This window comes from Novipirellula herctigrandis (assembly GCA_007859835.1).
Lineage (GTDB): Bacteria > Planctomycetota > Planctomycetia > Pirellulales > Pirellulaceae > Novipirellula_A > Novipirellula_A herctigrandis.
The window spans coordinates 5,798,097-5,851,991 of sequence record SJPJ01000001.1 but is presented as its reverse complement, the minus strand read 5'-3'; the positions used below and the strand labels follow the sequence as shown (position 1 = coordinate 5,851,991).

Sequence of the window (53,895 nt, the reverse complement as noted above, 5' to 3'; positions counted from 1 at the left end):
CTCCGAACGGCCAGACATCTCCGAACGGCCAGACATCTCCGAACGGCCAGACATCTCCGAACGGCCAGCTTTGAGCAGCAAATGGGTGCAACAATCCTTAATTCCACCGCCCTTGAACAAAGTCAGGACGTTAGCGTACGATACAAGCAAGCGAGCGCTGTACGATCGCCAGCGTCCATCCCCTTAGCGAAAAATGAGAAGAAACTGCCATGAAAGACGGCATTCACCCCAATTACCAAGAAACCACGGTCAAATGCGGCTGTGGCAATACGTTTACGACTCGTAGTGTTCGTCCCGAGTTAAAGCTCGACATTTGCAACGAATGTCACCCGTTTTATACCGGAAAGCTGAAATACGTTGACACAGCGGGCCGAATCGACAAGTTCCAAAAGAAGTTTGCAGCTGGAACCTACGGCAGCCTGCAGCCTAAGAAGGCAGGCAAGAAAGCTAAAAAATAGCTTCCTCCAATCTGAAACACGAACAGCCGCACCGTTCATCCGTGAGCGCGTGCGGCTGTTTTCATAAAGTTCACCCCCAAACTGGATCGGTTCCTCGATCCCTCTCGGTGCTTCCCGCCTTTTCTCTGACAGACGCAGTCTATGAGTACCATTCGCGACACGCTCGAAGAAAAACTTGCTCGATTCAAACAGCTTGAAGCCGACATGTCCAATCCCGCGGTCTTAGGCGACGGGGCGAGGATGAGCGCGACCGCGCGCGAACATGGCGGATTGGCCAAAGTCGCTGGAAAGTACCGTGAATTTAAGCGGTTGACAGACGAAATCCGCGAGTGCGAAGAGATGGCCGAAGCAGCCTCGGACCCGGATGAACGGGACATGGCGGAAGCGGAGATGGCCACCCTACGTAAGAAACGCGAAAGCCTCTGGGAGGAACTACTGTCACTCACTGTCGGTGGCGAAGATTCTCACCGGACCCGCTGTGTCATGGAAATCCGAGCCGGCACCGGTGGTGACGAAGCGGCCCTTTTCGCTCGCGACTTGTTTGAAATGTACAAACATTACGCGGAGGCGAAAAAGTGGAAGATTGAAATCATGGACCATAACGCGACCGAAATGGGCGGGTTCAAAGAAATCACATTGACTCTTGAAGGGGAAAACGTCTACCGCGATTTGGCGTACGAATCGGGTGGACACCGCGTGCAACGCGTTCCTGAAACTGAAACACAAGGCCGGGTTCATACATCGGCAGCCACCGTTGCGGTAATGCCAGAACCGGAAGATGTCGAAATCGAGATTAAGCCAGAAGACTATCGAATTGACAAATTTTGTGCCTCGGGGCCTGGTGGGCAGCACGTCAACAAGACCGAATCCGCGATTCGCTTGACGCACCATGCAACCGGCACCGTCGTGCAGTGCCAAGACGAAAAAAGCCAACACAAGAACTTGGCCAAAGCACTTCGAGTTCTCAAGGCGCGCGTCTATGAAAAGAAACGAGAAGAAGAGGAAGCCAAGCAGGCGGAAACTCGCAAAGGTTTGATCGGATCAGGTGACCGTAGCCAGCGAATTCGGACCTACAATTTTCCTCAAAACCGTTTGACCGACCATCGAATCAATCTGACGCTATACAAGCTGGATCAAATCATTGCTGGTGACTTGTCCGCTGTCACCGAAGCAATGATTGAATACGACCGCGATCAACTTCGCGGCGACATGATTGACTAAAGCGAACCACTCACGAAAGGTCCCCATGTCGGACACCTCGAAGCCAGACACAAAGGAAGATCCATGGACGGTGCTACGGTTGCTAGAGTGGACGACCAATTTTTTCACACAACGCGGCAGCGACTCACCACGTCTTGATTCCGAAATCTTGCTTGCTCATGCTCGCGATTGTGCGCGCATCGAACTCTACACTGCCTTCGCAGAGGTTCCCAGTGAAGAACAGCGTGTTGCGTTCCGTGAAATGGTGCGACGACGCGGCGAAGGAACGCCGGTTGCACAATTAGTTGGCTACAAGGAATTCTATTCCTTGCGATTCCGGGTCGACGAGAATGTGTTGATACCTCGCCCGGAAACTGAGCATCTTGTGATCGAAGCAATCGATTGCGTCAAAACAATGAAGGTTACCGATCGCCCCATCCGAATTGCCGATATTGGAACCGGAAGCGGCGCGATCGCAATCACGCTTGCCAAGCACATTAAAAACGCTGAGATAACGGCGGTCGATCAAAGCGAGACGGCGTTGAACATTGCCCGGTGGAATGCCGCGCACTTGAAATTCGCCGATTCGATCGACTTTGTCCACAGCGACCTGTTCGCGTCGGTCACCAAGCCGGAAACGTTCGATATCATCTGCAGCAATCCGCCTTACGTGAGCGAATCGGAATACGATGACCTGCCCGCGTCGGTCCGCGAGTACGAACCCCGCGAAGCGTTAGTCGCAGGGATCGATGGCCTCGACGTTATCAAACGCCTGCTTGAAAACGCTCCTCCGCGGCTTGAACTCGGCGGCCGATTGATTATCGAAATCAGTCCCATGATTGCCGATTTATGCGAAGAACTCGTCGACGCAACAGCCAACTTAGCTGAGCTGCGAATCATCAAGGATCTCGCCAACCACCAGCGTCTGATCTCGATGGCGAAAATCGAATCTTAAGTGATCAAACACTTAAGCATGCAATTTCAAAAACCACACGCGTTCGATTGAATCTCGGTTACATGCTTTTTTGCGAATTAGCGAATCAGAACTCTCGGTCTTGCATTTCGACATAGTCGCGGCAGGGTGGGCCCGTGTAGATTTGCCTTGGTCGATAAATGCGGCTCTCGCTATCGCGAACTTCTTTCCACTGAGCAATCCAACCAGGCATCCGGCCCATCGCAAACATGACCGTATACATGTTAAGCGGAATACCGATCGCACGAAGCAAAATGCCCGAATAGAAGTCAACATTCGGATACAACTTTCGACTCACAAAATAGTCGTCGCTCAACGCAATCTCTTCTAATTTTTTAGCGATATCCAATAGCGGGTCACTATGTCCGTGCTTGTTCACAATTTTGGTGACTTGATCACGAAGAATATTTGCCCGTGGATCATAGCTCTTGTAGACGCCGTGACCGAAACCGTAAAGCTTTTCCTTTTTCTGTTTCACACGCTCGATCAAATCTTCGATTCGCTCGTCGGATTCGTGAATACGTTGAAGCTGTTCCATCACAGCGACATTTGCTCCACCGTGAAGCGGCCCCCACAGAGCACATACGCCGGCTGCACATGATGCAAACAAGTTCGCACCCGAAGAGCCAACCATGCGGACGGTTGCGGTAGAACAGTTTTGTTCGTGGTCAGCGTGCAAAATCAAAAATAGCGACAAAGCTCGAACCACGTCGTCCGCAGGATGATGCCGGTTCGATGGCAATGAGAACATCAGGTGCAAGAAATTGCGGCAATAACTCAACTTCGGATCGGGGTACATCAATGGTTGACCCATCGATGTTTTGTATGCGTATGCGGCGACGGTGCGAATTTTTGAAAGCAACCGGGCAGCCGCATTTTCAAAGCCGACTTCATCCTCCATTTCCATCACAGCGGAGTTGTAACAAGACAAGGTGTTGATCATCGATGACAGAATCGCCATCGGGTGACCACTCGGCGGATAACCAAGGAAGGAGTTGCGCATTCCTTCGTGAATCATTTGATGCTCCGTGAGCATCTCGCGGAATCGGTTCAAATGTTCATCAGACGGAAGCTCTCCGTACATCAATAAAAGTGACGTTTCGACAAAGGTCGAGTTTTCGGCAAGCTGCTCAATCGGGATGCCCCGGTAACGCAGAATCCCGTTCTCGCCATCAATGTAAGTGATCGCCGACTTGACACTGCCCGTATTTCGGTAGCCTTCGTCGAGCGTGACGACACCCGTCTCGTCGCGAAGTTTAGAGATGTCAAAGCCTCGTTCGTTTTCGGTTCCGATCACCTCGGGTAGTGAGATTTTTCGGTCGCCTAGATCGAGTTCGTATGATTTTCCGGAATTGATACCTTCACTCATGCTTTGATTTCCTTGGCTCGGATAAACTGATACTCCTGAATGTTACACGATGCGGTGCCGTGACACAATTTTTTCAATTCACTTTCTGTGCCACCTGAAAGCAAAAAAAAAGACTATGTGCGTGAATACAACACAAACCGGTCGCTAGGCTAGCCACAGAAACCATGTGCGGCTTCGCACAACACGGCCTCTTCAGCGTAGGACCGACGAAGGGTTTGCAACTTCTGTAATGCAACATAGGCTAACCAGGCAAACAGCGCCCCTTTTCACTACGATTCCCGCCAAGGCCAAACCTGTGGACGACTTTTCCCAATATGCCGGATTGATATTTGATTGCGATGGAACCTTGACGGACTCGATGCCGCTGCATTATGAAGCCTGGCTTGAAGCCTTGATCCCCTATGGCATTTCATTCCCCGAGGTGAAGTTCTATTCAATGGGGGGAATGCGCAGTGAAAAGATTGTTGAAGTATTGGGTAAAGAGCAATCGATTGACGCCGATCCGAATGAGGTCACGGCGTTGAAAGAGGCCGCGTTCGGACGACGAATGCTGCGGATCGAAGCCCGCGAGGACATCTGTTCGATCGCCCGAAATCATCACCGCAAAATACCGATCTCTGTCGCAAGTGGTGGCGACAAAGAAGGAGTCACCGCACAACTAGAACAAATCGGAATGCGAGAGTATTTTGAAGTGATCGTCACCGCAGAAGACACCGAACGTCACAAGCCTGAACCGGACGTGTTCTTGAAAACCGCCGAACTACTAGGCGTCCCACCCGAGGGATGCTTAGTCTTCGAAGATTCGCCGCTTGGTCTTGAAGCGGCCGCCAGAGCTTCGATGGATTGCATCGATGTCCGCGATGGCAAACTCTATCGAGCACAGCAAGCGAACGCTTAAATCAACGACTTCCACTAAGCCTTGTACGCAAGCGCCTTGTCGCTGATGTCTTTGCGGCACCATGCACCTTCCCAGCGAATTTCTTTCACCGCTGTATAAGCTTGCAACTTCGCATTGCTGATCGAATTGCCGATCGCAGTGACGCCTAACACGCGACCGCCCGTGTTATAAATTCGGCCATCATCGATTGCAGTGCCGGCATGAAACACTTTGACATCAGGCAGCTCGGCTGCCCGGTCGAGCCCTCGAATGGTACGTCCTTTTTCATAGTCTCCAGGATACCCTTCACTAGCCATCACGACGCAAATACTCGGTCGTTCGTCCCACTCAAGCGGTCCAAGCTCACCGAGGCGTCCGTCAATCGTCGCCTCAATCACATCGATAAGATCGGTCTTCAGTCGCATCAGCAGCGGTTGGCATTCGGGGTCACCAAAACGGACGTTGAATTCCAATACTTTTGGCCCAGCTGACGTAAGCATCATCCCCGCATAGAGAACCCCTTTGAAGGGTCGCCGAGCACGCTTCATCGCATGCACGACGGGGACCAACACATCCGACTCCACTTTTTCCATCATTGCTTCGTCAACGATCGGCGTCGGACAGTACGCGCCCATCCCTCCGGTGTTAGGGCCGGTATCGCCATCGTGAGCAGGTTTATGGTCTTGCGCAGCAGGCAATGTCATGATGGTTTCGCCATCCGTAATCGCAAGCACGCTGGCTTCTTGGCCAAACAACCGTTCTTCGATAATTAGCTCCTTGCCCGCTTCGCCAAATTCACGCTGATGCGCGATGCGGTCGATTGCCTCCAGAGCTTCGCTGCGTGTGTCACATACAATCACCCCTTTGCCCGCAGCCAATCCATCGGCCTTGATCACCACATTGACTGGGTCGTTCGGCTCCGAGTAACGATCTTTGATGTAGCGACTCGCATCATCTGCACTGCGGAAAGCACGGTAATCCGCAGTTGGGACATTGGCGGCGTGAAGCAGGTTCTTGCAAAACACCTTGCTTCCTTCAAGTTCCGCAGCTGCTTTGCTTGGCCCAAACACTTTTAGGCCCTCTTCTTGCATGGCATCCACCAGCCCAAGAACCAATGGCACTTCGGGACCGACGACCGTGATGTCGATCAATTCATCCTTGGCAAATTTCACCAAGCCTTCGATATCAGTCACTTCGATCGGAACATTGACCGCGTCGACGGCCGTCCCAGCGTTACCGGGTGCGACGAAGACGGTTTCCACACGAGGACTTTGCGAGATCTTCCAGGCGAGCGCATGTTCGCGTCCACCACTTCCAACGATCAATACCTTCATCACCAAATCCTGTGCTTTCGCGCTCGCCATGCGGGGGATGCGTCGGAGGCAAGCCCTGTCGCGACGCTCGAATCAATAATCCGACCAAAAACCGGATTGCTGAACCAGAAAACCGTAATTTACGCCCTGTTCGTCGTTCCTAAAACCATAGGCACCCGAGAGCCCCTTAGCGGCGACGTATTCACACTTATCGCGTATTAGCGGTAGACAGAAAGCCGACGAAGAGTAAAATTAGGGAACGACCAGCCGAAGTAAGTGATTCTACCAACCTATTTGCCACCTTGGCTTCAACGGTCTACCCACCTTCAAAAAGGGTTGGCACTCACTTCGCCAAAGGCTAATTTCAATTCGGGCGGCGACTGGAGAGACCTACAACTCTCGTTCTCAGTCGCCGCTTTTTTTCGTTTTTTGTCGGCAATTCCCTCGGCCGAAAGCCCGTTTTCCTCTGACGAAGGCCCGTTTTTGGCCAATCCCATCTAGCCCGGATTACTTACGTCGATCGGACCGAGATCGCAATCGGCTGCGGGAACGGCGAGATCCGCCCTCAACGATGAAAATGCTCTAGTTTGCGGGGACTGACGCCAAGTGACCTAGCCGATTGATTCCAATAGAATAGAATCGTTCGTGGGCCCCCGATGCCATTTTTGGCCCCCAATGCCATCTTTGTATTTGATCTGTAGGAGATTTGTTTTGAAAAATCGTATGCTTCATTGCGTTGCCGCTCTCACTTTTGTAGTAGCTTTGCCGCTCAATCTTGATGCGGCCGACCTGAAAATTCGGTTTGAGTACGCTGGCGAACAGAAGGATCCTGCACTCCTCGTAGTGAACAAGGATGAGAGTTTTTGCGGGAAGCATCAACTGGCAAGTGAACGGCTTGTGGTCAACTCAAAGAACAAGGGAGTCAAAGACGTAGTGGTCTATGTCTACACCGGACGAGGTGGATCCAAAATCGACAAAGTACCTCCGGTGAATGCCAAACACGTCTTGGCGAACGATCAATGTCGCTTCGATCCTCACATTGTGATCGCACAAACAGGTGACACGCTTGAGATCACCAACCCCGATCCGATTGGGCATAACGCGAACATGAGTTTCCTCGAGAATGACCCGTTGAATATTCTGATTCCCGCTGGTGGGTCCAAGACCGTGAATTTGGAAAAGCAAGAGCCAGCGCCAATTCCGGTCGACTGCAATATCCACCCTTGGATGCGTGCCTATGTCGTGGTGCTTGAGCATCCCTTTGCCGCAGCGAGCGACGCCAACGGTGAACTTGTGATCAAGGGATTGCCCGAGAACCAGAAACTGATCTTCCGCGTTTACCACGAAGCTGGTCGGATCGATGATGTCAAAATCGGCGGCAAAAAGCAAAGATGGTCGCGAAGCCGATTCGAATACGAGATTCAACCGGGCGAGAACGACATGGGAACCGTCGTGATTCCCGCAGAAGCCCTCAGCTACGATTGATCGCATTGGCGTCGAACGCATGCCTAAGTTTGATGTAGGCTAGGCCCCGTCCTAGCATTTCGGCTACAAGCTAATTGCAGCTACACGTGAAGCCAGAACTCATGCCATCCGCCTAGCGTAATTCAATTCCCTATCGTTTACGTCTTCCTACCTTTTACGGTTTAATAGGCACACCCAAACCGCCCTCCCTCCTTTCCCGTGCCAATGTTTCGCTCTCTTTGCTGCATCGTTCTGCTCTCTTTAGTGGCTGCCTTCTCGGGCTGCGACACCAAGATTGAGCAGTTTGATCCGAATCAGGTTTACTCGATGACGCTCGCACGAAGCCGTGCGATCCCGATGGATGCTGCGCTACAAGACGCTTCCGAAGCCACTGACTCACTGTTTGGCACTCCCAATGATCCCCGCTGGCCGACTGAGTTTCTCGACGAATCTTTGGCCGATTTGGTTGACTCAGCCCGACTCGTTCAAGCGGCTGGTCCGGTACTGAGCCTACAAGATGGCACTCAACAAGGCTTGTATCGCGAGCATTGTGCGGTGTGTCACGGGCTTTCAGGCAGTGGCAATGGGCCGGCATCGATGGTGCAAAATCCGTATCCGCGAGATTTTCGACATGGCCTTTTTAAGTGGAAATCGACCGCTCGTTCTGAACGACCAACACGCGACGATTTGATTGAACGAATTCGTCACGGAATCGCAGGTACGGCCATGCCCGCCTACCCGTTGATCAGCAATGATGAATTGGATGCGATCGTTGACTACGTCATCTACTTGTCGATTCGCGGCGAGGTCGAACGTGATTTGCTTTCTGCGGCAGTCGATGAAATGGGCTACGAAGAAGAAGTCCCCGAGGACGAACTGCGTTTGAAAGTTCCCGCCAGTGTTGGTGAAGATTCACTGACAGAAGGAAACGAAGTGACGCTTGAAATTTTGAACGAAGTGGCCCAGGAGTGGGCTGATGCTGAACAATATGTCGTCGAAGTCCCATCACCAACGGTCGCCAAGCCGACGGAATCCGAGCTTACGGAATCAATTGAACGCGGCCGCAAATTATTTCATGGTCAAATTGCCAATTGCGTCGGTTGTCACGACGAGGACGGACTAGGCCAAACGATCACACTCGATTACGACGATTGGTCGAAAGAGTATTCCTCGCGAATCGGGTTAACCCCGTCCGATTCCGTAGACATGAAACCGTTTCTTGACGCCGGCGCCATGATGCCACGCCAAATCAAACCGCGTACCCTCAAAGATGGTATTTTTCACGGCGGTGGTGATGCAGAAACACTGTACCGACGCATCGTCCAAGGGATCGCAGGCACGCCAATGCCGGGAATCGAAGTTGTTGCCATTGAAAGCCACCAAGGTTTAACGGTTGACCAGGTATGGAACTTGATTCGCTATGTGCAGTCGTTTGCGTCGGATGAGAATCAGGAGACTGCAAATGAATCGAGATAACTATCGATCGATCGGTGCAATCATAGGAATTACCCTTGGTGTGACCGTAATGTTCGCGCTGAGTTTTGGTGGATTGGTCGCAGGATTTTTTTTCGGTGCCGGTGGTGCAGTTCTCGGCGGAATGTCGGGTGAACGGATTTTCGCCTGGCGACAAACGCGAGGCGAACGATGAACACGGAACTCAAAGACACGGTACCCCGTTCCTCCACTATCGTTCACCGCTTGGCGGTGTTGACGGTGGTGTTGACTTGGCCATTGATTTGGGTCGGCGGATTGGTGACAACTTACGACGCGGGGATGGCCGTTCCCGATTGGCCCAATACATACGGCTACAACCTTTTTCTATATCCGTATAAGACTTGGCTGCTTGGACCGTTTGATCTTTTCATCGAACATGGCCACCGGCTTCTTGGCGCTTTGGTCGGCTTTACAGCGATAGGATTGGTGATTTCGGCGGCAATGACCGAAGAGCGACGCTGGGTAAAGATCCTCTCCGCGATCATCTTGCTGTTGGTGATCATTCAAGGCGGCCTAGGTGGAATCCGCGTGATGTTAAGCGATCGGGTATTTGCGATGATTCATGGCAGCACCGCGCCAATCGTTTTCGCAATTGCCACAGCCGGTGCGGTGGTGACGAGCCGATGGTGGAAACAACTTTCCGTTGCCAATCATGTCGCTGTTGCCCCCGATAACCAGGCTCCACACAATCATGAAAACGCAAATTCCGGAATGGCAATACCGTCTGCGGGGACGATTACCGTCATCTCGGTGCTGCTAATCGTGTGCTTCACCCAGTTGGTTCTTGGGGCAAAAATTCGCCATTTGCAACCCACGGATTCGCCATCTTGGTTTCTGTATACCGTCTGGGCTCATGTAATAACGGCGTTTTTAATATGGTTATTGACTGCCGTCGTTTGGCGACAACTGAGGGGATCCAGCGATTTTTCGGTGTCTCGGCCAGGGATCATCTTGGTCGCCTTGACGGCAGTCCAAATCTTGCTGGGCATAGTCAGCTGGGTCGTCAATTATGGCTGGCCCTCGTTCCTTCAATGGTTTCCAGGAGCGTCGGGGCACTTAATTGAGTCAAAAAACTACGTCGACGCGTTGCTGGTCACAGCCCACGTGGCGATCGGGCCGCTGATTCTTGCCGTTTCCACGGTCGCTTTATTGCGTATACTGCGAGTCCGATACCTGAGCCGGCACTCTTTCCAATAAACTATTCGCCCATGTCGACTGATACCCTGACCGCCGATCTTTCCACATCGAAATCGGTTCCTGACCTTCTCATGGCGCGGAGCGATTACGTGAGCGAAGATGATCGAGTGAATTCCGAATCAAGGATTGGGCCAGGGGAGGGGAGCCACGATCATCCGCTGGGTGACTCGGTATCGGCTTCCTCCTCGAAACCAACTTCATTCAAATCGACCGCAATCGACTTGGTCCAACTGACCAAACCAAGAATTGTCACAATGATTTTGGTGACGACCGTCGCTTCAGCCTCCATTGCGGCAGGTGGATTGATTCCGATGACTGAAATGGCATGGTTGCTATTGGGCACCGGGATGGTCGCCGCCAGTGCCGGAGCAGCAAACCAAATTTGGGAACGTGCCATCGATTGTCACATGCCTCGAACAGCAGTGCGGCCACTTCCCGATAAACGCATGAATGTTTTCGCCGCAGCCATCTATACCGCATTCCTTGGAATCGTTGGGACGGCGATTTTGTACTTCGTGTTCGACGCCAAACCTGCGATTGCCGGAGTGACGACCTGGCTTCTTTACGTGCTTGTCTACACGCCGATGAAAACTCGCACTTCGTTTAACACCACCGTTGGTGCAATAGCCGGTGCTCTGCCTGTAATGATCGGCTATACCGCAGCGGGCGGTGGTCACATCGATGCGACCGGATGGTTGTTGTTTGGGATTTTGGCCGCCTGGCAATATCCTCATTTTATGGCGATTGCTTGGCTTTATCGTCGACAATACGCTGCAGCTGGTTTTTGCATGTCAACCACTGTAGACCCAAGTGGCAAATCGGCCGGTTGGCAGAGCATTGCCGGTTCGTTCGCGATTTTGGCTTGTGGGCTTGCGTTGTGCATGATCCCCGAAGGTGTCGTTGGCGGTATCATTGCATCGATCGCCGTTGCCAGCGTTTGTTATCCAATGCTTCGAGCTTCACTGCATTTCTTTGCTTCCCCTGATGATTTAATGGCGCGGAAACTGCTTCGCAGTTCTCTATTGGTTTTACCGGCAATTCTTATTGTCGTCACGATACGGTCGCTCGCCTAAGTATGAACAGCGCTATCACAGAACAATCCATGGCATCGGGTCGAAACGGTCGCGTCGCAGACATTGTTTGCGCGGCGACCGATTTGTGGCATACCTACGAAAACCATGAAGCATTAAAGGGTGTTGATCTCAGGACGCACGCCGGCGAGATCTTCGCGCTACTCGGACCCAACGGCAGCGGCAAAACGACACTGTTCCGATTGTTATCCACTTTAATGCCGATCCAACGTGGTACGGTCCGCATCAGCGGTTTCGATAGCCATACCAATCCACTGGCGGTGCGTCGACAAATTGGAGTCGTATTTCAATCGCCAAGCTTGGACAACAAGTTAACCGTTGACGAGAATATTGCTTGCCAAGGAGCTCTGTATGGGCTCACGGGGAAAGAGTTGAACTCGCGTCGCGATGTCCTGCTTGACCAATTGGACTTAACCAATCGCCGCAAAGATCTCTGCGAGACGCTTTCGGGTGGACTCAAACGACGTGTGGAATTGGTCAAAGGGATGCTACATCGTCCGCGATTGTTGCTTCTAGATGAACCGAGTACGGGCCTGGACCCCGGCGCTCGGTTGGACCTTTGGAACGCAGTTCGTGCGATGAGCGACGAAGGGACATCGGTGCTGTTGACGACGCACTTGCTTGAAGAAGCGGACAAAGCTGACCAAGTGGCGATTATGCACAAAGGTCGAAAGATTGATCAAGGAAGTCCCGCACAGCTCCGATCGAATCTGGGCGATGGAGTTGTGACGATCGAATCCACCAATGTTAGCGATGCCGAGCGAATCCTGCGTGAAGAACTTGGACTTTTTCCCCAACGGTTGCATCATCAACTTCGCTTGCAAAGTGATTCCGCCGCGGAGCTTGTTCCGGTCATTTCGGCGCGACTTGGCAATCAAGTCCAAGCGATCACGATCGGCCGCCCCAGCCTCGAAGACGTCTTCATCGCCAAGACAGGGCACAAGTTTCAGTAACGTCATGATTGTCAGGCTTCTCTGCCAAACCCAAGCACCACATGCCAGCCTAGAAAGTTTTTCGTCTATCCCATGAGCACCCTTACTAGCGGCAACACCCTAGCGACCCCCACGACGACCGCCGGCTTGGCGGCTGCCTGGATGCTGGCACGGCGTGAATGGACTCGTTTTTTTCGCCAACGAAACCGCGTCACCGCTGCGATCCTGCAACCGCTGCTGTTTTGGCTACTCTTCGGGACGGGACTTCGAGGTTCCTTTACCGGTGCGGGTGACCAGAGTTTCATCGAGTTCTTTTTGCCAGGAACGGTAGGACTCATCATTTTGTTCACTGCGATTTTTGCGACCATTTCCGTGATCGAAGATCGCCGCGAAGGCTTTATGCAATCCGTTCTAGTGGCACCCGTCGGCCGTTGGCCGGTACTAGCAGGCAAAGTACTTGGTGGCGGCGCGATCGCGTGGGTTCAAGCGACATTCTTCCTGTTGCTTGTTTACCTGTTTGGGGCCGCGCCGTTGAGTTGGACCATCGTGCCTCTGATGCTTCTTTTAGCAATCGTCGCGGCTGGCATGTGTTCACTGGGGATGATTGTTGCTTGGCCAATGGATTCAACCCAAGGGTTCCACGCGATCATGATGTTAGGCTTGATGCCGATGTGGCTTCTCAGCGGCTCGTTTTTCCCAATTCCCGCGTGGAATGATTCCAACTTAGGTCAAATGATTCTTGGTGGGGTCATGCGAGTCAACCCGCTCAGCTATGCGATGGTTGAAATGCGACGTCTGATATATCCCGAAATCGATTTTTCGGCTGCCGGTTTTGCACCGTCGAGCAGCGCATGCTGGTGCGTCACGATCCTCGCAACGGTCTTTGTAAGCGTTTTGGCTTGGTACTTTGTACGTGGCAGCCGCAAAGTAGATGTGGTGGTTTAACGCGTGTTGTAACGGAGCCTAAAACGCTACAATCCATACTCCACACGTAATTTGCAAGAGAACAGAGGATAGAAATGCGAACCACGGTCAACATCGTTTTAATCCTGATCGCTGCGGTCATTGTCGGTCTCGGGATTCGAACATTCAAGAGCATCGCTAGTCGCGCGCGATCAAATGAGCAGATCGAGATTTTTTCGAACGATGTATCGCCCATGGATTTTGTCGAAGAGGATTCGGTAACCGAAAACGCTATACCTAGCCGACCGCCTGAAGATGAAGCATGGCTGAGTCGATTTGAACTCGTGGAACGCAGTGGCGAAAAGATCAGTAGCGAGGCATTGCTCGGGCAACCCTACATTGTCAGTTTTTTCTACAGCACTTGCCCGAGTATCTGTGTTCGCCAGAACCAGAAGTTGAAAGAGTTACAGGATGAATTTCTAGGCCAGGGCGTGCACTTTGTTGCAATCTCGGTCGATCCGGAAACGGATACACCCAAAATTCTCCGAGAGTACGCTGCACGATTTGGTGCTGACGAGAAACAATGGCTCTTCATGACAGGCGACTTGAACTACATTCGTCGCATCGGTGCCGAAATCTATCGGTTGCCCGTCGATAAGCAGTTCCACTCCGAGCGTTTCGTTTTGGTCGATACAAAAGGTCAAATCGAAGGATTCTATACCTGGCCCGAAAAGCCACAATTTGAAAAACTAAAAGAAACGATTCGCCAAATGATTCAGTTCTCTGAGCGGAAGGATTCCTAAACAAGTGTCTTGGCAATTCTTAGCCGACAACCTGCCACATGCAACCGCGTCGCTTAATGCCATTGCGATCGTTTTGCTTGCGATGGCATTCGTAAAGATCCGGCAAGGGAAAGCGCGGGTCCACAAGAAGTTGATGCTATCCGCGCTCGGCGTCAGTGCACTCTTCTTACTGATGTACCTGCTTCACAAGTTTGCTCTCTACGAAACGACCGGTGAGCCGAATAAGCGGTTTCCGACCGATCCGGCGATTGCATCGAATGCCGCTCGCTATCTGTATTTTGCGATTCTGGGTACGCATTTGATTCTCGCGATGCTAGTTCCCTTCTTGGCACTCCGAGCAGTCTATTTAGCGATGAAAGGCCGCATCGTCGCTCATAAACGACTCGTTCGATACGCTTATCCCATCTGGATGTATGTCTCGGTCACTGGCGTGGTGGTCTATCTAATGCTCTATCAACTCTACGCAGTTTGAAATACACGTTATCGAATTGATCTTGGCGTTCATTCGCGTTTGTGTGAAACTCTCGTGCAACTTCACTGTGCTCGGAGAAACACAATGCTTGCTTTGAATCAATGGCTTGCCGCGACCGTTCTATGTTGGGGGAGTTGCAACGTTATCCTGGCGGATGAATCGGCGGCCCCTAAGTCACCCGCAGGCGTGGTCTTCTTTAGCGGCAACGAAACGTATTCGGACGCACAACTTCGCGAAGCACTCAACCGCGATGCGGACTTTTTGATCGCCAGCCACCCCATGGGCGACCGTAATTTGACTGGCTCGGTCACTGAGAAACGATTGACGGCTGGTTATCGAAACGAAGGTTTTCGAGATATTTCGGTTCAAGGAAACGATGATGTCGCCAATTTGGCTTGGACATTCGTAATCACCGAGGGAAAGCAATTCACCTGTGGTGACGTTCAAATTAGGGGCGACCTTCCAGTTCACGTTCCTGATCTTGTCGACCGGCTAACCAAGCCGTTTCCCGCCGACGATACGTTTCCCTCGTTCGTTGAAATTAATGGAAAACTGCAAACACGGTGGGTGGACGAAAACGGAAAAGAAAAGGACCTGGAGAAACCTGTCTGGAAAATAGGCGATCCCGTCCCGTTCGACTCGAATGAAACACTCCAAGCGGCATGCCGCAAAGCAATTGCAGGCCTCGGCTACTCCGATGCGATGATTTTCGTGACGATCAGTAGCGATTCAGATACGCAAACGGGCACACTGGTAATCGACGTCGCCGAAGCTGGAAAACCGAATCAGGCTAACCAGATTGTAATTCAGGGCAACGAAATCAACTCACGTGAATCGATCCTTGAGTTCGTCAACCTTGATGAAGGAGACGCAGTCGATCAACAGACGATCCAATCCGTCACGCGCCAGCTATGGGAAAGTGGCCGATTCGCTACACATCGTGTCAAGTTTGATCGTGTACAGAACGGAACATTGACCATCCATCTTGATGAAATCAAGGGATGCCCAAGTTTGGATACACCGCTCGATCAACGCGCCAAAGCATTCTTGCTTGCCGGTCAGTGGGTATCTCGGTCAATCGAAGCAGGAGGTGATCTTGAACTTTCACAAACAGCAGGTCCGCATGCGGCGCGTTTAATTCAATCCGACAAAGGGCTTTATATCGAATGGGACGTCAAAGCTGCGTCCGATCCAAATCACCAGGTTGAATTGTTTCGTATCCTAGTCGATTCAGACGTGGTCGTGATCGATCACACGAGTCATAAAAAGCAAATGCGGTTTTCTCCAATCCGTGCAGGTGGCTGTCTAAAGTATGGTGTCAAAGTCGCGGCATCGCATGACCCGACACAACATGGTCGACTGAATTTTGATTGGGCCATTCGATCGACTCGCGATGAAAACGATAGTCCGCTGCAATACGTCAGTTCATACGGATCGGCGGATTGGCTGCCTTTTGCCTATAAAGCGAAGTCTCGTTTTGAAGTTGCCGACCACCATTTGATCGCGAAGACCGAGGGCTCCACGATGGAAATCGACATGGATGCGGGTGAACTCGTGCGTTGGACCTCCGAATCGGGAGCGGTTCGGTTCCGAACCGGCGCGTTCGATGCGGCGAGGCAAGCATTGCTTGGTGATACGGCTTCAAAACCGAATGCATTTGATGCCAATGAGCCGATGACGTCCGTCGCCTCCTACTTATTGAGCGAACCGATCATGAATCGATTAGTCGAAGCAAGTGCGATGCAGGACGATCCAGCTAAATCAATCGATCCCGTACTCGTTTCGGCACTACGGAAAATGATTGACGGAGGACTACTGAGCCTCGGTGACGCCTTTATTCTTGCGGAGTACGATCGTGATCCGGCGAACGATTTTGAGATTCCCAGCAATAGGATCGCACCGAAGGCTTGGAAACAAATGGCGTTGGAATTTGCAGGCCGAACGTTACTGAGGTACTCGCCTGATTTGTTCGCCGAAGATACCTGGCCGATGCAACTGTGTCGGCAAACGGCATTTGTTGCGATGGGATCAACCGAACATACTAAGGATGTTTTGGACCAACTTCTTCGCAATCCTGATCATGGCCCGCTCTGTCACGCTTGTGTGTCATCGTTGGTCAGGTACATCAACGAAGATGCTTCGAAAACTTTTGCCCGTCGTGCGCTTGATACGTTCACCCCAGAGGCATTTCAAAATGACTACCGAAGCTTGACTTCCGCAGTAAGTGGAAAGGTCGCCACTCAAACTTTGACCTGCCTTCATGCATTGACTCAGTCGGAGCTCGATCAGCTAAAGGCATGTTTTGGAAATGAATCAAGCCAAGTCGGCTTGCAAATGCTCTACGATTTTTCGCGAAACCACCCCAACAACGAAGCACTTTTTTGGTACCAGATCGCGGAAGCACCACTACGCAAAGCGATGGAACGAACCTTGAGCCGATGAGCGATCAAAATTCAGCTCCAATACCAATTCCGATTTCCACCACAGATCGGCCTCGTCTCTTTTGGACGACCACCGCAATGGCGGTTGGCGGCTGGATACTGGTAAACGGATTAAGCATTGCCGTCTCGATGCTGTTCCAAGATGGATGGTTTTTCTATTCGAACAAGCTCCAAACGGCGGCGCAGTGTTTTTTTCATATCTCCGATGGACTGCAAACTGCGATTGCGATGCAAATTGCGGTGTGGTGGCAATGGCGTTCGCCCCATCAATCGATGTGGTGGCAATTGGCCACATTGAATCTTCTTTTCTCAGTCGTCGGATTGGTTGGAGCGATTCCTCAGTATGCGTTGGTCGATTTTGGCGAGTCATTTTTGACGATATTGGTAATTTGTTTCGGCTTTCTAATTCTCAGCGTGCCAATCTATTTACTCGCCATGCAGATTCCCTCTCAATTTTGGCAGTTTCATTTGGTCGATCGCAGTACACTCAAAGTCACCACAGAAGAAGGCAATTTGTCTTGCGATGTGTCTCGCAAGCCGACTGGATGGAGTGTCAAAGGATTGTTTGCCGCGACGCTGTTGATCGCACTCATGTTCACACTCTACCAAGCAATGCGGCGTCATTTTACGTCCCTTAGCGATCCAACGATCAGCGTTTTTTATCCGAGCACCGATTTCGGAATGTTGCTCTACCAAGCGTTTTCGATCATGACGAGCTTGGTGGTTTTATGGGCCTCCGCATGGTCATCGCTAAATGGCGGTAGACGAGTGGGAGTGATCATTCTGTTTGCCGTCGTTGCGGTCGATACGATCGCTGAATTGGCTTACATGATTATGCTCAACGGATACGATGGGGTGATCCTCGATATGTGGAAAGAGACACTATTTGACGTCGCACTTTCAAGCATCAGCATCTATTTGATGAGCCGATGGTTTTTCGCACGGTGGGCTAGGGCAGGGTATCGACTGAGTGGATGGGTACGCAGCCGGAATCTCGTTGTCGAGAACAACACTTAGCCAATCCGCTGTTTGTAAATGCCTGAAAGTCACTGATAGCATTGAATCCCTTATCCTTCTACCAATCGCTAGAACAAGTTTGCTTGCATTGGGTTTGGGGCGTTTTCAATTTGGATTGGATCATTTGGTGACAACCGAAGGGGTGCGAAGCATCGTTGCCCCCGTCGCGTATTGCCAGGCAGAATGGTCATCCCATTTGCGAATTGGATTCTGCTTTCCTCTCCGTGAAGATGCTTAAAATCGAATGATTTCCGGGTGGTTTTTGCGGCGAATAAACCAGTGGTTACCCCGCTGGACTGCTAAGCGGTCAACGGAATGACGCAAAACGTCCTTCAATCGGTCTTCCCTTCTTTCATCGATTTTCCCTAAAGTCTGGGCGTCATTTGTCCGAGGCCTCGTTGATGGAGCGACGACGGTTTGAATCGATTTCCCGCTATTCTGCTGCTTCTGCTGATCACTGGGGTGTTGGCTGCGCCTGTCGCGGTTGCACAGTCGACCACGACGACGCCGACAATCGTCCAGCAAGAACCGCTAAAAATCCCCGTGCAAACGCTCGACGTGCTCGGTGGTGGCCCGGAGCATTGGACCAGCCCCGAAGGATTAACCAGTAGCCTCAAAGTGCTGTTGCTACTGACCGTACTCAGTATGGCACCTGCCGTTTTGCTGATGACGACCTGCTACGTTCGCATCATCATTGTGCTTGGTTTGCTTCGCCAGGCGATCGGTTTACAGTCGTTGCCGCCTAGCCAAGTGATGACCAGCATCGCGTTATTTATGACGCTATTCGTGATGACTCCCGTATGGACTCGCGTTTACGACGATGCGATCAAACCATACACCGATCCTGACGTGACAATGTCGATGGAAGAAGCCTACGATGCGGGTTCGGTTCCGATTCGCGAGTTTATGTCTCGGCAAATTGATGTCGCTGGAAATCACGAAGACGTCCATTTGTTTTACACGTACATGGACCCTGACGCTCCACTACCGAGTTCGTTCGAAGACGTTCCGTTACGTGTACTGCTGCCCGCATTCATTTTGAGCGAGTTGAAAACCGCATTCTTGATGGGGTTTCAGATTTACTTGCCGTTTTTAATCGTTGACCTTGTTGTCGCCAGCGTCACGATCTCAATGGGGATGCTGATGTTGCCACCGGCGGTAATTTCGATGCCGTTCAAGTTGTTGCTATTCGTGCTTGTCGACGGATGGCGGTTGGTGGTGGAAATGTTGATGAATAGTTTTGGAACACTTGGTTAGGATTCACTTGTGATAGACGCTTCCACCGCAGTCGATCTATGTCGGCAAACGCTAATCTCAACCGTTATCATTGCGGCTCCGATGTTGCTCGTTGGCATGGCGGCTGGTTTGGCGATCGGCCTTCTGCAAGCTTTGACACAAGTGCAAGACCAGACCGTTTCGTTTGTTCCAAAGATATTTGCGATGGCTGCAATCATGGTTGCCTGCATGCCATGGATGCTCAATCGGATGGTCGAATTTACACGAATGATGTTTGAAAACGCAGGATCACCGTAATGAACGGTTCCGATTTCGGGTCACTGGTCCAGTGGGCGATTGACCACTTGGTGCTCGGCATTCTCGTTCTCACTCGGCTCAGCACATTGCTAATGTCGATGCCCGCGATCAGTGTCGGGGTCCCACGCCGCGTCCGTGCGATGTTAGCGATAGTGTTGACGCTCCTTTTATTACCACCGGTTGCTGCTCAAACCGCACCGGGATCGCTACCGCATATCGACAACTTGATTGACTTGACAATCGCGATCGCTCGCGAAGGCGTGGTCGGCTTACTGATCGGATCGACGATCCAGTTGATAATCACCGGAATGCAATTGGGAGGCGAAGCAATTAGTGGGACCGGCGCGATGCAGCTAGGCAATTCTCTCGATCCAACGACAACCAATAGCATGCCCACACTTTCCAAGTTGATCGGACTGCTTGTGACCGCAGTGATGCTTGGTATCGGCGGGCATCGGATGATCCTTGGGATTTTGGTCGATAGTTTCAAGACGCTTCCCGCAGGCAACATCACGTTCAGTGATTCGATGATGACGCTCATCGTGGATCAATTGAGTGCGGGGATGAGTGCGGGTATCCGAGTGGCCGCCCCCGTGATCGCCGCTCTTGTGTTGAGCAACTTATTGACCGGTTTGATTAGTCGAACACTACCTCAGATCAATGTTTTGGGGATCGGATTTAGCCTCAATGTGTCAGCACTTTTAGTCGTCACGACGATAACGATTGGGACCGCAGGTTTGATCTTTCAACATGAGTTAACAGCCGTTGCCCATCGTTTTAGTGAGCTATGGTGATAAGTCATGGCCGACACGAGTGGCGACAAGAAGCATTCAGCAACCGAGAAGCGGCGGAGGCAAGCGAGAGAGCAAGGCCAAGTCGTTCGCAGCCAAGATCTTACCAGCGCCGCGTTGCTGTTAGCCGCACTGGGGTCACTATGGATGTTCGGCGGACCTGCATGCGAAACCATCGCCGGCGTAATGGCCGATGCGTTTTCGACGCCCCACCTGACTCCGGTAAGCACCACCGATGCGTCAAATTGGCTTCTCAGGACGGGTGCTCGCCTTGGGATTGCCGCGGTCCCAATATTGATCACGATGATGGCAGCGGCGATCTTAATCAACGTAACGCAAACAGGCCTCATTCTTTCACCGGAAAAACTCGCACCCAAACTCAGCAATATCAGCCCATTGTCGGGTGCCAAGCGAATCCTATCAGCTCAAGGTGTCGCTAGATTGGGCTTTGGCATTTTCAAAATCAGCATTGTCGCTGTGGTGGCATACTATGGCCTATGTCATTACCAAGATCCAATTTTGGGTCTGGCGTCGATGTCGATTCCACAAATCGCTAGCACGTTGTTTCATAGCCTGCTTGGGGTCTTCGTTTGGATCGGAACAGCGTTGTTTATTTTGGCCATTTTTGAATATGCATTTCAGAAATGGAAATACGAACAAGACCTAATGATGACCGACCAAGAGCTAAGGGACGAGATGAAAGAAACCGAAGGGGACCCACAAGTAGCGGCCCGCCGGCGACAAGTCCAACGCCAAATGATTATGCAGCGAATAGACAGTGAAGTTCCCAAAGCGGACGTGGTTGTGTCGAATCCAACCGAGCTAGCGATTGCGATTCAATATGATCCGACGACGATGCCGGCGCCGATTGTCTTAGCCAAAGGCGCTGGCACGATTGCCCAGAAAATCCGCCGACTTGCACTCGAAAATAGCATCCCTGTGGTGGAACGTAAGCCACTGGCACAGTTACTATACAAAACCGTTGACGTTGGCGAAGCGATTCCAGCCGAGCAATACCAAGCGGTTGCCGAAGTACTTCGCTATGTCTATCAACTGCAAGGCAAGGACGTCCCGCGGGCAGCTTAGTCTCAATTCCATTTCGATCCCGTTAATTTGACACGCTCAACAATGGCTCTGAGTTGAGTGCTAGCTCGGCCGAGCCAGTGCCCTGAGTTGCAAAGCAAGTCAAACGTTGCGTTGAAGAACGTTGCGTTGAAGATCGCAAAACTGCAAAAAATGCCCGAACCGTTGACTTGGCTAGGCACTCTTCCTTATGATGCCGGTATGAACAACACTCTGCTCCTCCTAGCGAACTTGCTACTTCCACGCTTCGGCGGCGGGTGATGAGGGTTTGTTTGGACCGTAAAACGCGGTCAAAAAGAAAAAAAGACATGAAACCCGAGTCGCCAAGCGGCTCGGGTTTTTTTATGTTTTGCGTTCACCAATTTTTTACTTGAAAGGGGTATCTCGAGATGCCACAGTCCGCGTCTGAAGGCGAAAACGCCACCGAAACAGCGACAACTGCACCCGAACCACGCATGATCCGTATCTTTGATACGACGTTGCGTGATGGCGAGCAATCGCCTGGGGCGAGCATGAACTTGGCCGAAAAGCTCGAAGTCGCTCAAGTCTTGGCGGAGCTCGGCGTGGACATCATCGAAGCAGGATTCCCGATCGCCTCGCCGGGTGACTTTGAGTCCGTCAAGCAGATCGCTCAAACCGTTCGTGGTTCAACCATTTGTGGATTGGCGAGGTGTAGTGACAAAGACATCGATGCTGCCTGGGAAGCGGTTAAGTATGCACCACAGGCGCGCATCCATGTTTTTTTGGCAACCAGTGCTATTCATCGCGAATTTAAACTGCGAATGACACCCGACGAAATTGTTGAACGGGCAGTCGCCGGAGTTCGTCGGGCAGCGAAATATTGTGACGACATCGAGTTTTCTCCCGAAGATGGCTGCCGGACCGAGCACGATTTTCTTTGCCGAGTCGTCGAAGCAGCGGTCGATGCCGGAGCAACGACGATCAACGTGCCCGACACCGTCGGCTATACCACGCCGAATGAAATTTTTGAGCGTTTCACGATGCTGCGTGAACGCGTACCGAACATGGACAAAGCGGTCCTCAGTACGCATTGCCACAATGATTTAGGGATGGCCGTTGCCAATAGCTTATCAGCCGTCGCAGCAGGAGCGGGGCAAATTGAATGCACCATTAACGGTATCGGCGAACGAGCCGGTAACGCAGGATTAGAAGAAGTGGTGATGGCACTCAAAACGCGACGCGACTTCTATCACTGCGACACTCGGATTGTGACCAAACGTTTGGTTCCCACCAGCCGATTGGTTAGCAAGACGACCGGGTTGCAGGTTCAACGGAACAAAGCAATTGTCGGTCGAAATGCATTTGCGCACGAATCAGGAATTCACCAGGACGGCATGCTTAAAGAACGCAGCACGTACGAGATCATGCTGCCCGAAGAAGTCGGTTTCGCGAAAACGGATTTGGTGCTTGGCAAACATAGTGGCCGAGCGGCATTGGCTGATCGCGCGAAAACGCTTGGGTTCACTTTGACGAGCGAACAATTGCAATCGGTGTTTGAGCAATTCAAAACCCTCGCCGATAAGAAGAAAGAAATCTATGACGGTGATATCATCGCGTTGGTGCAAAACCAGATCAGCGGCGGCATGGAACAAGAATGGACATTGATTTCATACACCGTCACTAGCGGCACAGGGCGTACACCCTCGGTCGAAGTGACGCTGCGTCATGGTGGTACCGATTGCACCGAGAAAGTCGAACAGGGCGATGGGCCAATCGATGCTGCGTTCTGGGCCGTAGAAAAAATCACGGAAATTGAATTGATTTGCAAAGATTTTTCCGTGCGAAGCGCTTCACTTGGCCGAGATGCGATTGGCGAAGTGAATTTGGAAGTCGAGCACAAGGGACGCAGTTACCGCGGTGTCGGTGTCAGTACCGACAGTGTCGAAAGCACAATCCTTGCGATGCTTAACGCGATCAACCGAATCATCAGCGAGAAGTAGCCTACTTCTCTCCAGAGTCGCCAAATTCGTCGGATGCATCCGCTTCGTCCGACTCATCGGATTCATCTAATGCATCCGGTTCGTCAACGAAGAAACCGAGGCCAAGTTCATCGAGCAAATCGGGCACATCGTTCGATTCTGCTGGCATTGGCAATCGCAATTCACCCGTGAGCGGATCAGGACGCAATTTCAGAGAGTCTTCGTCCGGCTCGAACGATGTTTCGCCACGAAACATTTCAATTTCCGTCTCTTCGCTCGCAAGTTCACCCTCCTCCTGCCCAGGTTCCATTTCTAGCGGTTCAATCGATTCATGCCCGGTCGTCTCGAACTCCATCAAATCGGGATCGGTAGCCTCAATCTCGATCGTCTCAAGCTCGGACGTTTGAAGCTCTTTCGTTTCGAGTTCCGCATTTTCGAGCACTCTGTTTTCAAGCTCAGGCGTTTCTTCCTCACCGAGCAAATCGCCCACATGTAGAGGCTCTCGGTCGGCTTCCATGTCGATCGTATCCGCGTCGGGTGGTGATGCTTGGGGTGAATCATCCGCAAGTTCGACATCGGCGACTTCCACCAATTTGACTTCGTCTTCGTGAGGCAGCGGATCAAGTTCCGTGTCATCCTCCTCGGCCTCGGAAACGAATTCAGAAGCTTCAAGTTCAGAAGCTTCAAGTTGGAGCACTTCAGCCTCAGGCACTTCAAGTTCAGGCACTTCAAGTTCAGGCACTTCAAGTTCAGGCAATTCACCCTCGGGCAATTCAACCTCGGGCATTTCGCTAAGTTGCTCATCCACTTCCACGACACCAATTGCACCAGCAGTGAGTGCGGCGGACGTTGCTGCAGCCGCAGCACCTTGCCAACTGGATGGATCCTCAACGACCTCTTGCGATTCGATTGCGCCAAGATCGTCTACATCACCTTTCGGACTCGTGACGAAGGCTTCCAATGCTGGCATCGGAGTCATCGGACGCTTCAGAAAAATTTCCTCGACGTTCCCTCGCAAGATACGATAGCCAAGCTCAATCGCTTTTTCTTCACTCCATCCATTCATACCTACGAAATGTTCGGCCAAAATACTCGCCAGGATTTGTCGATACATGTCAAACTTGGGCCAAACGAATTCAAGTTTATATGCGTCGCTGTAGTAGCCGATTTGCTTGGTCATCGGAACCGCTTCCAAACGAGCCGATGCGTCGCGGTGAATGAACGATGGTGTGTTGCTATACCACCAATGCCCGCTGGTGAACACATTCGGAAAGATCCACGCGTAGCTAACTAATTCTTGATTGGTGACACTGGCCAAAACCGAAATCGGAAATTTCACGTCGGCAAACGTGTTGAACAACTCACGGTACTGGATTAACGACACTCGACTATCGTAAAGGTCTTGGCCTTGATAAACACCGTTCGCATAAACACCACGATTGACGCCGATCATCAAGTCGAATGGCAAATCAAATTCGTCACAAAGCTCTGCAAGCATCCAAAAAACGGATCGTGAAAAAGCGTTCTTCTGTGTCTCATCAGCTGATTCGCTTTTCTGCAACATTGCATCGAGCGAATTGATGGCGCGACCTTCGGTGACCATCGCCGGCTCGAATGTCGGTGGCAACGAAATGGCACATGCGCGAGCACCATTGCTGGTAAAATGTTCGAAACGCTGACGCAAAGCTTCCCGCAAACTGCTCAGTGAAGCGGACAACGAAACGCCGCTGGATCGTTCAAGTCGTTCGCGAGTTTCTCGCTGATGGAATTTGAACACCAAGTCATCCGTTCGCAGACACGGAATGTATGTCTCGGTATCAAAACCAGTGAGTTCATCATCGAAATCGTTCGTTAGAAATACCGATCGAACATTGCTTTTTTCGAGAACGGTTTGAGACCAATCGGCGGCCGACATTGCTTGCTCGGCTTTGTCATAAAGCGTCTCCCAATTGGATGTGTCGAGGCGATCCGATTCGAATCCGAAAAACTTTTGGCAGATCGCAACCAACCATTGGTATTGGGACGTATTCTCGATCGGGTGCAGGTTCTCAACCAACCGGCGAACCAGTTCTTTGGGAGCTATGTCCGGCTCCTCCATCTGATCCTTGGGCATTCCGGCTGAATGGGCCAACTCGGTGTAGTAGTGGTAGCCCAATAAATCTGCGAGCGTCCGCGATGCGGGGGCGTGAGGGTTGATGTGAGTATGTGGATCGATCAATTCGACCGCAGAAATTGCTTGGTAAATCGTATCTCGGGTAGGGTGAGGCATAGTCGAGCGGTGGGTAGAGATGAAGCCTTAAGAAGCAAGTTACTCCGATTCTGAGTATCATACATCGAATTGAAGGCAAATGCCCGGAAAGTAGACATGGTTACAGCTGCCATTTTGTAAAATGGCACGAGGTTAAAACGACACGCCAGAGCGGAAATATTGCACATACAATTTGTCAAAAAACGCAGAAACTGGGCCGGACAAACCGATTCTGCCGATTGAGCGAGGAAATTACGACGCATTGACCCGCAAAATAACTTCGCCATTGACGCATGGCCGCTCTACAATGGAACCGCTACGCCGACGAGCCGTTTGTTGTTCCTTTTCCGGTTCCACCTAATCTTTCGTAGCCGCTTCCTAAGCAACTAGTTTCGATGCGTCTGGAGTTTGTGTTTTGAATCCCCGTAGTGATCACCCCCACGAAAGCTCAATCGATCCTCTCGACGAATCTGACTATGTCAATGATTTTCAGGAACTGCGATTTGACTCGACCAAAGACACGATTGTTGAAAGCGGAAATCTCTTTGATACAGACGAGTGCGATTTAACCGGTGAAATACGAGTTGCCACTAAAGTGGTTCCACCTCCGGTACATCGATTGACGCCGGCGTCTGACGAAAGCGAAAAACCGGCTGAGGGGGATAAGTCGCTTTCTCAAACCGGTTCGCAAGCTCGCGGATCGGATCCAATTGTTCAAAGCTTGATGCTCCTGACCACCATGGCGGTCATGTTGGCAGCGGCTCGATTCGCAGTCCCCCAAATTGTCGAAGAGATACGTTACGCTTGGCACCGTGGCGAATTGCGAGCCGAATACGACACCGGTAACGAAGGCTTGAAGAATGTTTCGCTCGATAGCTTGAGCGAAGCCTATCAAATGGTCACCGCTGCGGTGGGACCGAGCGTCGTGCATATCAATGTGTCACGCCACTCAGAGCCGGACCATGGTTCGATCGCCAAAGTCATGCGTTCCGAAGCGTTGATGGTTGCAGATCAAGGCAGTGGAGTGGTCGTCGACAAAGCAGGATATTTGGTAACCAACCGCCACGTAATTATGGATGGCGAGGACATCCAAGTGACGCTGAGTGATGGGCGTCGTGTGGAAGCTACCGTGGTTGGGACCGATCTTTTGACCGACGTAGCAGTTTTGAAAGTCAGTGCAAACAGCTTGATGCCAATTGTTTGGGGCGATAGTGATCGATGCCGAGTCGGTTCGCCGGTGTGGGCCGTAGGAAGTCCGTTCGGACTTGATCGTACCGTCACGTTCGGTATTTTGAGCGGCAAGCACCGAATGGTTCGCGCAAGTACTCAGTACCAGGATTTCATGCAAAGCGATGTTGCGGTCAATCCCGGCAACAGCGGTGGGCCACTGGTCGACTCTCGCGGAAGACTCGTGGGAATCAACACTGCGATTGTAGGTGATACTTACCAAGGAGTAAGTTTCTCGATCCCCAGTAACGTCGTTCGGCAAGTCTACGAGCGACTCAAAACCACAGGCAAAGTTGAACGGGGCTGGCTCGGCGTCGGATTAGCGGATGTGGAGGATGATCAATTGATCGGCTCCGACGCGAGAATCCGAGGGGCGATGGTCAGTGCAGTAACCGATTCCAAATCACCGGCAGCCCGTGCAGGGTTGAAGGTTGGCGATCTGATTGTCGGCGTCAACGGGCAACCGATTGCGGATGTCGGGCATTTAATGCGAATGATCGGTGATTCAACCGCTAATACGGTTGTCGAAGTGGAATTCTACCGCAGGGACGAAAAGATTAAGGTGCCGGTACGCTTAGGGGTTCGCCCAGAACTGTAAGTCAAACTGCTTCCAAATGCCGCGTTTACCAACATTTTTCGGCAATTGCACTGCTGGCATCTCCGTCTAGGATAGAGGCGTTCCGTGAAGCCCCGTTGGGGGAAGTTACGAAGACGACGCCCGATGCGTGAGAAACGTGATCCCCGAGCAACGCACGTTCCTCGAAAAAGCATCACCTCGGCCAACAATTCAAGGACAAAAACTTGGCTTACAGCCTGGGTGTTTTTCGTTTTTTTCGCTATCCTGGCACAAAACGGACCCCAAATAGAACGGCCCGCTCCATGCCGATGGACGCAAATGCCGGTGAACTCAACTCCCACCCCAAATTTATCTTATGAAATGCCTGTCTCCTAGATTAACCGCTACCACTGCGTTTGCATTGGCACTTCTTTGTCTCTCTTGCCAATCAACCGTCCTAGCGGATGCTCCCGACTCAGCAAGGGTTGGAATCACCCAAGAGAAGCCTGCTGATGGTCCCTCGGTGGAAATCGAAGGTGGATACATGATTCCGTACACTCTAAAAATCCCCGGAACCGACGTGACGATCGACATGGTTCCGGTTCCTGGTGGCACATTCAAGTTTGGAAGCCCCGATGACGAGGCGGATCGCGAAGACAGCGAAGGACCTCAAATTGAGGTGAACGTCGATCCGATGTGGGTAGCCAAAACCGAAACGACATGGGGACAGTATCGCGAATACATGAAGCTCTATGCGGTATTTAAGCAATTCGAAGCAAACGGCGTTCGCGCGGTGGATGACACCAACAAAGTCGACGCAATTACCGCGCCGACCGAGCTCTATGACCCTAGTTTCACTTACGAGTATGGCGAAGAGGACGACCAACCCGCCGTTACAATCACCCAGTACTCAGCCCAACAGTTCACCAAATGGCTTAGCGGTGTGACGGGACAACAATTCCGTTTGCCGACCGAGGCCGAATGGGAATACACAGCTCGTGGCGGCACAGATTCCGCATATAGCTGGGGCGATTCGGCGGACGATGCTGACGATTACGCTTGGTATTTTGACAATTCCGACGATGGACTTGGTGTCGTTGCCACGAAAGAGCCAAATCCGTTCGGCCTTTACGATATGCATGGCAATGCAGCTGAATGGACGATGAATCAATTCACCAAAGACGGCTACCAATCGTTTGCTGACAAGGCCCCTTTGAACGCGATCGATGTGGTGGCGTGGCCGACCATGTCAACGGAATGTGTTATACGCGGCGGCAGTTTCTTGATGGACGCTGAACAACTTCGAAGTGCGTTTCGGTTACCTTCGGACGATGAACCTTGGAAAGGCGACGATCCGAATTTCCCACGTAGCCCATGGTGGTTCACCAGCGATTGGGGACGGGGCATTGGTTTTCGCATTTTCCGTTCCCACAAACCGCTCGACAAAGAGCTGATTACAAAGTTTTGGGAACCCAATGCCGAAGACGTCGTTAGCGATGTAGAATCCCGGATTATGGGCGGACGCGGTGGCTGGGGATTGGTTGATCCCGAACTGCCAGCGGCAATCGAAGCGATCGACAAGTAACCGATTTTCATGGTTCAAGCGTCGTGGAACTCGCGGAGAGTTCCTCGCAACTCACCTAACGGGAAGTCTCTGCGACCTCCCCTACAAGAACATTATTTTTCGAGAAGACTCTGTGTACGAAACCCTTGCTGTTGTTGGCGCTACCGGTGCCGTTGGACGTATCGTTTTAGAGCAATTGCAACAACGCAATTTGCCATTTAAGAAGCTTAAGCTACTCGCGTCGGAGCGATCGGTCGGTAAAGAAGTTCGCTTTAACGGCGAAGCGATCAAGGTCGAATTACTCGCACCGGGAGCTTTCAAGAATGTTGACCTCGCCATTGGCAGCACGCCTGACGAAATCGCGGCTGAATTCGTGCCGTACGCTGTGAAAGAAGGTGCGGTGGTCGTCGATGAAAGCGGATATTGGCGTATGGACCCGAAGGTTCCGTTGATCATTCCCGAAGTGAACCCCGATGCGGCCAACAAACACGAAGGCATTCTGGCTAGCCCGAATTGCAGCACCACACAAATGGTCGTTGCACTGGCACCACTACATCAGGTGGCTCGGGTCACGCGAGTGGTCGTTAGCACTTATCAAGCAACCAGTGGTGCGGGGCTGCCGGGAAGCGAAGAGCTGAACGACAGCGTCCGCAGTGCATTGGTCGGACAAACTCATCCGCCAAAGACGTTCCAACACCCAATCGGATTCAACTTGATTCCGCAAATTGGATCGTCCAAGTACGAGGGCTACACCAGCGAAGAGATGAAGATGGTGTACGAAACTCAAAAGATTCTCGGGGACGACGGCATCCAAGTTTGCCCCACCTGCGTCCGAGTCCCTGTTACGAACGGGCACAGTGAATCCATTTTGGTGGAAACGGAGAAACACATTTCGGTTGAAGAGGCAAAGGAACTGTTTGAAGCATTCGAGGGCATTACGGTCGTCGACGATCTTCCTAACAATCAGTACCCGATGCCTCGCGATTGCGAAGGAAAAGACGATGTGTTCGTGGGCCGAATCCGCAAGGACATCAGCAGCCCCAACGGCATCGCGTTCTGGTGCGTCAGCGACAATCTTCGTAAAGGTGCCGCAACGAACGCCGTTCAAATTGCCGAACTATTGATGAAACGGTCGTAACTGATTCGGACTCAAATGCGTGCGCACGTTCAAGATCACTGTTGCCTATGACGGAACCGACTTCGCCGGCTGGCAAATCCAACCGCGACGAACCACGGTCCAAGGGATGCTTGAACGTGCCTTAGTCAAATTGACGGGTGAGCGAGTCGCTGTGACCGGCAGCGGCCGAACCGACTCGGGGGTCCACGCCCTCGCACAAGTTGCCAGTTTCCAAACGCCTCATTGGCGAGCGACGGCAGCTGATCTAGTCAAGGCAATGAACGTCAACTTGCCGCCTACGATCGTCGTACTGGATTGTGTCGACGCCCCAGATTCATTCCATGCAATCGCCGATGCCCAGGGAAAACGCTATCGGTATCAGCTTCAACTTGGCGGAATCCGAAACGCATTCGACCACCGTTTTCGCTGGCAAGTTCACGGTGACACCGATGTGGCAGCTATCGAATCGGCCTGTGAGCATTTCCTTGGTAAACATGACTTCGCGAGCTTTCAAGCATCACGTAGTCCAAGAAAAACCACGGTTCGCACAATCCGAGCATGCGAGCTCATTCGGGAATCATCATCACCAATCGACGGCGAGCGAATTTCGATTGAAGTCGAAGCCGATGGTTTTCTTTACAACATGGTTCGCAACATTGTTGGAACGCTTGTGGAAATCGGCAAAGGCAAACACAGCCCGTCCTGGATCACCGAAGTCATCGCGATGGTCAACCGCGATGCAGCAGGCCCGACGGCACCGCCACATGGATTGTTCTTAAAACAAGTCCACTACTTACCATTCTAAATCATAAAATGATCTAGATCAGACCCTCGTGGCCTACAACACACCCTTGGTACTTGGGATTGCGTCGCTTCTTGGGTCACTTTCCGCGGCCATGCGGATCGCCCGGGCCGTGGCTTTGAAAACGCATTCGGCGATGTGATGAGCGTTGCGACCATGGTGCAGAACGACATGCAAGTTGCTGTTGGCATTGGCAGCGAATGATTGCCAAAAATGCTCGACTAACTCACTATCGAACGTACCAATCTTGGCTGCCGCGATCGGCGCGTGATACTCAAACGCATAGCGACCGCCAAGGTCCACTGCGGCGGTGACCAAGCACTCATCCATCGGCAAGGTAAAGTGTCCGTAGCGGCGAATCCCCGCCCGGTTGCCGAGCGCCTCGTGGACGGCTTGCCCGAAAGCAATACCGATGTCTTCCGAGGTGTGATGATCGTCGACGTGCAAGTCACCGACTGCTTGGATGTCCAAATCGATCATCGCATGTTTGGCCAGCAGGTCGAGCATGTGATCGAGGAATCCAATTCCCGATGATCGCGTGCCCGCTCCGTCACCGTCAAGGTTCACAGAAAGCTTGATGTCGGTTTCACCCGTCTTGCGAGCGATCGATGCAGTGCGTGTCATACGTTTCTCAGGTAGCTTTCAAGCATTATGAACAAAGCGTCAATTTGATCATCGGTACCGACCGAGATCCGCAGTCCGTCGCCCCAATCGGGGAATTGCATGTATCGGACTAAAATCTGATTCTTCTTCAAGAATTCGTAGATCGCCTGGTGCTGGCCCGATGGGTGCGTACACCAAACAAAATTCGCTTTCGATGGCGTGACATCAAAGCCCATTTTCGATAGTCCAATGGTCATTTGATCGCGTGTCGCGTTCATTTTCTGGACAACGTCCGCCAACCACTGCTGGCCTGAAATCGCCGCAGTTGCCGCTGCAATCGAAAGCATGTCGCAGTTATAGCTATCTTTGATCTTTGCCAACTCCTTGACCACATGCGGCTGCGCGACAAGGAATCCGAACCGCAGCCCCGCCAATCCATAAGACTTGCTGAGCGTACGAGTGACGAGAATATTCTCGTGTTTCTTCACCAAATCAATGCAGTTCGCACCGGCAAAATCGGCGTAAGCCTCATCAACGACAAGCGGACATGTCATCGTTGAGGCGAGTGACTCCACTTGTTCCGGCAACAAAACCGTACCGCTGGGGCTGTTCGGATTGGGAAGAAACACCAAACGAACGTCGTCCGGTGTAACGCCAAAAGCAGCCGGCAATTGCCAATCGTCGTCAAACGAGATTTGTTCCCACGCCGCGCCTTGGATGTCAGCCAATGTGCGATACAAGATATAGCTAGGATATGGCAAACGCAGTTTTTGATTTTCTCCAACAAATCCCCGCACCAAAATCGTCAAGATTTCATCGCTGCCATTGCCAGCCAAAACCCACTCTGGCCCTGGCAGCCCAAGTGACTCTGCCGCCGCTCGGCGAAAAACGGTTGCAACGGGATCGGGGTAGCGGTTGAGTGCACCAGCGGCGGCGTGTTGAATTGCCGCCACGACCGCTTCAGAGGGCGGGTACGGATTCTCATTCGTGTTGAGTTTAATGGTCTTGCCCGGTGCCAACTGTTCACCGGGTGTATAGGGCTGCATCCGGGAAAGGGCAGGGCGAAATTCGAGATGATCTGGCACGTTTTGTTGTCTTTCTCAGTGTTTATCCGTTTGTCCCTGACGGCGTTTATCCGTTTGTCCCTGACGGCGAATCTTATCCCTGACGGCGAATCGACACGCTGCGGGCGTGGGCAGTCAAGCCTTCTTTCTCCGCTAGCCGCTCGACATCAGGAGCGATTTGACGCAGTGCGGGTTCATCAAACTCGGTGATACTTCCGCTTCGCAAAAAGCTGTTGCTCGACAATCCCGCAGCCCAGGTACACGTTCCACCCGTGGGCAGGACATGACTCGGACCTGCGGCATAATCGCCAAGCGCAACCGGCGTGTGATGCCCCAAGAAGGCTGCACCACTGTTACGGATTTTCGCGATCTGGTCTTGTGGGTTCGCCGTTTCGATGTGCAGGTGTTCCGGAGCGAATTGGTCGGTCAATTCGCATGCCTGTTGCTCATCCCGAACAAGGATCAAAGCACCGAACGCTTCAAGACTATCGACCGTTAACTCATTTCGGCTCAGAAGTGCGACTTGTTTAACAAGTTCCCGATCGACCGATTCAATCAACGATTCATCCCACGTGATCAAGATCGCCGATCCGGGCGAATGCTCCGCTTGAGCCAATAGGTCGGCTGCGATGTAATCTGGTTTCGCAGTCGAATCCGCAATCACAATCACTTCGCTTGGCCCAGCGAATGAATCGATGTCAACCGTGCCGAAGACAAGCTTCTTTGCCAGAGCCACGAACAGGTTGCCGGGACCGACGATCTTATCGACCGCCGGTACGCAATCGCATCCGTACGCCATCGCGGCGACCGCTTGTGCGCCACCCATTCGGTAAACTTCCGTGACGCCCAACTCGTGACAGGTGGCCAACATGTCTTTGTTGTAGGCCCCAAACGGTGTCGGCGGAGCAACCACGGCAATCTCGCTCACTCCGGCGACTTGCGCTGGCACCACCGTCATTAGGACGGTCGATGGATAGGCCGCCGCGCCACCAGGGACACAAACGCCAACGCGTCGAAGTGGCACGTAACGCTGCGTCAACCGTACGCCCGGCTTTGGCGTGATCGTTACATCCTTGTGCAAAATCGCCTGTTGGAATTCAACGACATTGTCTCGGATTCGACCAATCGTTTTGATCAATCCAGGATCCGCCTGGGCATGAGCGTTTGCCAAGTCGTCTGCCGGAACGCGAAGCCCGTCGGCATCCAAATCGGCTCCGTCAAGTGAGTGGCAATAGCGGAGCAGGGCAGGCGTGCCTTCGGTTTGCACGTCACGGCAGATCGTCTGGACCACTTCCGTAGGGGTCAGCGGTTTGCCGAACACCTTTTCGGTGAGCGCACGACCACGCGGGCTGACGACATCCCCCGAAGGACTCAGTTTTTGCCGCAGCGTTTGTAGTATATCGGCAGCCCCAGTTCGGGCGTCGACTCGTTGAATTTTCACGGTTTCGGATTCGGTTACTTAAATGGAATCATTAGGGACGAAGTGAGAGTTCACGCATGAGCGTGCCAAAGGGCCAGTCCAGCCGATTACTCAGCTCCAGCCGAAAGACCCACAGCCGAAAGACGGAACGCCGACCTACCCCACGTTGGTCTCCTATCATAAGCCGATACAATGTGATTTGTTTAGTCACGATCCCCCCGAAATGATCCACAATGCACGAAGAAATTGATTTGCGAAGCGATACCGTGACTCGCCCGAGCTCGGCGATGCGGCAATCCATGGCTGATGCGGAAGTCGGCGATGCCGTAATCGATGTGGATCCGACCGTCCAAAGGCTTGAAGAATTGACTGCGGAAATCCTCGGCAAAGAAGCCGCTGTCTATATGCCCAGTGGCTCCATGACCAACCAAATCGCCCTCCGGGTGCATTGCGATCGTGGCAGCGAGTTCATCTGCGAACAAGATTGCCACCTCTATTTTTACGAACAAGGAGCCTTCGCGTCGCTATCGGGTTTGGTCGCCAAAACCATCGCAGGGCAGGGCGGTGTGCTAAAACGGGAGCACGTGTGCGGAAAAGTGAACGCCGACAACGACCACTCGGTCCGCACCCGATTGCTGTGCCTCGAAAACACGCACAATCGTCTGGGCGGTCGAATCCTTCCGCAAGCCGACGTCATCGACACATGCAATTGGTCGAGAGAACACGGTTTGGCGACTCACCTTGATGGAGCACGACTTTGGAATGCCGCTGCGGCGACGCACCAAAGCGAATGCGACTTAGCGGCTCCGTTTGATTCGGTAAGTGTATGTTTCAGCAAAGGGTTAGGCGCCCCAGTCGGTTCGGCACTGGCAGGCAACACCGAATTCATTCGCGAAGCGCGACGAACCCGAAAACTATTTGGCGGTGCGATGCGACAAGCGGGGATCATCGCAGCAGGGGCACTCTATTCGCTACAACACCACCGAAGCCGGCTTAGTGAAGACCACGCTCACGCCCAGCAGCTTGGCGAAGCGTTCGCATCTCAGGACGGTTTTTCCATCCGTGGGAATACTATCGATACTAACATCGTCGCGATCGAAATTGACCGCAAACAGGGAACGGCCGAGCAAATCGTCGCAAAGCTCGCCGCAGAGGGAGTCCGGTGCTTCGCGATCGGTGAGCAAGCAATTCGCTTAGTGACCCATTTGGACGTGAACTCCGACAAAATCGATCGTGCGTGCGAAGTGATTGCGACGCTGGCATGAACGATGAACCATCCGCACCCAGTCGAGGCAAAACCCGTTGGCTCGTTGCGCTCATACTGTTTGCACTTAGTGCCGGCCTTCGCTTGCCGCCAACGCAAGAAAGCTACTGGGTCGATGAACTTCATACGGCGTGGACGATCAGCGATACGTTTGGAAATGTCGCCCCGCGAGCCCGCGACGGTCATCAACAAGCAACCTACTTTCAAATGCTTTGGCTCTGGAGCAAAACGTTTGGGGCAAGTGAAATGATGATGCGTTTGACCAGTGTGATTGCGGTCTCGCTCGGATGCAGTGCGATGTTCCTAGCAGTGGCAAAGCATCATCAAAGTCTTATCGCAGGTATCGCAGCGGGAGTTTTCCTGGCGGCGGAATCAAATTCCCTGTTCTTCGGAACCGAACTACGGCCCTACGGCGGTGTGATCCTTGCCTCGACACTGGCTTGTCTCTTTTCAGCATCCCTGTGGCGGTTGCCACCGAAGGCAGGACGCCAATCGGCTGCGTTTGCCGGTTTGATTGCTACGGTTTTTGCGGCTGCCGTTCTGCAAATCACGTCGTTTGGTGTGCTAGTTTGGCTACCCATTGCGATAGGAATTCGCTGGGTCACGATCGATTGGCGAGCGACATTGATGCCACGAAAAATCGACTTGTTACCGGTCACTGCGGCGGTATTGCTTGGCCTTTCGCTTTGGCAGAGCGGTATGACCGAAGCTTGGCATAGTCGGGCGATGTGGGCGAGTTTTGCGTCCGCATCTTCGGTTTCCCAAATCGCGAACCTTTGGCCTTGGCGGACGGTGATGATCATTCCGCTCGTTGTTTTGGCCTTTGGAACATGCATTGGTTGGAGACACAAAAAATCCGAACCCGCCGCTCAAACCAACAAATCCTTTCCATGGATGCTTGTCAGCGTGATCCTGGTCGCAACCCTTTGTTTCTGGTCGCTAGCCTATTTCGAGATCGCTGCTCTGTGGCATCGCCGCTACCTCGTCGCTTGCTTGCCGATGTTGGGTTGGGTCTTCGCTGCGGGGATTGATGAGGGAGTGAAGATGGGGTTCGCAACACGATTCCAAATATCAGTCGCCACCATTGGTTACATTGCCTTACTTGCAATGACCTTGTCCCATCAAGGCACAACGAGAAAGTTGATGAGGGGCCAATGGCTTGTCCATCGCGGCGAGGATTGGCGAGGCGCGATAGAGCATGTAAACCAATCCGTGACAACGGGCACGTTACTTTGGCTTGACCCTGGCTTGATCGAACAACGCGGGAACGATTTGTGCGGCCAATCACTCACCAAAGGCGACTATTTGCGCTATGTCGTCGACGGACCCTATACGTTGGCCGATGATGTGCAGGTTGAGCTAACGAATACCGAGCTAATTATCGATATGGAAAACGCGGATAACCATCCAAACATCCTCTTATCGCGGCGTCCTGAATCTGCACTCAAGAAACGATTGGACTCTCGCTTTGCGATTCGTGGATTCGGAAATGTGTCCGTCGGATTACGTTCATCCCCTGCTCCCAATCCTTAAACGACATACCTTTACGGGTTAAAAGTTCCGGCACCAAAACCGATCGTTATTTTTTTGCCGACTCGGTTGGAGATAACACAATGGGTCGCAAACGCAAAACGGGGGCCTCGATACGCCTGCCTATTCGTTTGATGAACTTGCCTTCCGAACCAACCGTGGCATCAACATTCCCGTTCGTTTTTGAAGACTTTCATAACTCGGGAATCGTTCGCTCATCGCTTGCTCTTCGATCGCTGCTTTTAAGTAAAGCACACTCAGCAAGCCCCCCCAAGCGGCACACCTCCATGATTGAGGATTACTAAGCAACAATGCTGCGGTCATCCACAAGACACCTGAATACATCGGGTGACGAACGAATCGATAGGGCCCCGTCGTTGTAAGCTTTGTCTGCTCGGTTGGCGTTGGATGGATGCGGACATTTAGCAGCCCGATCGTTTGCCATGCCCAAACGGCAATCCCAATCCCAGGCAACGTCAATACTAGCGGTAGCCAATCGAATGGCTGCCAATTTGCAGACAAAACAATCACCGCAGAAACGATGAATTGTGCAACGACGAGCGAATTGGCTAGGACAGTTTGACGCACGGGCGACTTTCTGGTTTTATCACTGTGGGTATGGCAATCGACATTGCGACGCGCTACATTAGATTGTCTGGCAATTCCCATTTCCATTTGCAGCAAAGACTGGAGCTACCATGCCTAACCGAGTTTACAAGAAAATTGAAGTCACCGGCACATCCACTATCTCGATTGAAGAAGCCGTCCAAAGTGCCCTCAAGCACGCCTCGCAAAGCGTTCGCGGACTAAGTTGGTTCGAAGTCCTCGAAACTCGCGGCAACATCATCGAAGGCACCGTCGACAACTGGCAAGTCACAGTCAAAATTGGCTTCGCACTCGATTGATCTTCACGGCCCTTTAGCCCTTAGCATTCAACCCTTAGCATTCAATAGGCCAGGTGAAACCTGGCGTGACGAATGTGAGCAACAAGTGCTATGCATTTGTAACAGACTGAAGGTTGCCCCCCAAGTTTCGAGCGTTGGATTTTCCAGCCTACAGCTGACAGGCCATCCTGAGACACTGGGTAGGCCATCCTGAGAAGCTTGGAAGGAAAGTCTGGCTAAAAAACGAACGTCCGATTGCCATGTCGGTAAAATACCAACATGGCTAATCTGCGTTTACTGTTCGTGTTCCTTTTTTCGCTCAACCTCGCATTGAGTCCTGCGAGAGCAGAGCAGGGCGACGCGGCCGCACGGGGGTATCGACTGCTCACCGAAACGCCGGTTCTACCCAGCGATTTTGATCAAAAAGTCTTTGATGAAGTTTGGCAGGCTTGGCCCGAACCACTGCGTAGCCAAGCAGAAAAAGCCTCCCCGGAACGCCGCCGCGAGATGTCCTATGATCGCTACGGTCTAACCACCCGACCGGGCGATGACTCAGGCAAGCCGCTCCAATATGTCGTTAATGCCGATGGGCACTGGACGATGACCTGTTTTGCCTGTCACGGTGGAAGTGTCTATGGCAAACCGACACCCGGGGCACCAAATAATCGATTCGGGTTACAGACGCTTAGCGAAGAAATTCGTCGCACAAAATTCCGTCTTGGCGAACCTCTGACGCGAATGGATATCGGGTCGCTCGTCGTCCCGCTCGGCACGACCCACGGGACCACCAATGCCGTCGTTTTCGGTATGGGCTTGATGCATTTTCGCGACGAAAATTTGAATGTCATTGATCGCGTTCCGGCAAAGTTCACCCACCATGATATGGATGCACCCGCGTGGTGGCATTTTCACAAACGCCCTTATCTCTACATTGACGGTTTCGCACAAAAAGGTTATCGGGGTTTGATGCAATTCATGCTTGTCCCCGAAAACGGCCCCTCCTTTTTTGAGAATCACGAAAATGATTTTCGTGACGTCTACGCCTACATGTCGTCGCTTCGCCCGCCACCATACCAAGGTGAAATCGATGACAGATTGGCTCTGCGTGGCAAATCCTTGTTCGAACAAACCTGTGCCGAATGCCATGGGACCTATGGCCAGCAGAGCGACTATCCCAATCGCCGCATTCCGCTTTCGGATATCGGCACCGACCCGGTTCGATTGAATGCATTGCCTGTCGAAGGGCGCGCCAAATATGCCTCAAGCTGGTTTGCCCATGCAGATGAACCGGAACAGCAAACGACCATCATCGATCCCGATGGGTACGTCGCTCCGCCACTCGATGGTGTGTGGGCGAGTCCACCCTATTTCCACAACGGCAGTGTGCCAACCCTTTGGCATGTATTGCACCCGAGTGAGCGTCCGGACGTATGGCGACCAATCTCACAGCAAATGGACGAAGAACGCGTGGGATTGCAAATTGAAGTCGTCGAAAAAACCCCGTTGGCTGAGCCCGATGTCGCGATTCGCCGTAGTTTTTTTGACACTCGCCGATTCGGGAAAAGCAATGCTGGCCACGATTTCCCCGACCAACTGGTCGAAGACGAAAAATCGGCCATTCTTGAATACCTGAAAACGCTTTAGCTTCGTACTCTGTGGCCTACTCGATTGGCCGTTTGAGGCGTATAAATGGGCTTCTCAAATTCGTTTTTCACTGGGACTCGCGGTCGGGAAAATCCTGACGACGTGTCTGATGGAGCATAAAAAAGATGAGCAAAACACAACTATTAGCGGCACGAGCGGGCGAGATCACTCCTGAGATGGAGAGTTGTGCTCAGCGAGAAGACCTCCCGGTGGAAACGATTCGCGACGAAGTGGCTGCAGGTCGAATGGTCATTCCCGCCAATATTGTCCATGCAGCCGGGGCTCTAGAGCCCATGTGTATTGGTATCGCGGCGAAGTGCAAAATCAATGCAAACATCGGCAACAGTGCCGTCACAAGTAACCCCGGTGAAGAAGTCGATAAGCTTCACACCGCCGTTCACTTCGGTGCCGATACGGTGATGGATCTATCGACGGGAAAAGACATCGACAATATTCGCCGCCAGATCATTGAAAAGAGTACGGTCCCAATCGGAACCGTCCCAATTTATCAAATGCTCGAAGAACTCGGCGGCAACATCGAAGACATGACCGCCCAACACTTTTTGGATATGTGCGAGCATCAAGCCAAACAGGGCGTCGATTACATGACGGTTCATTGCGGCGTCAAACTCGAACACTTGCACCTAAGCACCAATCGCGTCACCGGAATCGTTAGTCGCGGTGGATCACTGATCGCCAAGTGGATGATGGTGCACCGCAAACAGAATCCGCTCTACGAAGCTTTCGATGACCTTTGCGATATCTTCCGACAATACGACGTGACTTGGTCGCTTGGTGATGGCATGCGTCCCGGTTCGATCGCCGACGCATCCGACGAGGCTCAGTTTGCCGAGCTCGATGTGCTTGGCGAGTTGACCAAACGTGGCCAAGAAAACGGCACGCAAGTAATGGTGGAAGGTCCAGGACACATCCCGATGGACCAAATCCAAATGAACATTGAAAAGCAAATAGAGATTTGCAATGGCGCGCCGTTCTATGTTCTTGGGCCACTCGTGACCGACATTGCACCGGGTTACGATCACATCACTAGCGGCATCGGTGCGGCCATGGCGGGGATGTACGGCGCAGCAATGCTTTGTTACGTCACACCAAAAGAACACTTAGGATTGCCTAACGAAGAAGACGTCAAGCAAGGTTGTATCGCGTACAAAATTGCGGCTCATTCGGCTGACGTTGCCCGTGGCCGAAAAGGCGCTCAAGATCGTGATGACGCGCTTTCCAAAGCTCGTTTTGAGTTTGACTGGAACGAACAATTCCGCCTGTCACTCGATCCCGAAACGGCAAAGCGCTACCACGATGAAACATTGCCGCAAGACACCTTCAAGAGCGCTCACTTCTGCAGCATGTGCGGACCGAAGTATTGCTCGATGAAGATCACCGAAGACATCCGAAAAATGGCTGCCGACAAGCAATTGGTCGAAATGCCTGTGGTAAAATAGCGAGACAACTGATCGTAAACCTGAGCAGGATCCGCAATGAAACTCGGTCCTCGTATAACAATCGCCATTGCATTTTGCTTGGCGTCTATGCCGTTCGCGCTTCCTGCGCAAGAACTCCCCGATCGTTTCGTGTGGGTCTTTGGATGGAATCTGCAACAAGATTCGGATGTCGACCAGATCACACGCGTTCTCGATAAAGCTGCAAAGCATGGGATCAACGGCGCGGTGATGTCCCTCGGACTCGATTCGCTTAGCATCAAGTCGGCGGACTACTTTCGCAGGCTCGACCAAGTCCAAGCAACTTGCCGGGCCAATCATTTAGAATTAATACCCGCGGTTTTTTCAGTGGGTTATGGCAGTTCGGCATTACGCTTTGACCGAAATCTCGCCGAGGGATTGCCGGTCATCGATGCGCCGTTCCTTGTGAACGGCGGTGTCGCAAAACTAATCCCCAATCCCGCAGTCAGCATTCGGAACGGAGATTTCGAGACGTATTCGGGACACCGCTTCGCTGAATGGAATTTTCATGACGCTCCCGGCGAAATCAGTTTCGCTGATACCGCGATAAAACACTCTGGCAACGCATCGTTACGGTTTGAGAATTTCACATCAAACCCCCACGGGCATGGACGAGTGATGCAAGAAGTTCCATTGGGTCCCAATCGCTGCTATCGATTGACAGTTTGGGTGAAGACCGAAGGCTTGGCTCCGACCAACAGCTTTATGTTGCAGGTGCTAGCCGACGACCATTCGGTTGCACCTGCAAAATTCGAGATTCCGTCAACCGGTGATTGGCGAAAATTGACGATGGTGTTTAACAGCCTTAGTCACAAATCAGCTCGAGTGTACGCAGGAATCTGGGGCGGAAAAACGGGAAAACTTTGGCTTGACGACTTTTCGATTGAAGAAATTGGACCTTTAAACGTGCTCCGTCGCCCCGGTACACCGGTATCGGTAAAAAATGCTGATGGCACAATTGAGTATAGCGAAGACAAAGACTTTCTACGCATCGAAGACCCACGACTAAATGCATACCGTGCGAATGGCCAAATACCCGATGTTCGCATCCCTTCTGGATCACGTATCAAGAATGGCGAAACGATCAAAGTCAGTTGGTATCACTCACAACGAGTGTATGCGTCCCAAGTAACGCTGTGCATGGCGGAACCCAAGCTTTATGAGATCTATGACCGTGAGGCAAAGCTACTCGCCGAGCGATTGCACCCGAGTCGCGTTTTTCTTAACGCGGATGAAATACGGTTGGGCGGAACGTGCGCCGCATGTAAGGGAAGTGATATGGCGAAGCTGCTTGGCGAGTGTTTGACCAAAATTTCAGCGATCTTGCGTCGCCACATGCCGGATGTCGAAATATATGTTTGGTCCGACATGCTCGATCCAACTCACAATGCAGTCGACAACTACTACCTCGTCAACGGCAGTTTCGCAGGTTCGTGGAATTACGTTCCAAAGGACCTAGTCGTGGCTGTATGGGGTGGAAAACCGCGGGTCGAGAGTATGGAATTTTTCTCTAAGCAAGGCTTCCGCACACTGGCATCCTGCTACTACGACGCCGACGACTTAGAGGATGTGGCTCGCTGGTTTGAACTTGTTAAGCAAACCGATGGTGCCCGAGGGATGATGTACACCCCTTGGGAGAAGAAGTATGAGCTGCTTGACGAGTTTGGAGATTTAATTCGTCCCTAAACGGGCAGGCTCTTCAGCGGCATCTTCCAATCGAATCGTGCGGAACATCTACAACAGGGGGATTCGCTACAATCGCAAATTCCAAATAGGGTTGCCTCGAAGACGGAAGCATCGTTGATGAAAGAGATTGAAACGGTTGCGAGCAAGATCGTTTACCAGAATCGTTGGATGACCGTTCGCGAAGACGCCATTCGTCGCTCCGATGGCGACGAAGGCATTTATGGCATCGTCGAGAAGCCTGATTTCGCGGTGATTGCAGCGGTAGAATCGGGATCCGTTTTTCTGGTGGAACAGTATCGCTATCCGCTTCAAAAAAGGGTTTGGGAATTACCTCAAGGATCTTGGGAAAGCAACGAAGTTGCGCCGATCGATTTGGCTAAGGCGGAGTTGCAGGAAGAGGTAGGGATTGTTGCTGGAAACATGACCCCCGTCGGTCACCTATTCCTAGCATGTGGGTATTCTCGCCAGGGCTATAATGTTTTCCTCGCCACAGATCTGCAACGGACGCAGACTTGCCTTGACCCAGAGGAACGAGGACTCATTTCCCAGCCGTTCAAGATCGCCGAAGTCGAAGCGATGATTTGTGAAGGGATTATCGAAGATGCCACAACGGTTGCGGTGATGGGATTGTTAAGGTTGAAGCAATTGCTGTAGTTCTAGCTGCTTAAACGTGATTGGTTCTTTTCCGTCTACTACCCAGGGCTGTCCGTTTCTTCCGTCCGCAAAGCCGTTTCGCTCACTGCGGCAGAACCAGACTTGCTACCAATCACCAATCCCGTTCCGCGTAATTTCCACAAAAAGAATGCGGCTCCCGCAGCCATTAGCAGGCTGCTGACCCAAAAAATGTTTTGCGGTTCGTCGCCAAACAGCGGACGCACGGCCCAGTAAAACAGCGCAGCAACGGTTAAGAAGGCGAACGAGACTGCGTTTGCCGTCCCCAAAAAACGTCCTCGTTCATCATCTGGCGACAATTTTTGCAACAAGGCTTGGAGCGGAATAATATAAAACCCCGCAAAGAAACCAGCACCAAGAATAAAGAAAGCAACGTTGCTACAAGCGACCCGGACCATCGGCGCCATGTCAGGGAGTGACGGGGGAACCAAGCCGAGCAGAGCAAAGAAGAGGACCAAGCCAGCCGCGCCAATCGGAATCAGGCGAGGCTCGATGCGATGACCTGAAATCAATCCCGCAACGGCACAGCCTACACCGATCGCAACGCCGAGAACCCCCATCAAAACACTTGCTTCACTTCGGTTGATCCCGAGTACCACAGTATATTCAGGCACGATAAATAGTGCGATCCCTGCGAGTAGGTAAAAGTAGCCCCAGGCCATCATTACCATTAGCAAACGGGTCTTCGCCATCTCACGGATTGCACTGATATAAGTCGTGAATGGGTTGTAATCAAATTTCAAATTTCGGTCGCCCGGTTGTAGCGGTGTCAAAAACCATGCGGCAAATAGGCCGTTGACCGCGATGATTCCCATGACGATGATCGGCACCCACAACATTCCGGGCGACCCGTCTTGAGGGCTGTACCAATCCGCAACCATCCCGGCCAACAATGTGCCCACAATCACCGCGACATTGGTCATCATGTTGATCGTCCCGTTGGCGCGACTTAGATCGGAATCTTTTACCAGTTCAGGAATCATGCCGTACTTGGCTGGTCCGAAGAACGAACTTTGGCAAGTCAGTGCAACCAGGGCAAAGAGGGTCAACCACAGGTTGCCAGTAAAAAAACCGACTCCAGCGACAATCGCAATCGGGATTTCCGCGATTTTGACCCACATGGTAACTGTACGTTTCGAAAAACGATCGGCAATTTGGCCAGCGTAACCCGACAGCAAAATGAACGGAATGGTAAAGCAAATTCCGACGATACCTTGCCCTCCGTCCCCCAATTGTCCGGCCCAGGCACCATCGATCACCATAAACGTTAAAACGCCCTTGAGCACATTATCATTCATGGCACCGAAGAACTGAGACGCCACTAGGCTCAAGAAGCCCTGTTTGAAAAGGTTACTTTGCACGCGAAAAATCCGTTAGACCGACAAATGAATGGTTTCTCTCGATGAGAATCTTAGCAAAAATCAGCTTCGACCGATGCCGGGATGTGCGACTGCTCTAGCAAGTGAGTCTTTAGCGGCGATACCGATCAGCCACACTAGGCAATGGATAGGTTGTCACGTCGCGATCTCCGTCCCAGGCGGCAATTTCTTGGAGTCGCTCGAATCCACGCGTAACCAAATCAGAACGTTCGGTCGCGAATTGGCGATCAAAATTGCTAAGCGACATTGGCCCGTCTAACACCACCGGTTCAAAACCAGAGCACTGGATAAACTGAGCCAAAACAGGATTGCACCGGATGTGTCGCTCCGGTGTTGTATGCAAAACCTCCGGATCAAGCTCGCCGATCACGAAGCGAAGGTACAGATCACTCTCGACAATCGACGCAACATCCTTTCCGCAGACTTCGCAAATGTAACCTTCGTCGCACTTCGCCATTGCGGTTACGAATCAAGTCCGAGTACGTCGAACATGTTGTAGAGACCCTTTGGACGACCGATTAACCATTTTGCAGCCGCAATGGCACCCGATGCATAACAGTCACGATTGCTGGCTGCGACGTTCAGTTCGATCTTTTCGCCGAGCATGCCAAATACAATCGTATGCTCACCTGGATTATCGCCTACGCGAACAGCATGGTAGCCAATTTCGCAGCGAGTTCGTTCACCGGTGTGTCCTTCCCGACCATGGATGTGCATTGTGTCCGGCCCAAGTTTTTTGGCGATCAACTCACCAAACTTGAGTGCGGTGCCACTCGGTGCGTCTGCCTTGAAACGATGGTGCCGTTCAATGATTTCAACATCAAGACCGCCCACAACGTCATCAAGTGTTTCAGCGACTTGTTCCGCCAATTTCATCGTCAAATTTACCGCCAACGACATGCTCGGAGCCCAAACGACGGGAATCAATTTCGCTGCGGCGTTGAGTTTCGCTTTCTGGCTGTCGCTCAACCCGGTCGTAGCAACCACCAAAGGAGTCGTTGCTTCGACACATTCTTCAATACATCGGTCGATCGCTTCGGGGAGTGAAAAATCGATGACAACCTCGACTTCCTCTGGCCATTTGCTCGACAACTCAACGCCAATCGGAGCAAAGCCTGCGACTACACCCGCGTCTTCGCCTAGATGTGGGTTTCCTTGATGGTCGATCGCGCCAACGATCTTCAATGAGGTGTCTTCCGAGGCGAGGGCCACCACACGGCGCCCCATACGTCCGGCCGCTCCGTGAACGGCAATTTTGGTTGGTGTATTCATAACCCTTAATGTAACCTGATTTGGCCCCCACGCCATAACCGATCAATCGTATCGTTGGAAAATCGGACGTAAAACGCCTTTCAATGAGCTGCCCACAACGGACTCACCCTCGGCGGCTCATCACAATCATCGGGCAATCGGTGCGGCCAGCGACAGCGCGAGTGAAATCGCCAAACAGTTTTTTTCGCCGCCCAACTCGCTGGACTCCCAAAATCAGCACATCGCTCTGGTCGCATCGATGCGTAACGGTCGCAATCGCATCGCTGCTGACGACAACGTCCACTTTTGAGCTTGGACATAGATCCCCAGCCAATCGATGAAGATCACGTTCGGCCCGCCGCACTTCGTCCACGTGAGCACTCTTAGGCAAGACTCGCAGAAACGTCACCTCCAAAGGTCGTGTTCGTTGCATGCTACCCAACAGCAATGCCAACATGTGTTCGTGACCACCGCGACCTGCTATCGGAACCAACACCCGACGGACGTCCGCGAATTCCCAATCCTTGCGTGAACGTAACACCACGACGTTTGCATCAAGTTCCCCAAGCAACGTTTCCAAATGGGATGCACTGCGAACATCCGCGATTTTATTAAGCCCGAGCAATACCGACTCGCAGCGATGGAGTTTTGCAACACGTGCAATTTCTCGCATCGGGTCGGGCGAAACCGTCGTTAAGGATTCGATTCGAATTCCACAGTTCGCCGACGCGTGTAGGATCTCTCGCATTACATTTTGCGATCGGACAATCGGGTCATCATCGATTTCCGGTTTCCAATCAGGTGGGGGGACTACAATCGTTTGCGTCAAAACGCGGCCAACGTCAGCCGGCACTAGCGCATCGGCAAGCGAGATCATCGCCAAGGCGTTTTGTGGATTCGCAATAGGAACCAATACCAAAGGCGTTCGGCCGCGTAATGTGATCAGTTCAGGATCAATCGCCGTAGTGGATACGTCGAAAACGCTCGCGCGAGTTCGGAATAACGCCACGAAAATAAGCCCCCCCATTGCTAGCCAAGTGACGGTGATTGCGCCAGCCGATGGCACGGCGAACCCTTGAAATAAGGCCAAAGCGAGGCACGCGGTTCCGCCGAGAATAGGAACCAACGGAAACAGCGGGGTCTTAAAAGGGGGTGGACGACGATGACTTCGTCGGCGAACAAGAAACGTAAGTGCGTGGCCAATCGCAAAAGTGATTAAGAAAATCAAACTCGATGCCGCACCTGCCGCGCTGACGTCAGGCAGAACGATGAGAATTAAGGACACAAGTGCCGCGGTCACTGCGATTGCGATGACGGGTAGGTGGTGTGGGCCGCGGACCGCAGCAACCGCTGATGGAAGCGTCCGATCAACCGCCATTGTACGAGCGATTCGAGACGCGGCAAATAGATTGGCTTCCAATGCCGAAAACATTGATAAAACAGCCGCCACAATGACCAACCAATAACCGATCGGCCCCATAAAATCCTGTGCCGCGACGGCAATGATTCCTTCAGGATTCGCGGCCGCCGCTTCGGCAATCGATTGGCCCTGAGGAGTTCCCACAGCAGTGATCACGAGTAGCAGGGGGACATAAATTGCGATCGCAATCAATAGCGATAGAATCATCGCCCGCGGTATTGTTTTAGATGGCTCACGAACTTCGCCTCCCACCGCAGCAATCAGGTCGAATCCTTGTAACGCAATAAATGTGTAACCCATCGCTTGGATCAATCCGCCGATCCCGGCTGTGAAGAAAGGATCGAACGCGGTCACGATTTCAGCGGATGATTGCTGGGTCGTCGCGACGATACCAGCCAAAATCAAACATGCGAAAACGATAATTTTGCCAACATTGACAAGTTGCCCTCCGCCAGCAGAACGGATCATAAGTGATGCGGACAGCAACACGGTCGTTAAGATTGCGCCCGCCGTCTTTAACGATGAGCTTTCTATCCAATTAGGAACCTCGCCGGCGAATGCTTGCCAAAGCTGCGTCACAACCACCAAAGAAAAATGAGCGAACCCGATTGCATAAAGCACCGCTGCGACCACCGAAGCGAACCACACTACCCATCCAACCGCAAACGCCGCCTCAACCGACAATGCTTTCTTGGCAAACGTATACGTCCCGCCCGATTGTGGGAATTTGGATGCGAGCTCGGCAAGACTTAGCGCCGTCAGTAACGCGATCACGCCATTGAATAAAAACGCCAAAACAGCTGCCGGCCCAGTGGTTGCAAACGCGGTCCCCGCAAGTGCCAAGATGCCTCCGCCCACGATCGCGCCCACCCCCACGCCGGTCGCGCCCAAAAGTGTCATCTGTCGAGAGGAGGAATCCATGTAAGTTTCGAGTGGGAGTTGGAGTTCGTGCGTTAGCATAAGTCTTATAAGACAGCCCAAGCCCGCTCACAAGGTCGCTGCCCACAAAACGTCCGTAAATCCGTTAACATTGAACCTAGCTCTTCTGTTGATGCGATTCTCAAAGCCAAAACATTTGAAGGTCAAACGCAATGAAATCACTCGCTTTCGTATCCCCTGTCACGATTGTCGCTTTGGTCTGTTTCTTTTCGCACGGCTCGGCTTTCGCTGATTCTGATTTGGTATCGGTTGATGTAACCGGAACTGTCGTGTCGCCCGATGGCAATGTGGCAACGAATGCGAACGTTCGTTTCAGTTTGCCTTCTGGAAAGCTCGACAAAGCGGTCAAAACGGACGACGACGGCAAATTCCAACTTTTGCTGGAGGTAAAGAAAGCCGCATTGAAGGGCGTAGTTATTCGAGCCGAAAGTTCCGATGGAAAGCAACTTAGCGTCAGTCGATTCAGCTCAGACAATGACTCCGTGACAACCGAGGGAATCGAGATCCAACTTTCAGAGACGAAAGAGGGAAGCATTCAGGTCCTCGACGCAAATGGCGCCCCAGTCGATGACGCTTCGGTCGCAGTTCAACTTCGGTGGCCGAATACGATATCCGGTATCCGCACAGACGATTCAGGTCGTGTCACGTTCCGCTATCCTGAGACCGACCGCGTCAATTCGGTCGTCGCCTGGAAAGACAACGTCGGTTTGGACTATCGCGTCTACTCATTGTCGCGCCGACAACGCTCCGATGCATTAGCGAAAGTGCCCGAGTTTCCAACCGATGACGCGCAAACACTACGACTCGAAGGGACCGCATCGCTGCGTGTTCGCATCTCCGATGATAGCGGGCAACCAATTCCAAACGTGCAAACTTACGTTTGGCTGCTCAACAAAGAAAGCGAATCCAATCAACTCAACCTCAGTTACTATACGGATCAATTCGCTCAGAGCACCGACGAGAACGGTGAAGTCGTGTTTCCCTGGATACCTGCTTGGCAGAAAACCATGCTTCAAGTTTGGCCAAGTGCAGACGAGTTCGGTCGTTCGCGTGGAACCTACGATCCGGCAACCGGTAACGGGCTGCTTGAAATGCAACTCACTCGTTTGGTTCCAATTCGCGGTAAAGTCACGGATCCCGATGGTAACGCGGTTTCAAAAATCACGGTCGTCGCTCGCGGTGAAGGCTACTCGATGGATGATAGTTCGGACTCAGCGACGACGGACGACGAAGGGAACTATGAATTGCACGTTGCGCCGGAAAAAATTTACCTCGTTGTCGTCAAAGATATGAAATGGGCCGCTGCACCTCAGACCGGTTTTGCCGTCCGCGCGAACGAGCCCGTCGAAGGGAAAGACTTCGTCCTACGTGAAGCCACTCGCGTATACGGCACTCTGAGCGAGGAAGGCAGCGGTGAGCCGATCTCGAATCAACGAGTTATCGTCTACCAATACGGCGAGGAATTGAATTCGTTGGAAGGAGTCGAGTTAAACAACCCCGAGAACTCACGTCGTTGGGTTAACCCCATGTTGACGTTTAATGAGACAACCGATGAACAAGGACATTTTGAGTTCGCACTGGGCGACGGCAGTTTTGACATTCGACCGCCACAACAGGAGAAGAGCGAAAAGTTTGAAATTGCGGGTGAAGCAGAGCTGAAATTGAATGTCACGACCGTGCTTCGCAAGGAAGTCGAGTTGACCGGAAAGGTAACGGAAAAAGAAACCGATGATCCGGTTGGTTCCGCGAAACTGGAAGGAGTGGCACAAAATTTCAGTGGAGAGGATTGGCAAGCGGCCACAAACGCCGAAGGCATGTTTCGTGTGATGCGGCAAAAAGAATCGACCTACGTTCATGTCGTCGGCCGCGGGACAGAGCTTGCCGCTATTGCAATCGTAAAGCCGGAGCAAACGAAGTTGGAAGTCAAACTCGAACCAACCGGATCGGTGACGGGACGTTTGTTGTCGGATGAAACGAAGGAACCATGGGCTGACAAGAAAATCAATTACGGAGTAGACGTGCCAAGTGATACAGGCTCATCATGGAGTACTCGATTTGGTGATAGCGTGGTGACCGATGAAGAAGGTCGTTTTGAAATCGATGGTCTGGTTGGCGGTTGGGACTACTCGGTCAACCTCGGGACCACCGAGGAAGGCATGTATCATTCGCTACCCGATTTTTCGGTTGAAACGGGCGAGGCCAAGGATCTCGGTGATGTCCAGGCGCCGCCGAAGCCAAAACGCTATGTCCCGCCGACACTCGAGCAGCGAATCGCCAAAGCTTTCGAAGTTGATGGCACGCCGGTTGAGCGACTTGAGCGAGCGAAAAAGTCAATCAAACTGGTGAATCAGCATTTGCTAATCGTCTTCGGCAAACCAGAAAACAAGAAGGTTCATCGGTTGATGGAAATTCGGTACCAGGATGCTGATTTCCGTGAAGTTCGTGATGAGTTTCGCTTCATGGCGATACCAACGGATGAGCAACGGCGAGGAGTGGCCGACGCATTGGCCAAAGAACTCGATGAATCGATCGAAGGGGAGCGAGCCGATTTCTTATTGGTCATTTTGAATCGTGATGGCAAGAAAGTCGATGTGCTGGACACCAAAAAGCTATGCAATGACGATGGGTTTTCTAAAGACAAGTTCATCGAAACGCTGCGCAGCCATCAACCCAAGATGCCGGACGCTCGTACAGCATTAGACGATGCACTGCGTCGAGCCAACGAAGAGGGTAAACGAGTCATCGTGCAAGAGACCGCAACGTGGTGCGGACCGTGTCATTTGTTATCGCGATTTTTGGATGATAATCGCACATGGGAAAAAGACTACGTCTTGGTAAAGATGGACCATCGGCTCGAAGGAGCACGTGAATTGATGAAAGAAATCCGCGACGGAGCCAAAGGTGGGATACCCTGGTATGCAATTCTTGATGCATCGGGGGAAAAGCTCGCCACATCGAATACTCCCGATTCCGGAGAGAATATCGGCTATCCATCGAGCGAGACGGGGCAATCACATTTCGCCAACATGCTAAATCAAACTCGGAATCGAATGACAAAAGAGGACGTAAACGCATTGATAAATCAACTGACCGCCGATGACGACGAGTGATCCAAAGAATCAAAAACATTGACGACGATGAAGCAGTTTTGCTTCATCCAGATCGGGTTTTAGGTAGTGGAGAAATCACACAACCGAGCCTATCCGATTGATTGCGGCAGATAGAACTGTGCGACTTTCCGAAACGCTTCCCGCTGCTGTTCGCACCACGTTTCATCGCGTCCAAGTTCGGCTGCCATCAATTCCACAACGTTCGGTGCGATTGCAAGTGCCGCTCGCGCATTCAAAAACAACGCTCTTGTTCGTCGGGCGAGCACGTCTTCAACAGTACGAGCCATTTCATGACGCACCACCCAAATGACTTCCGCTGCGGTAATCGTCAAATCCGAGTGAAGAGGCTTAGCAAAATCAGGCGTTTCACTTTCAAGCTGTTGAATCAACGCCAAGTCGGTGCCGTAAAACGATCGTGGCGCCCCGTCGAAATCGGACTCGACGTACCCATGAATCCGCTGGCTACGTGTACAGCATAACTTGGCATGCAAGCTAGCTTCCTTCACAACACGATCGACACAGTCTTCCGCCATCTTTCGTACCGTGGTCCATTTACCACCGGTGATCGTCACTAATCCCGATTCGGATACACGAATCACATGGTCCCGAGACAACGAGGCGGTTCGTGCCGACTTGTCACCCTTTACCAATGGCCGAATTCCTACAAAAACGCTCAAGATATCTTCTTTTTGTGGTGGCGTTACCAGATACTTAGCTGCCGTAGAAAGCAAAAACTGAATCTCCTCGGTTTGTGCGGAGGGTTCAAGTGAAACTTCATCGATCGGCGTATCCGTCGTGCCGACAATCGCATGATCATGCCAGGGGATAACAAATAGCACTCTTCCGTCAGGCGTTTTAGGAACCATGATTGCCGTGTTCCCGGGGAAGAGTTTTCGTGGCAAGACGATATGCACACCTTGGCTTGCCGATAGCATCGGCTCGCACTTCGGATCATCCATTTGTCGAACGGCATCACAAAAGGGACCTGCCGCGTTCACGACCGCTCTCGCAGAAATGTCAAACGTTTCGTCCGACTCTTGATCCGTTGCTCGGACGCCATTGATTGCCCCCGATGCATCTTTGCTGATCGCATCAACGCAAACATAATTGAGCACACAGCCGCCTTGTTCATGAGCCGTTTGCACCATATTGATTAGAAGCCGTGTGTCATCAAACTGGCCGTCATGGTAGACAACACCACCGGAGACAATCTCTGGTTTGAGTGTGGGGATCTGTTGAATTGATTCCAGCTTTGAAATTCGACGCGTCGTCGCAAAATTGTTCCCAGCCGCCAATAAGTCATAAATTTTCAAGCCGACGCCATAAAAGAATCGTTGCCACAAATTGCGACACGGAATCAGAAACGCTAGATCATGAACTAAATGCGGCGCATTGGTTTTTAGTAAGCTTCGTTCACGAAGGGCATCGCGGACCAGCGTGATATTGCCTTGCCGTAGATAGCGAACGCCACCGTGAACCAATTTGGTCGATCGGCTCGACGTGCCTTTGCCAAAGTCGGATTGCTCCAACAGCAGCACGTCCAATCCCCTCGAAGCAGCATCCATTGCAATACCAACGCCGGTCGCTCCACCACCGATGACGACGATATCCCAAGGATTCGTTCGATCGCGGAGCTGGCGCAGTTGGTCTTCTCGATTCATCATGAATGTTCCTCCCACGATTTCGCTCGCCCAAGTGCGTCGTTCCACCGTGTTCGACGGTGACTTGCTTCGTCTTTGGACATGATGGGCTCGAAGGTACGATCAACGTGCCAAACCTTGCCAATCTCGGCGATGCTCTTCCAAAAACCGCTCGACAACCCGGCCAAATAGGCCGCACCGAGTGCCGTGGTCTCGATCACCTTGGGACGAATGACGGGGGCCTGCAAGATGTCGGCTTGGAATTGCATCAGTAGATCATTCGCTGCAGCGCCTCCATCGACTTTCAATTGATCGATTGGACGATTTGCATCTTCGGTCATTGCATCGGCGACATCGGCAACTTGAAAGGCGATCCCTTCCAATGCTGCTCGCGCGATATGGGCCCGTGTCGTTCCGCGGCTTAGTCCCACGATCGTACCTCGCGCGTAGGCGTCCCAATGTGGCGCGCCCAAACCTGCCAACGCGGGAACAAGATAGACACCGTCCGAGTCATCGACACTGGCGGCCAATGGTTCGATTTCGGATGAAGAGTCGATAATCCCTAATCCGTCACGCAGCCACTGCACGATTGCGCCGGCGATAAAGATGCTACCTTCGAGTGCATATTGCCGTTGCGATGCGGTGGTGCATGCAATGCTGGTCAACAGTTTGCATCGCGATCGCAGCGGTTTACTGCCAACGTTCATTAGCATGAAGCATCCGGTGCCGTATGTGTTCTTTGCCATTCCAACCTCGGTACAATTCTGTCCGAATAGGGCTGCTTGCTGGTCACCCGCGGCACCACCAATCTTAATCGGTTTACCGAAAAGTGCTGAAGAGGTCTCGCCATACAAATGACTCGACGGAAAAACATCAGGCAATACTGAACGAGGGATTTGAAACAGATCCAAAAGGTCATCGTCCCAATCGCCCGTTTCAATGTTCAGTAACATCGTTCGCGACGCGTTGCTGATATCGATCGCGTGAAGTCGGCCGCCTGTCAGATTCCAAAATAGCCAACTATCAATCGTCCCAAAAGCCAATTC

Annotated in this window: 46 protein-coding genes (1 of these 46 cut by a window edge); 32 read left to right on the top strand and 14 right to left on the bottom strand. The window is 52.2% G+C overall.

Annotated elements, in window-relative coordinates; genetic code table 11:
* Nucleotides 1–209 precede the first annotated feature (209 nt).
* From rpmE to prmC, 3 genes are all read left to right on the top strand, one after another.
* Nucleotides 210–458, top strand: coding sequence for a 50S ribosomal protein L31 (rpmE, locus tag CA13_RS21470; RefSeq protein ID WP_146400118.1), 249 nt, complete (start codon nt 210–212; stop codon nt 456–458).
* 141 nt (nt 459–599) lie between these two features.
* Complete coding sequence (prfA, locus tag CA13_RS21465) at nt 600–1,679, top strand: peptide chain release factor 1 (protein ID WP_146400116.1); 1,080 nt, start codon at nt 600–602, stop codon at nt 1,677–1,679.
* A 25-nt stretch (nt 1,680–1,704) separates the two neighbouring features.
* Entirely contained in the window at nt 1,705–2,613 is a 909-nt protein-coding gene (gene prmC / locus CA13_RS21460; RefSeq protein WP_146400114.1) for a peptide chain release factor N(5)-glutamine methyltransferase, read from the top strand.
* Nucleotides 2,614–2,698: 85 nt separating this feature from the next.
* Here the strand turns inward: prmC and CA13_RS21455 are convergent, their stop codons facing one another.
* Entirely contained in the window at nt 2,699–4,000 is a 1,302-nt protein-coding gene (locus tag CA13_RS21455) for a citrate synthase (protein WP_146400112.1), read from the bottom strand.
* 295 nt (nt 4,001–4,295) lie between these two features.
* Here CA13_RS21455 and CA13_RS21450 point away from each other — a divergent pair, with 295 nt between their 5' ends.
* Nucleotides 4,296–4,898: an HAD family hydrolase gene (locus CA13_RS21450; protein WP_146400110.1), complete on the top strand. Its 603-nt coding sequence runs from the start codon at nt 4,296–4,298 to the stop codon at nt 4,896–4,898.
* 14 nt (nt 4,899–4,912) lie between these two features.
* Here CA13_RS21450 and purD read toward each other — a convergent pair whose 3' ends face one another.
* Complete coding sequence (purD, locus tag CA13_RS21445) at nt 4,913–6,211, bottom strand: phosphoribosylamine--glycine ligase (protein ID WP_146403816.1); 1,299 nt, start codon at nt 6,209–6,211, stop codon at nt 4,913–4,915.
* A 690-nt stretch (nt 6,212–6,901) separates the two neighbouring features.
* Here purD and CA13_RS21440 point away from each other — a divergent pair.
* From CA13_RS21440 to CA13_RS21425, 4 genes are all read left to right on the top strand, one after another.
* Entirely contained in the window at nt 6,902–7,675 is a 774-nt protein-coding gene (locus CA13_RS21440) for a methylamine utilization protein (RefSeq protein ID WP_419194660.1), read from the top strand.
* Between the two features lie 204 nt (nt 7,676–7,879).
* The gene (locus CA13_RS21435) at nt 7,880–9,130 is read left to right on the top strand and encodes a c-type cytochrome (RefSeq protein WP_146400108.1); all 1,251 of its coding nucleotides are present in this window, start codon (nt 7,880–7,882) and stop codon (nt 9,128–9,130) included.
* Nucleotides 9,117–9,302 carry a hypothetical protein gene (locus tag CA13_RS21430; protein WP_146400106.1) on the top strand — a complete coding sequence of 62 codons (186 nt, stop codon included), beginning with the start codon at nt 9,117–9,119 and terminating at the stop codon, nt 9,300–9,302. Before CA13_RS21435 ends, CA13_RS21430 begins: the two co-directional genes overlap by 14 nt.
* On the top strand, nt 9,299–10,345 hold the full coding sequence (locus tag CA13_RS21425; protein WP_146400104.1) for a COX15/CtaA family protein: 1,047 nt from the start codon (nt 9,299–9,301) through the stop codon (nt 10,343–10,345). Before CA13_RS21430 ends, CA13_RS21425 begins: the two co-directional genes overlap by 4 nt.
* Nucleotides 10,346–10,496: 151 nt before the next feature.
* On the opposite strand, the gene CA13_RS35450 is transcribed toward CA13_RS21425, so the two are convergent.
* The gene (locus tag CA13_RS35450) at nt 10,497–10,742 is read right to left on the bottom strand and encodes a hypothetical protein (RefSeq protein ID WP_419195186.1); all 246 of its coding nucleotides are present in this window, start codon (nt 10,740–10,742) and stop codon (nt 10,497–10,499) included.
* Here CA13_RS35450 and CA13_RS21420 point away from each other — a divergent pair.
* The 12 genes from CA13_RS21420 (at nt 10,657) to CA13_RS21365 (ending at nt 23,372) form a co-directional block, all read left to right on the top strand.
* A complete protein-coding gene (locus tag CA13_RS21420) occupies nt 10,657–11,418 on the top strand; it encodes a protoheme IX farnesyltransferase (protein WP_419195137.1) in 762 nt (253 codons plus the stop codon). The two genes, CA13_RS35450 and CA13_RS21420, sit on opposite strands and share 86 nt — an antisense overlap.
* A 29-nt stretch (nt 11,419–11,447) precedes the next feature.
* A complete protein-coding gene (locus CA13_RS21415) occupies nt 11,448–12,389 on the top strand; it encodes an ABC transporter ATP-binding protein (RefSeq protein ID WP_419194659.1) in 942 nt (313 codons plus the stop codon).
* Between the two features lie 72 nt (nt 12,390–12,461).
* Nucleotides 12,462–13,313, top strand: a complete 852-nt coding sequence (locus tag CA13_RS21410) for an ABC transporter permease (protein ID WP_146400101.1) — start codon at nt 12,462–12,464, stop codon at nt 13,311–13,313.
* 74 nt (nt 13,314–13,387) lie between these two features.
* A complete protein-coding gene (locus CA13_RS21405; RefSeq protein ID WP_146400099.1) occupies nt 13,388–14,074 on the top strand; it encodes an SCO family protein in 687 nt (228 codons plus the stop codon).
* Nucleotides 14,075–14,078: 4 nt separating this feature from the next.
* On the top strand, nt 14,079–14,546 hold the full coding sequence (locus CA13_RS21400) for a DUF420 domain-containing protein (RefSeq protein WP_146400097.1): 468 nt from the start codon (nt 14,079–14,081) through the stop codon (nt 14,544–14,546).
* A gap of 84 nt (nt 14,547–14,630) precedes the next feature.
* Nucleotides 14,631–16,988, top strand: coding sequence for a BamA/TamA family outer membrane protein (locus CA13_RS21395; RefSeq protein ID WP_146400095.1), 2,358 nt, complete (start codon nt 14,631–14,633; stop codon nt 16,986–16,988).
* Entirely contained in the window at nt 16,985–18,004 is a 1,020-nt protein-coding gene (locus CA13_RS21390; RefSeq protein WP_146400093.1) for a hypothetical protein, read from the top strand. The genes CA13_RS21395 and CA13_RS21390 overlap by 4 nt, the downstream gene beginning before the upstream one ends.
* A 513-nt stretch (nt 18,005–18,517) precedes the next feature.
* Nucleotides 18,518–19,261, top strand: a complete 744-nt coding sequence (gene fliP, locus CA13_RS21385) for a flagellar type III secretion system pore protein FliP (protein WP_419195136.1) — start codon at nt 18,518–18,520, stop codon at nt 19,259–19,261.
* A gap of 9 nt (nt 19,262–19,270) precedes the next feature.
* Entirely contained in the window at nt 19,271–19,537 is a 267-nt protein-coding gene (gene fliQ / locus CA13_RS21380) for a flagellar biosynthesis protein FliQ (RefSeq protein ID WP_146400090.1), read from the top strand.
* Nucleotides 19,537–20,331: a flagellar biosynthetic protein FliR gene (locus CA13_RS21375; protein WP_146400088.1), complete on the top strand. Its 795-nt coding sequence runs from the start codon at nt 19,537–19,539 to the stop codon at nt 20,329–20,331. Before fliQ ends, CA13_RS21375 begins: the two co-directional genes overlap by 1 nt.
* Nucleotides 20,332–20,337: 6 nt before the next feature.
* The gene (flhB, locus tag CA13_RS21370) at nt 20,338–21,414 is read left to right on the top strand and encodes a flagellar biosynthesis protein FlhB (RefSeq protein WP_146400086.1); all 1,077 of its coding nucleotides are present in this window, start codon (nt 20,338–20,340) and stop codon (nt 21,412–21,414) included.
* Between the two features lie 452 nt (nt 21,415–21,866).
* Nucleotides 21,867–23,372, top strand: coding sequence for a 2-isopropylmalate synthase (locus CA13_RS21365; protein WP_419195135.1), 1,506 nt, complete (start codon nt 21,867–21,869; stop codon nt 23,370–23,372).
* Nucleotide 23,373: 1 nt separating this feature from the next.
* Here CA13_RS21365 and CA13_RS21360 read toward each other — a convergent pair whose 3' ends face one another.
* Nucleotides 23,374–25,620, bottom strand: coding sequence for a glucuronate isomerase (locus CA13_RS21360; RefSeq protein ID WP_146400082.1), 2,247 nt, complete (start codon nt 25,618–25,620; stop codon nt 23,374–23,376).
* A 394-nt stretch (nt 25,621–26,014) separates the two neighbouring features.
* Here CA13_RS21360 and CA13_RS21355 point away from each other — a divergent pair, with 394 nt between their 5' ends.
* The 4 genes from CA13_RS21355 to truA all read left to right on the top strand — a co-directional run bounded on the left by CA13_RS21355 (nt 26,015) and on the right by truA (nt 30,868).
* On the top strand, nt 26,015–27,424 hold the full coding sequence (locus tag CA13_RS21355) for a S1C family serine protease (RefSeq protein WP_146400080.1): 1,410 nt from the start codon (nt 26,015–26,017) through the stop codon (nt 27,422–27,424).
* 334 nt (nt 27,425–27,758) lie between these two features.
* A complete protein-coding gene (locus tag CA13_RS21350; protein ID WP_146400078.1) occupies nt 27,759–28,967 on the top strand; it encodes a formylglycine-generating enzyme family protein in 1,209 nt (402 codons plus the stop codon).
* A 112-nt stretch (nt 28,968–29,079) separates the two neighbouring features.
* Nucleotides 29,080–30,084 carry an aspartate-semialdehyde dehydrogenase gene (locus CA13_RS21345; protein ID WP_146400076.1) on the top strand — a complete coding sequence of 335 codons (1,005 nt, stop codon included), beginning with the start codon at nt 29,080–29,082 and terminating at the stop codon, nt 30,082–30,084.
* Between the two features lie 19 nt (nt 30,085–30,103).
* The gene (truA, locus tag CA13_RS21340) at nt 30,104–30,868 is read left to right on the top strand and encodes a tRNA pseudouridine(38-40) synthase TruA (RefSeq protein ID WP_146400074.1); all 765 of its coding nucleotides are present in this window, start codon (nt 30,104–30,106) and stop codon (nt 30,866–30,868) included.
* 33 nt (nt 30,869–30,901) lie between these two features.
* On the opposite strand, the gene hisB is transcribed toward truA, so the two are convergent.
* The 3 genes from hisB to hisD all read right to left on the bottom strand — a co-directional run bounded on the left by hisB (nt 30,902) and on the right by hisD (nt 33,973).
* Nucleotides 30,902–31,489: an imidazoleglycerol-phosphate dehydratase HisB gene (gene hisB / locus CA13_RS21335; protein ID WP_146400072.1), complete on the bottom strand. Its 588-nt coding sequence runs from the start codon at nt 31,487–31,489 to the stop codon at nt 30,902–30,904.
* Nucleotides 31,486–32,553, bottom strand: a complete 1,068-nt coding sequence (hisC, locus tag CA13_RS21330) for a histidinol-phosphate transaminase (RefSeq protein WP_419194658.1) — start codon at nt 32,551–32,553, stop codon at nt 31,486–31,488. The genes hisB and hisC overlap by 4 nt, the downstream gene beginning before the upstream one ends.
* A gap of 73 nt (nt 32,554–32,626) precedes the next feature.
* On the bottom strand, nt 32,627–33,973 hold the full coding sequence (hisD, locus tag CA13_RS21325; protein WP_146400070.1) for a histidinol dehydrogenase: 1,347 nt from the start codon (nt 33,971–33,973) through the stop codon (nt 32,627–32,629).
* Between the two features lie 212 nt (nt 33,974–34,185).
* Between hisD and CA13_RS21320 the strand changes: the two genes are divergently transcribed.
* Both CA13_RS21320 and CA13_RS21315 read left to right on the top strand, forming a co-directional pair.
* Complete coding sequence (locus CA13_RS21320) at nt 34,186–35,217, top strand: GntG family PLP-dependent aldolase (RefSeq protein WP_146400069.1); 1,032 nt, start codon at nt 34,186–34,188, stop codon at nt 35,215–35,217.
* A complete protein-coding gene (locus CA13_RS21315; protein ID WP_146400067.1) occupies nt 35,214–36,749 on the top strand; it encodes a hypothetical protein in 1,536 nt (511 codons plus the stop codon). Before CA13_RS21320 ends, CA13_RS21315 begins: the two co-directional genes overlap by 4 nt.
* A 120-nt stretch (nt 36,750–36,869) precedes the next feature.
* Here CA13_RS21315 and CA13_RS21310 read toward each other — a convergent pair whose 3' ends face one another.
* The gene (locus CA13_RS21310; protein ID WP_419194657.1) at nt 36,870–37,334 is read right to left on the bottom strand and encodes a methyltransferase family protein; all 465 of its coding nucleotides are present in this window, start codon (nt 37,332–37,334) and stop codon (nt 36,870–36,872) included.
* Nucleotides 37,335–37,444: 110 nt separating this feature from the next.
* Between CA13_RS21310 and CA13_RS21305 the strand changes: the two genes are divergently transcribed.
* The 5 genes from CA13_RS21305 to CA13_RS21285 all read left to right on the top strand — a co-directional run bounded on the left by CA13_RS21305 (nt 37,445) and on the right by CA13_RS21285 (nt 43,092).
* Nucleotides 37,445–37,651 (top strand): dodecin, encoded by a 207-nt coding sequence (locus tag CA13_RS21305; RefSeq protein ID WP_146400064.1) that lies wholly within the window; start codon nt 37,445–37,447, stop codon nt 37,649–37,651.
* A 258-nt stretch (nt 37,652–37,909) separates the two neighbouring features.
* Entirely contained in the window at nt 37,910–39,274 is a 1,365-nt protein-coding gene (locus tag CA13_RS21300; RefSeq protein ID WP_146400062.1) for a c-type cytochrome, read from the top strand.
* 125 nt (nt 39,275–39,399) lie between these two features.
* Nucleotides 39,400–40,734 (top strand): phosphomethylpyrimidine synthase ThiC, encoded by a 1,335-nt coding sequence (gene thiC, locus CA13_RS21295; RefSeq protein WP_146400061.1) that lies wholly within the window; start codon nt 39,400–39,402, stop codon nt 40,732–40,734.
* Between the two features lie 36 nt (nt 40,735–40,770).
* Nucleotides 40,771–42,438, top strand: coding sequence for a hypothetical protein (locus CA13_RS21290; RefSeq protein WP_146400059.1), 1,668 nt, complete (start codon nt 40,771–40,773; stop codon nt 42,436–42,438).
* A 117-nt stretch (nt 42,439–42,555) separates the two neighbouring features.
* Nucleotides 42,556–43,092 carry an NUDIX domain-containing protein gene (locus CA13_RS21285; RefSeq protein WP_419194656.1) on the top strand — a complete coding sequence of 179 codons (537 nt, stop codon included), beginning with the start codon at nt 42,556–42,558 and terminating at the stop codon, nt 43,090–43,092.
* Between the two features lie 38 nt (nt 43,093–43,130).
* On the opposite strand, the gene CA13_RS21280 is transcribed toward CA13_RS21285, so the two are convergent.
* The 4 genes from CA13_RS21280 to CA13_RS21265 all read right to left on the bottom strand — a co-directional run bounded on the left by CA13_RS21280 (nt 43,131) and on the right by CA13_RS21265 (nt 48,081).
* Nucleotides 43,131–44,471, bottom strand: a complete 1,341-nt coding sequence (locus tag CA13_RS21280) for an MFS transporter (RefSeq protein WP_146400055.1) — start codon at nt 44,469–44,471, stop codon at nt 43,131–43,133.
* Nucleotides 44,472–44,580: 109 nt separating this feature from the next.
* On the bottom strand, nt 44,581–44,946 hold the full coding sequence (locus tag CA13_RS21275; RefSeq protein WP_146400053.1) for a hypothetical protein: 366 nt from the start codon (nt 44,944–44,946) through the stop codon (nt 44,581–44,583).
* A gap of 5 nt (nt 44,947–44,951) precedes the next feature.
* Nucleotides 44,952–45,761, bottom strand: a complete 810-nt coding sequence (dapB, locus tag CA13_RS21270; protein WP_146400051.1) for a 4-hydroxy-tetrahydrodipicolinate reductase — start codon at nt 45,759–45,761, stop codon at nt 44,952–44,954.
* 103 nt (nt 45,762–45,864) lie between these two features.
* Nucleotides 45,865–48,081 (bottom strand): APC family permease, encoded by a 2,217-nt coding sequence (locus CA13_RS21265; protein ID WP_419194655.1) that lies wholly within the window; start codon nt 48,079–48,081, stop codon nt 45,865–45,867.
* Nucleotides 48,082–48,251: 170 nt separating this feature from the next.
* On the opposite strand from CA13_RS21265, the gene CA13_RS21260 reads away from it, so the two are divergent.
* Entirely contained in the window at nt 48,252–51,209 is a 2,958-nt protein-coding gene (locus CA13_RS21260; RefSeq protein ID WP_146400049.1) for a carboxypeptidase regulatory-like domain-containing protein, read from the top strand.
* Between the two features lie 89 nt (nt 51,210–51,298).
* Here the strand turns inward: CA13_RS21260 and CA13_RS21255 are convergent, their stop codons facing one another.
* Both CA13_RS21255 and glpK read right to left on the bottom strand, forming a co-directional pair.
* Nucleotides 51,299–52,870 (bottom strand): glycerol-3-phosphate dehydrogenase/oxidase, encoded by a 1,572-nt coding sequence (locus tag CA13_RS21255; RefSeq protein ID WP_146403810.1) that lies wholly within the window; start codon nt 52,868–52,870, stop codon nt 51,299–51,301.
* Nucleotides 52,870–53,895, bottom strand: the 3' portion of a protein-coding gene (gene glpK, locus CA13_RS21250; protein ID WP_146400047.1) for a glycerol kinase GlpK. The gene runs 468 nt beyond the window's last position; the window shows 1,026 of its 1,494 coding nt (coding positions 469–1,494); the start codon falls outside the window, past its right edge; its stop codon occupies nt 52,870–52,872. Before glpK ends, CA13_RS21255 begins: the two co-directional genes overlap by 1 nt.

Excerpts from the sequence above, each read along its gene's own strand:
- CA13_RS21320 (WP_146400069.1), top strand. The coding sequence starts at position 34,186 with ATGCACGAAGAAATTGATTTGCGAAGCGATACCGTGACTCGCCCGAGC.
- CA13_RS21430 (WP_146400106.1), top strand. The coding sequence starts at position 9,117 with ATGAATCGAGATAACTATCGATCGATCGGTGCAATCATAGGAATTACC.
- CA13_RS21275 (WP_146400053.1), bottom strand. The coding sequence starts at position 44,946 with ATGGCGAAGTGCGACGAAGGTTACATTTGCGAAGTCTGCGGAAAGGAT.
- CA13_RS21425 (WP_146400104.1), top strand. The coding sequence starts at position 9,299 with ATGAACACGGAACTCAAAGACACGGTACCCCGTTCCTCCACTATCGTT.
- CA13_RS21435 (WP_146400108.1), top strand. The coding sequence starts at position 7,880 with ATGTTTCGCTCTCTTTGCTGCATCGTTCTGCTCTCTTTAGTGGCTGCC.
- CA13_RS21395 (WP_146400095.1), top strand. The coding sequence starts at position 14,631 with ATGCTTGCTTTGAATCAATGGCTTGCCGCGACCGTTCTATGTTGGGGG.
- purD (WP_146403816.1), bottom strand. The coding sequence starts at position 6,211 with ATGAAGGTATTGATCGTTGGAAGTGGTGGACGCGAACATGCGCTCGCC.
- thiC (WP_146400061.1), top strand. The coding sequence starts at position 39,400 with ATGAGCAAAACACAACTATTAGCGGCACGAGCGGGCGAGATCACTCCT.
- CA13_RS21405 (WP_146400099.1), top strand. The coding sequence starts at position 13,388 with ATGCGAACCACGGTCAACATCGTTTTAATCCTGATCGCTGCGGTCATT.
- CA13_RS21255 (WP_146403810.1), bottom strand. The coding sequence starts at position 52,870 with ATGAATCGAGAAGACCAACTGCGCCAGCTCCGCGATCGAACGAATCCT.
- hisB (WP_146400072.1), bottom strand. The coding sequence starts at position 31,489 with ATGACACGCACTGCATCGATCGCTCGCAAGACGGGTGAAACCGACATC.
- dapB (WP_146400051.1), bottom strand. The coding sequence starts at position 45,761 with ATGAATACACCAACCAAAATTGCCGTTCACGGAGCGGCCGGACGTATG.
- CA13_RS21285 (WP_419194656.1), top strand. The coding sequence starts at position 42,556 with ATGAAAGAGATTGAAACGGTTGCGAGCAAGATCGTTTACCAGAATCGT.
- CA13_RS21420 (WP_419195137.1), top strand. The coding sequence starts at position 10,657 with ATGACTGAAATGGCATGGTTGCTATTGGGCACCGGGATGGTCGCCGCC.
- prfA (WP_146400116.1), top strand. The coding sequence starts at position 600 with ATGAGTACCATTCGCGACACGCTCGAAGAAAAACTTGCTCGATTCAAA.
- flhB (WP_146400086.1), top strand. The coding sequence starts at position 20,338 with ATGGCCGACACGAGTGGCGACAAGAAGCATTCAGCAACCGAGAAGCGG.
- CA13_RS21300 (WP_146400062.1), top strand. The coding sequence starts at position 37,910 with ATGGCTAATCTGCGTTTACTGTTCGTGTTCCTTTTTTCGCTCAACCTC.
- CA13_RS21265 (WP_419194655.1), bottom strand. The coding sequence starts at position 48,081 with ATGGATTCCTCCTCTCGACAGATGACACTTTTGGGCGCGACCGGCGTG.
- prmC (WP_146400114.1), top strand. The coding sequence starts at position 1,705 with ATGTCGGACACCTCGAAGCCAGACACAAAGGAAGATCCATGGACGGTG.
- CA13_RS21290 (WP_146400059.1), top strand. The coding sequence starts at position 40,771 with ATGAAACTCGGTCCTCGTATAACAATCGCCATTGCATTTTGCTTGGCG.
- CA13_RS21315 (WP_146400067.1), top strand. The coding sequence starts at position 35,214 with ATGAACGATGAACCATCCGCACCCAGTCGAGGCAAAACCCGTTGGCTC.
- rpmE (WP_146400118.1), top strand. The coding sequence starts at position 210 with ATGAAAGACGGCATTCACCCCAATTACCAAGAAACCACGGTCAAATGC.
- CA13_RS21350 (WP_146400078.1), top strand. The coding sequence starts at position 27,759 with ATGAAATGCCTGTCTCCTAGATTAACCGCTACCACTGCGTTTGCATTG.
- CA13_RS21365 (WP_419195135.1), top strand. The coding sequence starts at position 21,867 with ATGATCCGTATCTTTGATACGACGTTGCGTGATGGCGAGCAATCGCCT.
- CA13_RS21410 (WP_146400101.1), top strand. The coding sequence starts at position 12,462 with ATGAGCACCCTTACTAGCGGCAACACCCTAGCGACCCCCACGACGACC.
- CA13_RS21415 (WP_419194659.1), top strand. The coding sequence starts at position 11,448 with ATGGCATCGGGTCGAAACGGTCGCGTCGCAGACATTGTTTGCGCGGCG.
- CA13_RS21360 (WP_146400082.1), bottom strand. The coding sequence starts at position 25,620 with ATGCCTCACCCTACCCGAGATACGATTTACCAAGCAATTTCTGCGGTC.
- CA13_RS21375 (WP_146400088.1), top strand. The coding sequence starts at position 19,537 with ATGAACGGTTCCGATTTCGGGTCACTGGTCCAGTGGGCGATTGACCAC.
- CA13_RS21455 (WP_146400112.1), bottom strand. The coding sequence starts at position 4,000 with ATGAGTGAAGGTATCAATTCCGGAAAATCATACGAACTCGATCTAGGC.
- CA13_RS21390 (WP_146400093.1), top strand. The coding sequence starts at position 16,985 with ATGAGCGATCAAAATTCAGCTCCAATACCAATTCCGATTTCCACCACA.
- CA13_RS21305 (WP_146400064.1), top strand. The coding sequence starts at position 37,445 with ATGCCTAACCGAGTTTACAAGAAAATTGAAGTCACCGGCACATCCACT.
- CA13_RS35450 (WP_419195186.1), bottom strand. The coding sequence starts at position 10,742 with ATGGCACGTTCCCAAATTTGGTTTGCTGCTCCGGCACTGGCGGCGACC.
- CA13_RS21260 (WP_146400049.1), top strand. The coding sequence starts at position 48,252 with ATGAAATCACTCGCTTTCGTATCCCCTGTCACGATTGTCGCTTTGGTC.